52 protein-coding genes, 8 tRNA genes, 2 rRNA genes and 2 pseudogenes are annotated in these 57,671 nt (G+C 38.4%); 52 read left to right on the forward strand and 12 right to left on the reverse strand.

Features of this window, described 5'->3' with window-relative positions:
• The 5 genes from BMY13_RS13885 to BMY13_RS19545 form a co-directional block, all read left to right on the forward strand.
• Positions 1 to 157, forward strand: a 23S ribosomal RNA gene (locus BMY13_RS13885); the annotation flags it as partial.
• 189 nt (positions 158 to 346) lie between these two features.
• A 5S ribosomal RNA gene (gene rrf, locus BMY13_RS13890) occupies positions 347 to 462 on the forward strand.
• Between the two features lie 96 nt (positions 463 to 558).
• Positions 559 to 633 (forward strand) — tRNA-Asn (locus BMY13_RS13895).
• A 7-nt stretch (positions 634 to 640) separates the two neighbouring features.
• Positions 641 to 713 (forward strand) — tRNA-Thr (locus BMY13_RS13900).
• 238 nt (positions 714 to 951) lie between these two features.
• Complete coding sequence (locus BMY13_RS19545) at positions 952 to 1,122, forward strand: hypothetical protein (RefSeq protein ID WP_175476815.1); 171 nt, start codon at positions 952 to 954, stop codon at positions 1,120 to 1,122.
• Positions 1,123 to 1,143: 21 nt separating this feature from the next.
• Here BMY13_RS19545 and BMY13_RS13905 read toward each other — a convergent pair whose 3' ends face one another.
• The gene (locus tag BMY13_RS13905; protein WP_092493971.1) at positions 1,144 to 1,872 is read right to left on the reverse strand and encodes a YwaF family protein; all 729 of its coding nucleotides are present in this window, start codon (positions 1,870 to 1,872) and stop codon (positions 1,144 to 1,146) included.
• Positions 1,873 to 2,060: 188 nt separating this feature from the next.
• Between BMY13_RS13905 and BMY13_RS13910 the strand changes: the two genes are divergently transcribed.
• The 11 genes from BMY13_RS13910 (at position 2,061) to rocF (ending at position 8,395) form a co-directional block, all read left to right on the forward strand.
• A tRNA-Glu gene (locus BMY13_RS13910) sits at positions 2,061 to 2,135 on the forward strand.
• Between the two features lie 57 nt (positions 2,136 to 2,192).
• Positions 2,193 to 2,268: transfer RNA gene (locus tag BMY13_RS13915), tRNA-Val, on the forward strand.
• Positions 2,269 to 2,272: 4 nt separating this feature from the next.
• A tRNA-Thr gene (locus BMY13_RS13920) sits at positions 2,273 to 2,348 on the forward strand.
• Between the two features lie 39 nt (positions 2,349 to 2,387).
• A tRNA-Tyr gene (locus tag BMY13_RS13925) sits at positions 2,388 to 2,472 on the forward strand.
• 15 nt (positions 2,473 to 2,487) lie between these two features.
• Positions 2,488 to 2,558, forward strand: a tRNA-Gln gene (locus BMY13_RS13930).
• A 44-nt stretch (positions 2,559 to 2,602) separates the two neighbouring features.
• Positions 2,603 to 2,675: transfer RNA gene (locus tag BMY13_RS13935), tRNA-Lys, on the forward strand.
• Between the two features lie 203 nt (positions 2,676 to 2,878).
• Positions 2,879 to 4,168, forward strand: a complete 1,290-nt coding sequence (locus BMY13_RS13940; protein ID WP_092493972.1) for a hydroxymethylglutaryl-CoA reductase, degradative — start codon at positions 2,879 to 2,881, stop codon at positions 4,166 to 4,168.
• On the forward strand, positions 4,165 to 5,130 hold the full coding sequence (gene mvk / locus BMY13_RS13945) for a mevalonate kinase (protein WP_092493973.1): 966 nt from the start codon (positions 4,165 to 4,167) through the stop codon (positions 5,128 to 5,130). The genes BMY13_RS13940 and mvk overlap by 4 nt, the downstream gene beginning before the upstream one ends.
• A gap of 99 nt (positions 5,131 to 5,229) precedes the next feature.
• On the forward strand, positions 5,230 to 6,207 hold the full coding sequence (gene mvaD, locus BMY13_RS13950; protein ID WP_092505284.1) for a diphosphomevalonate decarboxylase: 978 nt from the start codon (positions 5,230 to 5,232) through the stop codon (positions 6,205 to 6,207).
• Between the two features lie 13 nt (positions 6,208 to 6,220).
• Entirely contained in the window at positions 6,221 to 7,318 is a 1,098-nt protein-coding gene (locus tag BMY13_RS13955) for a phosphomevalonate kinase (RefSeq protein WP_092505286.1), read from the forward strand.
• Between the two features lie 174 nt (positions 7,319 to 7,492).
• Complete coding sequence (gene rocF, locus BMY13_RS13960) at positions 7,493 to 8,395, forward strand: arginase (RefSeq protein ID WP_092493976.1); 903 nt, start codon at positions 7,493 to 7,495, stop codon at positions 8,393 to 8,395.
• A 119-nt stretch (positions 8,396 to 8,514) separates the two neighbouring features.
• Here rocF and BMY13_RS13965 read toward each other — a convergent pair whose 3' ends face one another.
• The gene (locus tag BMY13_RS13965; protein WP_092505288.1) at positions 8,515 to 9,174 is read right to left on the reverse strand and encodes a CPBP family intramembrane glutamic endopeptidase; all 660 of its coding nucleotides are present in this window, start codon (positions 9,172 to 9,174) and stop codon (positions 8,515 to 8,517) included.
• A gap of 410 nt (positions 9,175 to 9,584) precedes the next feature.
• Here BMY13_RS13965 and sigW point away from each other — a divergent pair, with 410 nt between their 5' ends.
• The 11 genes from sigW (at position 9,585) to BMY13_RS19790 (ending at position 19,537) form a co-directional block, all read left to right on the forward strand.
• Complete coding sequence (gene sigW / locus BMY13_RS13970; RefSeq protein ID WP_092493978.1) at positions 9,585 to 10,148, forward strand: RNA polymerase sigma factor SigW; 564 nt, start codon at positions 9,585 to 9,587, stop codon at positions 10,146 to 10,148.
• Between the two features lie 6 nt (positions 10,149 to 10,154).
• Positions 10,155 to 10,817 carry a zf-HC2 domain-containing protein gene (locus BMY13_RS13975; protein ID WP_425445159.1) on the forward strand — a complete coding sequence of 221 codons (663 nt, stop codon included), beginning with the start codon at positions 10,155 to 10,157 and terminating at the stop codon, positions 10,815 to 10,817.
• 145 nt (positions 10,818 to 10,962) lie between these two features.
• Entirely contained in the window at positions 10,963 to 11,784 is an 822-nt protein-coding gene (gene cdaA / locus BMY13_RS13980; RefSeq protein WP_092493980.1) for a diadenylate cyclase CdaA, read from the forward strand.
• Positions 11,777 to 13,000 carry a CdaR family protein gene (locus BMY13_RS13985; RefSeq protein ID WP_092505292.1) on the forward strand — a complete coding sequence of 408 codons (1,224 nt, stop codon included), beginning with the start codon at positions 11,777 to 11,779 and terminating at the stop codon, positions 12,998 to 13,000. Before cdaA ends, BMY13_RS13985 begins: the two co-directional genes overlap by 8 nt.
• Before the next feature lie 117 nt (positions 13,001 to 13,117).
• Entirely contained in the window at positions 13,118 to 14,461 is a 1,344-nt protein-coding gene (gene glmM / locus BMY13_RS13990; RefSeq protein ID WP_092505294.1) for a phosphoglucosamine mutase, read from the forward strand.
• Between the two features lie 575 nt (positions 14,462 to 15,036).
• On the forward strand, positions 15,037 to 15,240 hold the full coding sequence (locus BMY13_RS20080) for a DUF7660 family protein (protein ID WP_425445162.1): 204 nt from the start codon (positions 15,037 to 15,039) through the stop codon (positions 15,238 to 15,240).
• Positions 15,241 to 15,685: 445 nt separating this feature from the next.
• Positions 15,686 to 16,291 (forward strand): plastocyanin/azurin family copper-binding protein, encoded by a 606-nt coding sequence (locus BMY13_RS13995; RefSeq protein WP_092505296.1) that lies wholly within the window; start codon positions 15,686 to 15,688, stop codon positions 16,289 to 16,291.
• A 252-nt stretch (positions 16,292 to 16,543) separates the two neighbouring features.
• Positions 16,544 to 18,334 carry a S9 family peptidase gene (locus BMY13_RS14000; protein WP_092505298.1) on the forward strand — a complete coding sequence of 597 codons (1,791 nt, stop codon included), beginning with the start codon at positions 16,544 to 16,546 and terminating at the stop codon, positions 18,332 to 18,334.
• A 194-nt stretch (positions 18,335 to 18,528) separates the two neighbouring features.
• Positions 18,529 to 18,966 (forward strand): VOC family protein, encoded by a 438-nt coding sequence (locus BMY13_RS14005; protein WP_092505300.1) that lies wholly within the window; start codon positions 18,529 to 18,531, stop codon positions 18,964 to 18,966.
• A gap of 79 nt (positions 18,967 to 19,045) precedes the next feature.
• A complete protein-coding gene (locus BMY13_RS19785; RefSeq protein WP_245736113.1) occupies positions 19,046 to 19,237 on the forward strand; it encodes an SRPBCC family protein in 192 nt (63 codons plus the stop codon).
• Between the two features lie 18 nt (positions 19,238 to 19,255).
• Positions 19,256 to 19,537, forward strand: a complete 282-nt coding sequence (locus BMY13_RS19790) for an SRPBCC domain-containing protein (RefSeq protein WP_245736114.1) — start codon at positions 19,256 to 19,258, stop codon at positions 19,535 to 19,537.
• Between the two features lie 109 nt (positions 19,538 to 19,646).
• Here BMY13_RS19790 and BMY13_RS14015 read toward each other — a convergent pair whose 3' ends face one another.
• A complete protein-coding gene (locus BMY13_RS14015; RefSeq protein ID WP_175476816.1) occupies positions 19,647 to 20,198 on the reverse strand; it encodes a tetratricopeptide repeat protein in 552 nt (183 codons plus the stop codon).
• An 18-nt stretch (positions 20,199 to 20,216) separates the two neighbouring features.
• Positions 20,217 to 20,687 (reverse strand): GNAT family N-acetyltransferase, encoded by a 471-nt coding sequence (locus tag BMY13_RS14020; RefSeq protein WP_175476817.1) that lies wholly within the window; start codon positions 20,685 to 20,687, stop codon positions 20,217 to 20,219.
• Positions 20,688 to 21,183: 496 nt separating this feature from the next.
• Between BMY13_RS14020 and glmS the strand changes: the two genes are divergently transcribed.
• From glmS to BMY13_RS14115, 17 genes are all read left to right on the forward strand, one after another.
• The gene (gene glmS / locus BMY13_RS14025) at positions 21,184 to 22,986 is read left to right on the forward strand and encodes a glutamine--fructose-6-phosphate transaminase (isomerizing) (protein WP_092505304.1); all 1,803 of its coding nucleotides are present in this window, start codon (positions 21,184 to 21,186) and stop codon (positions 22,984 to 22,986) included.
• 31 nt (positions 22,987 to 23,017) lie between these two features.
• Entirely contained in the window at positions 23,018 to 23,197 is a 180-nt protein-coding gene (locus tag BMY13_RS14030) for a hypothetical protein (protein ID WP_092505306.1), read from the forward strand.
• 537 nt (positions 23,198 to 23,734) lie between these two features.
• On the forward strand, positions 23,735 to 24,241 hold the full coding sequence (locus BMY13_RS14035) for a MerR family transcriptional regulator (RefSeq protein ID WP_092505308.1): 507 nt from the start codon (positions 23,735 to 23,737) through the stop codon (positions 24,239 to 24,241).
• Positions 24,238 to 24,678 (forward strand): SRPBCC family protein, encoded by a 441-nt coding sequence (locus BMY13_RS14040; RefSeq protein ID WP_092493992.1) that lies wholly within the window; start codon positions 24,238 to 24,240, stop codon positions 24,676 to 24,678. Before BMY13_RS14035 ends, BMY13_RS14040 begins: the two co-directional genes overlap by 4 nt.
• Positions 24,675 to 26,207 carry an MFS transporter gene (locus BMY13_RS14045; RefSeq protein ID WP_092505311.1) on the forward strand — a complete coding sequence of 511 codons (1,533 nt, stop codon included), beginning with the start codon at positions 24,675 to 24,677 and terminating at the stop codon, positions 26,205 to 26,207. The genes BMY13_RS14040 and BMY13_RS14045 overlap by 4 nt, the downstream gene beginning before the upstream one ends.
• A 669-nt stretch (positions 26,208 to 26,876) precedes the next feature.
• Positions 26,877 to 27,239 (forward strand): ArsR/SmtB family transcription factor, encoded by a 363-nt coding sequence (locus BMY13_RS14050; protein WP_390314106.1) that lies wholly within the window; start codon positions 26,877 to 26,879, stop codon positions 27,237 to 27,239.
• A gap of 33 nt (positions 27,240 to 27,272) precedes the next feature.
• Positions 27,273 to 27,755 (forward strand): SRPBCC family protein, encoded by a 483-nt coding sequence (locus tag BMY13_RS14055; protein ID WP_092493995.1) that lies wholly within the window; start codon positions 27,273 to 27,275, stop codon positions 27,753 to 27,755.
• Positions 27,756 to 27,786: 31 nt separating this feature from the next.
• Complete coding sequence (locus BMY13_RS14060; RefSeq protein WP_092505313.1) at positions 27,787 to 28,701, forward strand: VOC family protein; 915 nt, start codon at positions 27,787 to 27,789, stop codon at positions 28,699 to 28,701.
• A 163-nt stretch (positions 28,702 to 28,864) separates the two neighbouring features.
• Positions 28,865 to 29,332, forward strand: coding sequence for a hypothetical protein (locus BMY13_RS14065; protein ID WP_092505315.1), 468 nt, complete (start codon positions 28,865 to 28,867; stop codon positions 29,330 to 29,332).
• 508 nt (positions 29,333 to 29,840) lie between these two features.
• Positions 29,841 to 30,449, forward strand: a complete 609-nt coding sequence (locus BMY13_RS14075; RefSeq protein ID WP_092505319.1) for an ArsR/SmtB family transcription factor — start codon at positions 29,841 to 29,843, stop codon at positions 30,447 to 30,449.
• A 72-nt stretch (positions 30,450 to 30,521) separates the two neighbouring features.
• Complete coding sequence (locus tag BMY13_RS14080; RefSeq protein WP_092505321.1) at positions 30,522 to 31,772, forward strand: MFS transporter; 1,251 nt, start codon at positions 30,522 to 30,524, stop codon at positions 31,770 to 31,772.
• A gap of 612 nt (positions 31,773 to 32,384) precedes the next feature.
• The gene (locus tag BMY13_RS14090) at positions 32,385 to 32,903 is read left to right on the forward strand and encodes a hypothetical protein (protein WP_092505325.1); all 519 of its coding nucleotides are present in this window, start codon (positions 32,385 to 32,387) and stop codon (positions 32,901 to 32,903) included.
• A gap of 183 nt (positions 32,904 to 33,086) precedes the next feature.
• On the forward strand, positions 33,087 to 34,763 hold the full coding sequence (locus BMY13_RS14095; RefSeq protein ID WP_342729168.1) for an MDR family MFS transporter: 1,677 nt from the start codon (positions 33,087 to 33,089) through the stop codon (positions 34,761 to 34,763).
• Between the two features lie 498 nt (positions 34,764 to 35,261).
• Positions 35,262 to 36,158 (forward strand): DMT family transporter, encoded by an 897-nt coding sequence (locus tag BMY13_RS14100; protein ID WP_092505327.1) that lies wholly within the window; start codon positions 35,262 to 35,264, stop codon positions 36,156 to 36,158.
• 67 nt (positions 36,159 to 36,225) lie between these two features.
• Positions 36,226 to 36,885 (forward strand): hypothetical protein, encoded by a 660-nt coding sequence (locus BMY13_RS14105; protein ID WP_092505329.1) that lies wholly within the window; start codon positions 36,226 to 36,228, stop codon positions 36,883 to 36,885.
• A gap of 535 nt (positions 36,886 to 37,420) precedes the next feature.
• A complete protein-coding gene (locus tag BMY13_RS14110; RefSeq protein WP_092505331.1) occupies positions 37,421 to 38,740 on the forward strand; it encodes an MFS transporter in 1,320 nt (439 codons plus the stop codon).
• 138 nt (positions 38,741 to 38,878) lie between these two features.
• Positions 38,879 to 40,096: an SGNH/GDSL hydrolase family protein gene (locus tag BMY13_RS14115; RefSeq protein WP_092505333.1), complete on the forward strand. Its 1,218-nt coding sequence runs from the start codon at positions 38,879 to 38,881 to the stop codon at positions 40,094 to 40,096.
• Positions 40,097 to 40,339: 243 nt separating this feature from the next.
• Here BMY13_RS14115 and BMY13_RS14120 read toward each other — a convergent pair.
• Positions 40,340 to 41,506: pseudogene (locus BMY13_RS14120) on the reverse strand (TRAP transporter large permease); the annotation flags it as partial.
• Between the two features lie 103 nt (positions 41,507 to 41,609).
• Here BMY13_RS14120 and BMY13_RS14125 point away from each other — a divergent pair.
• The 6 genes and pseudogenes from BMY13_RS14125 to BMY13_RS14150 all read left to right on the forward strand — a co-directional run.
• Positions 41,610 to 42,326, forward strand: a pseudogene (locus tag BMY13_RS14125) (SIS domain-containing protein); the annotation flags it as partial.
• 653 nt (positions 42,327 to 42,979) lie between these two features.
• Positions 42,980 to 44,065, forward strand: a complete 1,086-nt coding sequence (locus BMY13_RS14130; protein WP_092505335.1) for a ComEC/Rec2 family competence protein — start codon at positions 42,980 to 42,982, stop codon at positions 44,063 to 44,065.
• Positions 44,066 to 44,069: 4 nt separating this feature from the next.
• Entirely contained in the window at positions 44,070 to 44,801 is a 732-nt protein-coding gene (locus tag BMY13_RS14135; RefSeq protein WP_092505337.1) for a hypothetical protein, read from the forward strand.
• A gap of 325 nt (positions 44,802 to 45,126) precedes the next feature.
• Positions 45,127 to 45,378, forward strand: a complete 252-nt coding sequence (locus tag BMY13_RS14140; RefSeq protein WP_092505339.1) for a hypothetical protein — start codon at positions 45,127 to 45,129, stop codon at positions 45,376 to 45,378.
• A gap of 831 nt (positions 45,379 to 46,209) precedes the next feature.
• Entirely contained in the window at positions 46,210 to 47,067 is an 858-nt protein-coding gene (locus BMY13_RS14145; protein WP_175476818.1) for an endonuclease/exonuclease/phosphatase family protein, read from the forward strand.
• A 21-nt stretch (positions 47,068 to 47,088) separates the two neighbouring features.
• Positions 47,089 to 48,870: a glycoside hydrolase family 3 protein gene (locus tag BMY13_RS14150; RefSeq protein WP_092505341.1), complete on the forward strand. Its 1,782-nt coding sequence runs from the start codon at positions 47,089 to 47,091 to the stop codon at positions 48,868 to 48,870.
• Positions 48,871 to 49,045: 175 nt separating this feature from the next.
• On the opposite strand, the gene BMY13_RS14155 is transcribed toward BMY13_RS14150, so the two are convergent.
• The 7 genes from BMY13_RS14155 to BMY13_RS14190 all read right to left on the reverse strand — a co-directional run bounded on the left by BMY13_RS14155 (position 49,046) and on the right by BMY13_RS14190 (position 55,279).
• Positions 49,046 to 49,609: a DUF4256 domain-containing protein gene (locus BMY13_RS14155; protein ID WP_092505665.1), complete on the reverse strand. Its 564-nt coding sequence runs from the start codon at positions 49,607 to 49,609 to the stop codon at positions 49,046 to 49,048.
• 498 nt (positions 49,610 to 50,107) lie between these two features.
• Complete coding sequence (gene map / locus BMY13_RS14165; RefSeq protein ID WP_092505343.1) at positions 50,108 to 50,848, reverse strand: type I methionyl aminopeptidase; 741 nt, start codon at positions 50,846 to 50,848, stop codon at positions 50,108 to 50,110.
• 169 nt (positions 50,849 to 51,017) lie between these two features.
• Positions 51,018 to 52,154 carry a glycerate kinase gene (locus BMY13_RS14170; RefSeq protein ID WP_092505345.1) on the reverse strand — a complete coding sequence of 379 codons (1,137 nt, stop codon included), beginning with the start codon at positions 52,152 to 52,154 and terminating at the stop codon, positions 51,018 to 51,020.
• A 143-nt stretch (positions 52,155 to 52,297) separates the two neighbouring features.
• Positions 52,298 to 53,521, reverse strand: coding sequence for a winged helix-turn-helix domain-containing protein (locus BMY13_RS14175; RefSeq protein WP_092505347.1), 1,224 nt, complete (start codon positions 53,519 to 53,521; stop codon positions 52,298 to 52,300).
• A gap of 15 nt (positions 53,522 to 53,536) precedes the next feature.
• A complete protein-coding gene (locus BMY13_RS14180; RefSeq protein ID WP_092505349.1) occupies positions 53,537 to 54,187 on the reverse strand; it encodes an endonuclease III domain-containing protein in 651 nt (216 codons plus the stop codon).
• Positions 54,187 to 54,702 (reverse strand): methylated-DNA--[protein]-cysteine S-methyltransferase, encoded by a 516-nt coding sequence (locus tag BMY13_RS14185; RefSeq protein ID WP_092505351.1) that lies wholly within the window; start codon positions 54,700 to 54,702, stop codon positions 54,187 to 54,189. The genes BMY13_RS14180 and BMY13_RS14185 overlap by 1 nt, the downstream gene beginning before the upstream one ends.
• Positions 54,692 to 55,279: a bifunctional transcriptional activator/DNA repair enzyme AdaA gene (locus BMY13_RS14190; protein WP_092505353.1), complete on the reverse strand. Its 588-nt coding sequence runs from the start codon at positions 55,277 to 55,279 to the stop codon at positions 54,692 to 54,694. The genes BMY13_RS14185 and BMY13_RS14190 overlap by 11 nt, the downstream gene beginning before the upstream one ends.
• Before the next feature lie 158 nt (positions 55,280 to 55,437).
• On the opposite strand from BMY13_RS14190, the gene BMY13_RS14195 reads away from it, so the two are divergent.
• Both BMY13_RS14195 and BMY13_RS19245 read left to right on the forward strand, forming a co-directional pair.
• Positions 55,438 to 56,376 (forward strand): hypothetical protein, encoded by a 939-nt coding sequence (locus BMY13_RS14195; protein ID WP_092505355.1) that lies wholly within the window; start codon positions 55,438 to 55,440, stop codon positions 56,374 to 56,376.
• Between the two features lie 51 nt (positions 56,377 to 56,427).
• A complete protein-coding gene (locus BMY13_RS19245) occupies positions 56,428 to 57,414 on the forward strand; it encodes a hypothetical protein (RefSeq protein WP_139184826.1) in 987 nt (328 codons plus the stop codon).
• Positions 57,415 to 57,671 lie beyond the last annotated feature (257 nt).

Consider the following 57,671-nt stretch of genomic DNA (forward strand, 5'->3'; position numbering starts at 1 on the left):
GCTGAAAGCATCTAAGCATGAAGCCCCCCTCAAGATGAGACTTCCCATCACTTCGAGTGAGTAAGATCCCTCAGAGACGATGAGGTTGATAGGTCCGAGGTGGAAGCGTGGTGACACGTGTAGCTGACGGATACTAATAGATCGAGGACTTAACTAATAATGACAAATTGAAAACATTGATGTGAAGCTCTTATTTAGTTTTTAGGGTACAAACTTTAAAAAACCCCTTGCATTTTCTCTTAGAAATGCATATAATATATTTTGTCTTTCAATAAGATTATTAAGGAAGTTCTGTTAAAATCGTTCACGTCCTGTGAACAACACAGAACGACCTACATCCTGTAGGTCTGGTAGCATTAGCGGAGAGGACACACCTGTTTCCATGCCGAACACAGTAGTTAAGCTCTCCAGCGCCGATGGTAGTTGGGGCTTTGCCCCTGCAAGAGTAGGACGCCGCCAGGCTATTTTTTATATACTTTTTTATAGTAATTAATAATTTTTTAGCCCGATGAGCACAATACATAAGGTTAAATTTCCTTGGTAATTATTTTAGATTATTCCACAGTAGCTCAGCGGTAGAGCAATCGGCTGTTAACCGATCGGTCGTAGGTTCGATTCCTACCTGTGGAGCCATTTTATTGCTTCCATAGCTCAGCCGGTAGAGCACCACCATGGTAAGGTGGGGGTCAGCGGTTCAAGTCCGCTTGGAAGCTCTTAGTTAGATAGAAGCGTTTAAACCCTCGATAAGGTTTAAACGCTTTTTTCATTGTTTAAGAAACTATAAATTTTGCTATGGATAATTGGATTCCCGAATCAGCCACGTCTAGCTCCGAAGTTCAGACGTACTAGTGCAGTTGTTCTTTGCAATTGCAACTAAGGCTTGTCTATAGGCCAAGTTTTCTAATTTTGTATATAATTGTTATAGTAAATAATTAGATAGGTGGTTTTAAAATGGGAAGTGGTTTATCATTGCTTTTAATTTTAGCAATTGTAGTAACTATAGCGGAAGTGCTTGTGGCGTATTTTTTGATCAAAAAACATAATATGAAGATCTGGCAATCTTTGTATACCTCGTTACCGGTAATTGTAATTGTTTGGGTAGTAGCTATTATGTATTCCTAACTGAAAAATCAACACACAAAGCTATTTGAGTGTTGATTTTTCACGTTTAAGTAATTTATAAATCTGTAGCTGAACAAAGAAGGCAATAAATGCTAACACACAAAGGTTAATATAATACCAAATACCACTGCCAAGCATGTCAAGTGGTGTGGTAGCTGTAGGTGTATGGGAAAGGTACAGGTAATTGGAATCTAAAAATGGATTAATAAAGAAGCCAATTATAATAGCATACAATAATAGGTAGCCAAAAGTTTCAAGTAATGATTTAAAATTGATCTTTAAGGAATTGGTTGCTACAAGAAAAATACTTGCCCATGAAATGGCAGTATGATGTATAAAAAACTTCCAAAAGCGATAGTGTGGAACATCATATGGCAGTTCTGGAGTAACTAGTGCCAGTAAAGCAGGAATAAGACCAATAAAAAAAGTGATTTGTATAAGCTTCCTATTGTGAGTAACTAATGCAATTGCACCTGTTATACCTGCAATTCCGCAAAGGTGTAATGGTGTGTGCTCACGCAAGCTCCATATTCCATTTACAGCTGTCCATGTTTGATAGGATACTTCTGATAAAATTAATAGGCTAAATAAGATCCAACGTATTATATTGTATAAAGTTGTGTTAGATAAGATTTTTTTTAGAAATAAAATAAATATTACGATTCCTATGAAATATATAAGTAGCATAATAATGTGACTTGTGCCAAACGTAATAAATGGTTCACCACCTAAAGTTAGCCAATACCACATGAAATACCCCCAAAATGATATCTATAATTACATTATATGTGTATTGAAAGTATTTGAAAATAAAAATTTCTTATTTCCCCTTTACAAAGATGCTGAATCTGTATATAATAAAATTCGTCGGTTTATGACAAGTTTTTTTTTAAGCATGTAAAAAAGTATAATTTCTTTCTTACATAAAACCATTGTAAGGCCCGTTGGTCAAGTGGTTAAGACACCGCCCTTTCACGGCGGTAACACGGGTTCGAATCCCGTACGGGTCACCATTAATTTAAAGCAATTAGGAACACATGTAAACCAAGTACTAGTACATCCTGAACATAGGAGGATTAGCTCAGCTGGGAGAGCACCTGCCTTACAAGCAGGGGGTCGCAGGTTCGAGCCCTGCATCCTCCACCATTATGCCGGTCTAGCTCAATTGGCAGAGCAACTGACTTGTAATCAGTAGGTTGGGGGTTCAATTCCTCTGGCCGGCACCATTTTTTTATGTATAATTTATAGTAATGTAGTTAAAATATGGAGGGGTAGCGAAGTGGCTAAACGCGGCGGACTGTAAATCCGCTCCCTCAGGGTTCGGGAGTTCGAATCTCTCCCCCTCCACCATAATATATATTTAATTGGGCTATAGCCAAGCGGTAAGGCATCGGGTTTTGATCCCGTGATCCTAGGTTCGAATCCTGGTAGCCCAGCCTTTTTTTATTTTATGAGGTTTTTCGGGCAATACTTATGACATGAGCCATTAGCTCAGCTGGCAGAGCATCTGACTTTTAATCAGAGGGTCGGAGGTTCGAATCCTCCATGGCTCATCAATTTATATGAAAAAACACTAGCGTAAATACATAACACATATTATAATAGCAGATAAACAAGGTCGTTATGATTACCAACAACCTTGTTTATTTGCATTTTGTACTGTTTTTTTACATAATAGATACAGTAATTTATTCATTAACTAAAAAACGAAAAATTTAACATATATAAATTATGCTAGTTAAAAGGATGAGATGGTATGAAAACTTCTAGATTTCCTGGTTTTTACAATATGACTGTGGAGGAACGCAGACAGTTGTTGACTACGATGGATACGTTCACTGATGAAGAGAAAGGTTATTTGTTTTCAAACGAGCCTCTTCCAACTGATACAGCGGATAAAATGATAGAAAACGTAGTCGGGACTTTTCCGCTTCCATTAGGATTGGGATTGAATTTTTTAATTAATGGGAATGAATATGTAATACCAATGGCAATTGAAGAACCATCTGTTGTTGCTTCGGCAAGCTACATTGCAAAAACTGTCAGAAATGCTGGTGGATTTACTACAGAGGCGACAGATCGCGTTATGATTGGTCAAATTCAAGTAGTAGGCTGTCCAGATTTTAAAGCAGCAAAAGAGGCTGTTTTAAAGGAAAAAGATGCATTGATTGCTGATGCTAATGCTGCATACCCCAGTTTAGTGGCTAGGGGCGGCGGTGCAGAGGATCTAGAAGTTAGAGTATTAAATGAAGAATCAGACTCAAAATATGGTCAAATGCTTATCCTTCACGTATATATAAATACTTGTGACGCAATGGGGGCAAATATCATTAACACAATGGTTGAGTCACTTGCACCGACAGTTGAGACCATTACGGAAGGGAAAGTATATTTACGAATCCTTTCCAATTATCCTGATCGTTGTCTTGCACGAGCGCGTTGCGTTATTCCTCCTGAATTATTACAAACAGACGGTTATACAGGCGAAGAAGTACGTGATGGAGTTATTCATGCCTATGAGTTTGCCGCATCTGACCCCTACCGCGCTGTTACCCACAATAAAGGAATAATGAATGGGATTGATCCAATCGTTATTGCAACTGGTAATGACTGGCGTGCTGTTGAAGCTGGGGCCCATGCACACGCAGCGAGGTTTGGGAAATATAGTTCGATGACAGAATGGTCGAAGGATGAGGGTGGAAATTTAGTTGGTGAAATAGAACTCCCTATGTCTGTCGGAACTGTAGGTGGTTCGACCCATGTTCACCCAATTTCTAAACTTGCATATAAAATCTTAGACGTTGATTCAGCACAGGAGCTTGCACAAGTTATAGTTTCTGTTGGACTTGCACAAAACCTTGGTGCACTAAAAGCCTTAGCAACCGATGGTATTCAGAAAGGTCATATGGCTTTACATTCTCGTTCTGTTGCCATAGCAGCAGGAGCTACAGGGGAGATGATTGATATCATTGCTGAACGATTAGTAGACGAAAAAGAAATCCGTGTTGGAAAAGCTAAAGAAATGGTGGAAGAATATATAAAATGAGTGCAGAAAAAGCAACAACTTCAGAACAAACAGCTATAGGTATAGCTCATAGTAAATTGATCTTAATCGGGGAACATGCAGTTGTACACGGACAACCTGCTATTGCGCTTCCTTTCCCGTTAGTAGGGGTGGAATCAGTGATTGATTATGTTCCAGGCTCGGTAAAGATTGATAGTACTTTTTACCATGGTCCGCTTGAATCTGCTCCAGAGTCGCTGGAGGGGCTTGCAAATTGTATTAAGGCAACCTTAAATTATCTTCAGTTACCATGTGAGGATCTTTTGATACGGATTAAATCATCTATACCACCCGGAAAAGGACTTGGATCAAGTGCTTCAGTGGCTATTGCGGTAGTGAGATCATTATTTGCCTATAACAATCAGGACTATGAAGAAGATGAACTTCTGACCTTAGCTAACATTTCGGAAACGTATGCTCATGGTGTGCCTAGTGGTATCGATACACTAACTATTACTTCGGACTTTCCAGTCTGGTTTGAGAAGGAACTGCCATCTGATTTTATCGAACCTAAGGGTGATTTTCACTTCATTGTTGCCGATTCAGGCAGAATGGGTGATACACGTTTAGCTGTTGAATCAGTTGCAAACTTGTTCAAATCAGCTCCAAGAAGAATACAGGCCAAGCTTGACCGTATTGGTGAAATTACGCATCGTGCAAGACATGCGCTTGAGAGTGCGAGCAAGCATTTATTAGGACAGATGTTAAATGAAGCACAAAAAGAACTGGAAGCACTAGGTGTAAGCGATGCGGGCCTGAACAGGTTAATCTACTTTGCGCGCCAGGAAGGTGCCTTAGGTGCCAAATTAACTGGAGGCGGAAATGGCGGTTGTATAATTGCCTTAGCACGTAATGAAGTACACTCTAGGCAGCTATCTGAAAAGCTGAAGAAATTCGGCGCACACACGGTATGGCCTTTTGTTCTAAGAAAGAAGCCTGAATAAGCATCATCATTAGACGTGGCTTATCATCAAGCCTTAGTTGCATATATGCAGTACGAGGATTTTTATATTTTCTAAACTGCGACACAGAGGGGATATACAATGAAGGCATCAGCCAAAGCACATACAAATATTGCCTTAATTAAATACTGGGGCAAACGGGATGAATCGTTAATACTCCCGATGAATAATAGCCTCTCATTGACTTTAGATGGATTTTATACAACGACAACTGTTGATTTTAGAGAATCGTTAACAGAGGACAGTTTTTATTTAAATGATCAACTTGTAAGTGGTGTGGAATATGAACGTGTCACATCATTTCTAGACCTAATTAGGAAATATGCAGGAAAACCGAATTTATTTGCAGAAGTTCATTCTACTAATTATGTTCCAACAGCTGCTGGATTTGCATCTTCAGCATCTGGGTTTGCTGCATTAGCAACAGCCGCTGCCAAATCGCTTGGACTTAAGATCAGTGATGAAGAACTTTCTATCTTAACCAGACAAGGGTCAGGGTCAGCCTGCAGATCAATTTATGGTGGCTTTGTAGAATGGGAAAAAGGAGACAGGTCTGATGGATCTGATTCTTATGCTATTCAGGTAGCACCTGCAAATCATTGGGATATTCGCGTCGCCGCAGTCGTTTTATCTTCCTCAGCTAAGAAGGTTTTGAGCCGGGAAGGTATGAAGCGGACAGTCGATACGTCTGCTTATTATTCCAGCTGGGTTGAGAGTATTCCAGATGATCTCAGTAATATTAAAGAGGGTATAAAGAATAGGGACTTTGCGAAAGTAGGAGAAATAGCTGAGGCTAATTGTCTTAGAATGCATGCCACTACTTTGGCTGCCAATCCACCTTTTACGTATTGGCGTGACACAACGCTGGCAGTAATGCAAACTGTTCAGGAACTGCGTGAAAACGGAGTTTCAGCATACTTTACGATTGATGCAGGTCCAAATGTAAAAGTTCTTTACCTGCCAGAAAACGAAGAAACGATACAAAGTACGCTCCGTGAAATACCTGGGGTAGATGACGTTATTGCAAGTCGAGCAGGTCAAGGAGTATCCTATATTTAGGAGTTGAACCGTATTGCCAACTACACCATTGAGCCTTAAAGTCCCAGGCAAATTAATGATAGCAGGAGAATTTGCAGTACTTGAAGCTTATCAAAACCTAGTCGTGATGGCGGTTGATCGTTTTGTTTATGTGTCATTAACACAACAGGATGAAAACCGCCTTTCTTTGCTAAACTTTGATTTAGCTAACCTCGAATGGACCTATAATGAAAAGAAGGTCAACATAAAGACAGCTGACAAGCGTGTAAAGTTTGTTGAAGATGCTATGTCAGTCGTATATACATATTTAAAAGAAATGAACGTCTCTTTAGCTAATTTTCATTTAGAAATCCGCAGTGAACTTGATGACGAATCCGGTCGTAAATACGGATTAGGTTCTAGTGCCGCTGTCGTTACATCTGTGGTTGCTGCCATTTTAAAAAAATACCTACCAAAAGAGCCATCCGCTAAATTGATTTTTAAGTTAGCGGCTATTTCGCATGTGAAGACACAAGGAAGTGGTTCAGGAGCTGATGTTGCTGCATCATCTTATGGTGGTTTTTTACAATATGCCTCATTTCAAGCAGAATGGCTACAGTACGAATATGAAAAGGCAGACACGATAAGGGAATTAGTTGAAAAGGATTGGCAGTATTTATCTCTTAAGCCAATTAAACTGCCAGTCAATGCATACATGTGTATTGGCTGGACAGGAACCCCTGCATCGACAGGGAAATTAATCGATAAAATCAAACGCCTTAAAACAGAGAATAATACATTATATGAGCAATTTCTTGAAGAAAGTAATAGGGCAGTAAGTACCTTTATCAAAGGAGTTACTGAGGAGGATGCTGCACTTATTGTTGAGGGTACGAAACGGAACAGACGAGCGTTAGCTACTGTTGGAAAACACGCTAATGCAGATATAGAAACCCCAATGCTGCAAAAGTTGTGTGATCTAGCTGAACTGCATGGTGGGGCAGGTAAACCATCCGGAGCAGGTGGCGGTGACTGTGGGATCGCATTTCTGCCATCTAAAGAACAAGCTCAGCAGCTAATGAAGGCCTGGGAAGAGGCAGGAATTAAACCACTGGATATTCAACTTAGCAAGATGGGTGCAACCGAGATATAAAAGCAGGGCTGTCTTCATTAGACAACCCTGCTTTTATTTATGCCAGTAAATCCTTCGCTATTTCAATCCGCTGCATCCAGCAATCATGTACAAGTGTATATATATACATATTTTTGTCGAGTTGAGTCATTGCTTGTTTTTTGGCTAAAATAAAAAGGTAGAGGAGGAATTCAGATGAAGAAAAATATGTCTATAATTGGCGTGCCGATGGATCTTGGACAAAGTCGGCGAGGTGTTGATATGGGGCCAAGCGCTATTCGATATGCAGGGGTTGTTGAAACACTTGAAAATTTAAACTACAGCATTAATGATTTGGGTGATGTACCAGTTTCCCGCCCCGACAGCAAATTTGAGAGACAGGAAGATAATTTGCGTAATTTGCAACAGGTGGCTGATGCAAATCAGAAACTTGCAGAAATGGTCGACAAGGAAATTAACGGTAATCATTTCCCATTAGTATTGGGTGGTGACCATAGTATTGCAATTGGAAGCCTAGCTGGTATTGCGAAACACTATGAAAATTTAGGTGTGATTTGGTATGACGCACATGGTGATTTGAATTCTGGTGATACATCACCTTCTGGGAATATACATGGAATGCCACTTGCGGTAAGTTTGGGCATTGGGAATGAAAAGCTAACGAACATACTTGGCTACCAGCCGAAAATTAAGCCTGAGAATATCGTGATCATAGGTGCTCGTTCACTTGATCCGGGAGAAAAGGATTTGATTAAAGAAAGCGGCATTAACGTATATTCCATGCATGAAGTAGACCGGTTGGGGATGCCAGCTGTAATGAGTCAGGCAATAGATTACTTAAAGAATCGTACAGATGGAGTTCATTTAAGTCTGGACTTGGACGGATTGGATCCAGAGGAAGCTCCTGGTGTTGGAACGCCGGTAATTGGCGGTTTATCCTATCGTGAAAGCCATTTAGCAATGGAAATGCTTGCAGAGTCCAATATCCTTACATCAGCAGAATTTGTTGAAGTAAATCCGATTTTGGACCACAAGAATAAAACGGCAACTGTAGCTGTTGGGTTGATAGGTTCACTGTTTGGTGAAAAGTTGAAGTAAGTAGTTTTGAAGTAAAAAGTGAATTGAGCATCGAATTGAAAGTAATTTGATGCTCTTTTTGTGTTCTACAAAGCATCAAATTCGTGTTGTATTGATTAGGGCGGACTTCTTAAGGTCTTTTAAAATACTGCTATTAACGCGATAATAATTATCCCTATGTCAGCAATTATATGAACCAGCCATGAGTTATAAATATTACTGGAGTTTTCATTGAGCCAGTTAAACACTAAACCTATCGTAAACAGCCCAATTAGTGCTAACAGGAATAATCCGATGTTAAACCAGGTAAGAAATATTGCTGTATGGTAGATCGCAAACAAAAACGATGAATATATATAGGCAAATAGCCGATGTTTCTGCTGTAAATTTTTAAAAATAAATCCTCTGAAAAAAATCTCCTCTAAGAATGAATTGCCGAATATAATATATATACTAATAAATAAAAAAGTATCTCCAGTAATGTTTTTCTGTGCCAGGTTTTCACTAATTTGAGCGAAGTCGATATGATCTTTTAAAACAAAATATGTCCCTATTAGAATGAGGGAAGCCCCAATTCCCAAACTGACACTTATTTTCAATCGCTTGGTGTCGATTCTTCGTGTCGTAAAGTAGGTGGTTTTGCTTTTGGTTATGTAATGAAAAATAAATAGTACCAGGAAGAAAATTATTACCTTTGCTATTGTTTTATATAGATACTCGAAAGAGAGAATTTGCTCAATGATAAACAATATTGCGATCGATAACGAACTGTATAATACAATTAAGTATTTATGGGTCATAGAAACACCTGCTATAGAGTTTCTTCTATTGTAACATTTTAGCAGAAAAAAAAGACATCCATTTTTGCATGTCTTTTTACCCTATATCTCTCTATTTTTGGCATGTTTAATAAGTAATTAAGTTACTATGGTATTCATTTAGAAGTATGTCTTATTTTCTGCTGGGTTGAATTACGAATTCAGAGGTCAATCCATAGGTGTTGCTTAAAGAAATTAAGGTATCACGACAATCCTCAATCTTTTCTAACAATATTGAATTATTTTCCACAAAACTGGTCTCCAATCTAGTATAATGTAGTATGAATTTACCAATTTAATATAATTATAAACAACTTTTAGAAAAGTTTTTGAAACCTTACACGATGTTGTTTCGTATTTAAAATACCGCATAGTAAGCGGAGGTACTAATAATGAACTTAATAATAAAAGAGAAAATAAAACAGGTTAAAAGAGGGGATCAGTCCGCCTACGAAGATGTTGTTTCATTTTACCAAAATAAAATTTACCAACATGTTTATCGGATGCTTGGAAACCAGCATGAGGCGGAGGATATTGCCCAGGAATCGTTTATTAGGGCATATATTAATATACACTCATTTGACGATCGACGTAAGTTCTCGACGTGGCTATACCGAATCGCCACTAATTTAACAATCGACCGGATACGAAAGCGTAAGCCGGATTACTATCTCGATGCTGAAATAAAAGGGACAGAAGGATTGGATATGTATTCACGGCTTGCGACTGATGAACCGGCACCTGAAGAAGAAGTAGAAAGAATGGAATTACAAAACTATATTCATCACGAAATATCTACACTTCCACCCAAATATAGAGGTGTTATTATTCTTAGGTATTTAGAGGAGTTTTCACTCCAGGAGATTAGTGAAATTCTGGATATCCCTCTAGGAACAGTGAAAACTCGAATCCATAGGGGCCGTGAAGCACTAAGGAAAAAGCTTCGTCATGTGTAAAGGAGTGTGATCAACTTGAACTGTAATGAAGAAATTATCGAGTTTATGCATAAGTATTTAGATGGTGATTTAACCAAACAAGAAGAAACGAATTTGCGCCGCCATTTGGAAGAGTGTGAGGCTTGCCAAAAACACTTTCATGAATTGAAGCGTACGATCACACTTATTCAGAGTGCCGAGCATATTTCTGCTCCAGCAGATTTTACAACTAATGTGATGAAAAAATTACCGACAGAAAAGAAACATGTAAGGTATAAGCGCTGGTTTAGGGCGCATCCGATTATTACATCGGCAGCAATATTCTTCATCTTTATGTTTAGTGGTATTTTCTCAGCTTGGAATCAGGAAAGTGAATTGGTTGTTTCCAAACAGGAAAACCTGATTATTCAAGGTGATACTGTTATTGTTCCGGAAGGGGTTACAGTATCGGGTGACCTATTAGTTAAAAATGGTAATCTGAGGATAGATGGAACTGTAGATGGCAATGTTACATTGATAAATAGTGAACTTGTGGATGACTCGATTGAAGGATCTGGTCTTATGGCATCTGCTGGTGAAGTAAACGGAGAGCTAAAAGAGGTAGATCGAATATTTGAATGGATCTGGTTCCACTTGAAGGATATGGTTGAAAGTATTTTCTCATTGGGACTAGTTTCGAATATGCATTAGAATAAAGGCCGAAGAAACCTGGTATAAAATCCGGGTTTTTTTGTGCTTGCAATATAACATGGTACAATACAAAATATGATATAATGGATATACTATTATTACATTTAGATAGGAAGGAACCATATGTGCGGAAGGAAGTGTGAACATGCTTGATGGGGGATTTGATTTTTTAAACCTGTTGAGAATCGTCATAGATATTGCTCTCGTCTGGTATGTTTTATATAAATTAATCATGTTAATTCGAGGTACGAAGGCAATTCAGCTTTTAAAGGGAATTGTTGTCGTATTGGCCGTTTGGTTGTTAAGCATCGCATTTGATCTACATACGATTCAATATATTACAAACCAGGCAATTGACTGGGGTTTTGTTGTCATAATTATATTATTCCAGCCAGAGCTTAGAAGGGCATTAGAGCAGCTGGGCCGGGGAAATATGTTTTCCAGAGGGTCAAAATCAGAGGAAGAAATTTTGGAACAAAAAATTGAAGCAATTGTTCAATCAAGTACTTATATGGCCAAGCGCCGTATTGGTGCCTTGATTTCAATCGAGCGTGAGACTGGCATTGGCGACTATGCTGAAACTGGTATTCCAATTAACGGTAATCTCACACATCAACTGCTAACGAATATTTTTACACCTAACACACCATTGCATGATGGGGCGGTAATTATTAAGGATGAGGAAATTATGGCTGCGGCCTGTTATTTACCGCTATCTGAAAGTCCGTTCATTTCAAAAGAATTGGGGACGAGACACCGTGCTGCAATGGGTATTAGTGAAGTAACGGATGCAATTACAATAGTTGTATCAGAAGAAACCGGAAACATATCATGTACGAAAAACGGCGAATTAAAGCGCGAATTGGACCGCGAGGGTTTACGTAAATACCTTCGTGATAATTTGCCATTATCATTAAGAGCCCCTGAATCTAAGACACGAAATCAGAGGGGGAAAGAAAATGGATAATTGGTTTAAAAGTCGATGGTTTGTCCGTGGTATTTCACTATTTTTTGCAATAGTCCTGTATGTCTTTGTGCAAGTGGAGATAGGGCAATATCAAAACGATTCACGAATTCCAAATAACAATGAAGGAATTCAGACGATTGAGAATGTCCCAGTAAATATACGAATTGATGAAGATAATTATGTAGTAAGTGGTGTACCGGAAGTGGCTACGGTTTCGTTAGAAGGTCCAACAGGTACAACGACAGCTGCAGCAAGACAGCAGAATTTTGACGTGTTTGTCGACCTGCAAAATCTTGAAGAAGGTACACATACAGTTGAGATGCAGCATAGTGGTGTTCCAGATGAGCTTACAGTATATATAGAGCCAAAAACAATTGAAGTAATAATTGAAGAGAGAGCATCAGAACAGTTTGATGTCGCAGTTGACTTTATTAATACCGAACAACTTCCAGAGGGATTTGAAGTAGGAGAATCAGAAGTAAACCCGCAAACCGTGACAATTACAAGCTCAAGTGATGTTATTAGCAAAATAGCAATTGTTAAAGTATTTGTGGATGTTGCGGAACTTGAGGAAAATATTGATAATCGGGAAGTTCCAGTTAATGTATATGATGCCAGTGGGAATGAGCTGAATGTTAGAGTCGAACCCGAGAGTATAGCTGTTTCTGCTGAAATTCAAAATCCGAGTAAGACAGTTCCAGTAACCCTGTCGACAACCGGAGAACTGCCTGAAGGGTATTCATTGTCCTCCATATCTGCTAATGTAGATGAGGCAGAAATATTCGCAACAAGTGATGTTTTACAAGGTATAGAAGAAGTTTCAACAGAAGATATTGATTTGTCAGAGATAGACGAGTCTGGCACGATTAATGTTGGACTAGCATTGCCAAATGGTGCCAATGCACCAGAAACAGAGCAAGTTGAGGTTACAATTGAACTTGAGCAGACGAAAACTGTTGAGGATGTTCCGATAGATGTGGAAAATCTTGAGGAAGGACAAGAAGTTTCGTTTGTTGAACCTGCAGAACCGGTTATGAATATAACTGTTGTAGGTAACCAAAGTGATGTTAGTCAACTTACAGCAGAGGATTTTCAGGTAACAGTGGATGCCGGAGGACTAGAGAGTGGGGAGCATCAGCTTCCGGTAACAGTTGAAGGTCCTGAGAATAGTGAAGTAGATGGCCAGTTTGGTCAAGTTACAATAGAAATTACATGATGATTTTATAGGATTGATAGGGATAGTGTTTTATGAAATGGATTAGGGAGTAATTAAGTGCTTTAAATCCACAATGCTCTCACAATTGGTTAAATGGATGTAAAGGAGAGATCCAACATGGGAAATTATTTTGGAACAGATGGTGTTAGAGGAGTAGCAAACACTGAATTAACACCAGAGCTGGCATTTAAATTAGGCCGCTTTGGCGGTTATGCATTAACAAGAGATATAAAGAAGCCGAAAATTCTAATTGGGCGCGATACACGAATCTCCGGACATATGCTAGAGGGTGCCCTTGTAGCAGGACTGCTTTCTATTGGTGCAGAGGTTATGCGCTTAGGAGTTATTTCTACGCCAGGTGTTGCCTATTTGACAAAAGCAACAAGTGCCGAAGCAGGAATCATGATTTCTGCTTCACACAATCCGGTTGAGGATAATGGTATTAAGTTTTTTAGACCAGATGGCTTTAAGTTAACAGACGATCAAGAGAATGAAATCGAGCAATTAATGGAAGCTGAGGATAATCTGCCTCGCCCGGTTGGTGCTGATGTTGGACTAGTTAACGATTACTTTGAAGGCGGACAAAAATATCTTTCTTTCTTGAAAGGGACAATTGATAATGACTTTGATGATATGCAAATAGCGATAGATTGTGCACATGGATCAACATCCAGTTTAGCTACACATTTATTTGCAGATCTAGAAGCAGATATATTCTCTATTGGTTCTTCTCCAGACGGTTTGAATATCAATGATGGTGTTGGATCAACCCATCCAGAAACTTTGCAGGCATTTGTAACTGAAAAGGGTGCCGATGTTGGGCTTGCCTTTGACGGTGATGGTGATCGCTTAATTGCAGTAGATGAAAAAGGAAACATTGTTGATGGTGATCAAATTATGTACATTTGCGGCAAGTACATGAATGAAAAAGGTGTACTGCGCCATGATACGGTTGTATCAACTGTTATGAGTAATATCGGCTTTTATAAAGCGTTAGAAGAAAATGGCATGCGCAGTGATAAAACGGCAGTCGGTGACCGTTATGTAATGAAGGAAATGGTTAGAGGTGGTTATAACCTTGGTGGTGAGCAGTCCGGACATATTATCTTCCTTGATTATAATACAACAGGCGACGGCATGTTATCCGCGATCCAACTTATAAATGTTATGAAAGAAACCGGAAAGAAATTATCAGAGCTTGCAGATGAAATGGAAATTTATCCTCAAGTACTGAAAAATATCCGAGTGATCGATAAGAAGAGTGCACTAACAAATCCTAGAATCAATGAAGCAATCGAAGCAGTGGAAAAAGAAATGGACGGAGAAGGGCGAGTTCTTGTACGTCCATCTGGAACAGAACCGCTGGTACGTGTAATGGTGGAAGCACCAACGAAGGAAGCATGTGAAAAATATGCTGATCAGGTTGTCACAGTGATTGATGACCTGCTTGGGATGAAATAATAGACTGTGATGGGCCATCAACTTGTATGCTAAGTTGATGGTCATTTCTTATTAGGTATAAAAGGATTTTTGGTTAAATTACAGTGTAATTTGTACACCAATTTGTTAGCTAACAATAGCTAGTTTAATTCTCCAACTTGACTTACAAATTTATATACGAATTGGCATATTTAAACTTACAATATATTGGAAATTGTTTAGTTTTACTTGATTTTACAAGGTATTCTGGATATTCATGTTAAAATAAATAGAGATTGTGAAAGATTACACTAAGACTAACGCAGCAAAATAGTGTAAGAAGAGTTAATGATGAATTTTCCCACTGAAGGTTATCATTAACAGTTAAAAATAAAGCAGAACAAGCATTAACCCTGAGATTCAAGTCTTAGCCGAAAGAAAAGTTGTACAGGATGGCAACATTATATCTCCTGTGGTGGAGTTTCTTCAGGAATTAATATGGCACTATATCTTGTTGAGCAAATCTCGGGGAATCTACTGCTGAAAGAACTGCTAAAACTATCGAATTTATAATATAGATTGTTCATTAAAGGGGTCATTTTCTGAATACCGAAAGCATTAAAAGTGAGGAAGAATCGGTTTCCTTTATTGATAAGTTAAAGAATGATTTTGAGGCTAATAAAAATTACTGGGAATCCTATTCCTTGACGATTACTTTGAAGCAATTAAAGGTAAATATAAAGGAGACAAATTCCTTGCCATGTAATCGAAACTGGAGTTCTTTTGTCGAAATTTTAATAGCTGGGAAATTTTATGAGTAATTTTCTTATTGCGTTAACGAATCTGATTTGTTAATGCTGCTAAAAGAGAAACGGTTGAATTTATAGAAGAATTCAAGATTAAACTAAATGAAACAAAAGAATTTTCAATTCTACTTGCTCTCTAAGATGATATTGATGCAATTGATTTGGAGATTGACTTTAAGGGAAATGTAGTTGAAGGAAATGAAAAAGTACCTTTTGAAATAGTTGGGGCATTAAGTTCTCTTGTTGCAAGCCCTTAAATTTTATTAATCAACAAAATAAGCTAATAGATACTAATTCCTAATTACATTACCGGGTGCAAGAGCTGAACAAGGAGTTGAGTTTTTACGAAAATACCTTGTTTTACGAACGACGCAATTTTATAAAAACAGAGATGCTTTTTAAAAGAATTTTTGTTAAAGTTGTATAAAGTTGATAAAAAATACTATGGAGGATTTAATTGATGGAAATAAAACAAAAAGGGATTTATTTAATAGGTAGTGCCCTTGTTACAATAGGTTTGCTTGCTGGTTGTGGAAGTAGTGAGGAATCTGCTCCAGAAAAGGACAAGCCAGTAGAGGAACCAAAACAGCAACAAAAGGAAGAAACGGAACAACAAAAAGATAAACCCATTGCTTCAGAAGAATCAAAAAATGATAATGTAATTAAAATATCTGCGTTTGAGATGGGTTATACGCCACCTTCAGTTACTTTGGAAGAAGGTAAAGAATATACTTTAGTATTGAAAAATAACGGAAAAATCTTTCATGATTTAACTGCAAAAAAACTTGATGTAAAAATCACTCATATGGGAAAGATGCCTGACCATCCTGAAAAAATGTCTTTTTCAGATGAAATTGATAAAATTTTGGGTTTAAACAAGGTTCATGCTAGTGGTAGTCACGATGATGGTCATGGTGAGGAGGAAAATTACATTCATATGAACGCCAGATCTGGTCAAACAGTTAAAATTAAGTTTATTCCTCAAGAAACAGGAGAATTCAAGTTCTTTTGTAGTGTTCCAGGACATGAAGAAGCTGGAATGCACGGAGGAATCGAAATTGAATAATAAATAACAACAACCTCCAAAAATATGGAGGTTGTTGCTATTTATAAAAGGCTTTTACATTCAGAAATATATGTTTTTCGTTATTTAGGTTTTTTTATATGTGATGTCTATTCCAGAGTAATCATGAAAAACGAAAAAAGGAATAAACCACAAACGCACTATCTCCAATACGTAATTTAAGTTATAATTAATCTTACAAATGGAACTTTTCAAACATCTATAAAAAAAAGAAATAATTTTAGGGGGAAAATGATGATACAATTTCCAAAACCAACTGTGGAGCAATTTTTTCGTACGTATGTCATCACGAATTTTACAGTGAGTAATGATGAAAAACGTCTTGTATTCAGTTCAAATCTGAATGGAAAAATGAACTTGTGGGCAATGGATTTACCTGACACATTTCCGTATCAGTTTGCCCAGCATGATGAATCCTGTAGCTTTATCAAATTTGACCCAGGAAATCGCCACGTATTAGCTGGATTCGATAAAGACGGTGATGAGAACCACCATATTTATGCAATACCAAGTGAGGGTGGCTTACCGCAGCCATTGATTTCAGGGGGAGCAGCGGAGAAGTATTTTTTTGCGCACCTGAGTGAAGATGGTAAGCGCGTCTATTACATGACTTCAGAGGAAAACCCGTCATTTCTGAATGCGCGTGTCCGTAATTTGGAAAACAACACAGATACATTAGTCAATATTGGCGAAGTGTCTCCTACCGAATTAGCAGCTGTTTCGAAAAATGAGGATGCTTTTGTTTATTTAAGGGCTTTTGCAAATACGTTTGTTACAGGATTTGTTAAAACCGGTAAAGAACAGCACAGCTTAACTCCTGATCCAGAAAAAGTTCATGTAACATTCGATCCTGTATTTGTTGATGAAAAAACGATTTATTTTGTAACCAACTATGATAGTGAATATAGTTATGTTGCTGAATTTGAACTTGAAACAAAAGAGTTCTCATCACTGATTTCAATCGAGAATGAAAGCGTCGAATCACTGAAATTCAATAAAGAGAATAATGCATTATACCTTGTTACTGAAAATGGGGTTACGGATGAATTATACCGTTATGACCTGAGTGTCAAGAGTCTTACAAAACTGTCGGCACCAGTCGACGTCATTGAACAAATTCATGTAGCAAAATCAGGGAACATGTATGTATTAGGACGAAGCGCGACAGTACCACATAATATTTTTAAATCGGAAGACGGTAAAGGGTGGGAGCAATTGACCAACAACCGTGTGTTAGGACTGGATAACGATGATATGGTTGAGCCTAAAGTTGTTTCCTATAAGTCATTTGATGGGATGGAAATTGAAGCCTTACTGTTAAAGGCAAAACCTGAAAATGATAATGGCTATACGATATTTTGGCCACATGGCGGACCACAAGCGTCTGAGCGAAAGTCATTCCGCTCGATGTTCCAGTGTTTTCTCAACCGTGGATACACAATTTTTGCACCAAACTTCCGCGGCAGCACAGGCTATGGGTCATCTTTCGTAAAACTAGTCGAACAGGACTGGGGAGAAGGGCCACGTTTGGACTGTGTAGCGGGCATTGAATGGCTATTTGAGAAAACTATAACGGACCGTGAAAAGTTATTCTTGGTTGGTGGCAGTTATGGAGGTTATATGACATTATTACTTCATGGACGCCATCCAGAATACTTTAAAGCTTGCGTTGATATCTTTGGACCATCCGATTTATTCTCGTTCATCAATTCTGTGCCACCGCACTGGAAGCCAATTATGGACCGATGGTTAGGTGACCCGGAACGTGATAAAGAACGTTTTATCAAAGACTCACCAGTGACATATTTGGATGGTATGACGAAGCCAATGCTCGTTATCCAAGGAGCAAAAGATCCGCGTGTCGTGAAAGAAGAATCCGACAATATAGTAGCCAAGCTTGAAGAAGCGGGCCGTGATGTCGAGTATCTCGTGCTTGAAGATGAAGGACACGGTTTCTCCAAAAAGGAAAATGAAATTAACGTTTATAACCGTATGCTGGACTTTTTGGAAAAGCATAAGCTGTGAATTTGAAAGCGAAATAAGCTGAGATGCCTATTAGGAAATTGGCATCATGTTACCCCTTTGGATATTATTTTCTAAAGGGGTTTATGATAATTAAAATAAAACGATACTTCCATAATACGAAAGGGCCATATTGTTAATAAGGATATGTTCTGTTTTTAGCGAATTAGAATTACAAAATAACAGGAGGTATGGATATGAAGATCCAAAGAATAGATCATGTAGGTGTAATTGTAAATGATCTCTCTGCTGCTAAAGAGTTCTTTCTCGATTTTGGGCTTGAAATGCTAGGGGAAGGAGAAGTAGAAGGGGAGTGGGTAGAACGAATAATTGGGCTTAATGATGTTAGAGAGACGGTTGTAATGTTAGGGATGCCGGAAGGCGGGGCAACTCTGGAGCTGGTCAAATTCCATACACCGTCAGATGAAAAAGGTATTCAGCAATCTCTTGCAAACACCTTGGGTATCCGGCATATTGCATTTGCTGTTGAAGATATTGAAACCGTTGTTGCCAAATTGAAAAAGAAAGGCACGGAACTTATTGGTGAGATACAAAACTATGAAAACGCTTATAAGTTATGCTACGTTCGTGGACCAGAAGGGATTATTTTAGAGTTGGCTGAGAAAATCAGATAGATATTGAATGGCAAAGTGAAGGGGCACTTTAAGCAGGCATTTTATAACAATAATAAAATACTTCCGCTAAGGATGTTTCATGACAAACTCGTCAGGCAAGAAGAGAACTGATTCTGCTTCAAAAGTTATTAATGTATCAGCGCAAACTATCTACCAGCCATTCACTGACCCGGAGGCGCTCGTTTCATGGCTACCACCGGAAGGGATGAAAGGTAGTATCAACTTTTTCGAACCCCGGGAAGGAGGAGCCTATCAAATGTCTCTTACCTAAGTCAGCCCAGATCGTTCGATGCCTGGCAAAACTTCGGAGGACACTGACGTCGTTCGGGGGATATTTTTAAAACTGGTCGAGGATAAGCAAATCGTGCAGGAGATCAAATTCAAATCAGAGGATCCCTCGTTTGCAGGTGCAATGATCATGACCTGGGCTCTGGACACTGTCTCAGAGGGCACCAAAGTCACTATCATTTGTGAGAACGTACCTGAAGGAATTCGCCAGGAAGATCACGAAGCAAGCCTGAAATCCACTTTGGGAAATCTTAATCCATTTGCTAAACAGGGTAGAGCTTGATCTATAATTACTATCGTTTGCCGGTTCAAAAAAGTGGCATGATTTTAAAATAAATTTCACATGCCACTTTTTCCGTTTAGTATTCGATTGTAGGAGTAGAAAGATAGGACTACTTATAACTGCATGTTCGAATAGCGTGTTCGGTTTCTGAAATAAGATCTTTATTACCTTTTTCCAGGCGTATTTCCAAAGCTTTATTAAAGTAATCTGTCGCACGCTGAAATTCCTTTTGGTCAAACAGATTTTTGCCATAATGTTGATAGACAAAGTCCAAATATGCGCTATAATTCGAATCTGTTTCTGCCATTTCAATTAATTCAGCAAACATTTTGTTGGAAATATCGAATTTGTTCTCCCATTGATAGGTATTTGCTAAACGTATTTTATTAACAAAAACACTTTGCTCATTGTTCGTATTTTCGGAAATTGTAATTGCTTTGTTGAGGTGTTTTTTACTTTCTTCCAATTCACCTATTATTCTTAAAAAGTAACCAAGTAACCCGTACCGTTTACTTTTTTCATAATCATCATATGTATTATCATTAAGCTGTTCTTTAATATATAGCATTCCTTCAAGCATACTCAACTGATCCTGAGCAACTTCCCGTAAATTCGGTCCGTATTTAAATTTCATATTAAATGGGATATCTGCAATATTCATAGATTATCACCTTGGCTTTCAAATATTTTTTCGTACAAACACTCTTTCTAGTACAAAATTATTTTTTTGATAAAATTGTCTGGCAAATTCATTTTTAATCCAGTAATCGAGCTCTATGCAATCAACTTGTTCGTTGTGTGCAATTTGTTGGGTCTTCTCCATTAATGCTTGTCCATAGCCTTTTCGTTGCTCTGACTCGTTTATGCTGAGCTGATGCACATACAGGCTTTTATATGGATTTTTAAATGGTGTACTAGGCTTATTCAGTATTTCAAAAAAGATAAAACCTTTGTTTTCACCTTTATCTGATAAAATTAAAAAGGTGTATTTTTCATTTTTCGTTAACTTTTCAAACTCGACTTCCATTTCTGAATAGTTATACGGCTTAAAATAACGAGGGTATAATTTAACGTGCAGATTATGAACAACTTCATTTAGCCTTGCAAGTTTCTGATAATCATATGATCTAAATACTTTAATTAGATTCACCTCATATTTTTCTCCTAGTATACATGATGACATCATATAATGTACATATATGTAAACTCGACATATACATAATACAACACCCTTACGAAAAAAGTAATTGACCGTATAAGCTCGCCTCGGTTAAAATGTAATGAGCCCTATAAAAAGGTTTACTATCCGAAATTTTAGGATAAACACGAGGGTGGATGTATTTAGTCAAACATAGAAAGGTGGATCGATGTTATAACGTACGAAAAGCGCCTGAACTATTTTCTGGACGGGAACGAAGATAGTTGACGAGGTGGAGGTTAATCGAATGAATCGGCGGATACCTCCCGATTGCACATCCCAATCGATATGCTTTATTTTCTAAAACAGCAAGGTGACTTGTTGGACAATGGAATAAAGCAGGATGTATTAATTATATATACACGAGAAAGGGGCAGCCGAACGCCCCAGTATAATTAAACGTACAGGTCGTTTGTCTGCCTCTTTTAATCAAGGAGGATGCAACGATATGTGTGGAATTGTAGGATATATTGGACAGAATGATACAAAAGACGTATTGCTAAATGGACTGGAAAAGTTGGAATACCGCGGCTATGATTCAGCGGGAATTGCAATGTTAAACGATAATGGAATGAATCTTTTTAAAGTGAAAGGCCGAATTGCAGCATTAAGAGGCCGTGTAGATGAAACAGTTGAATCAACAATGGGAATTGGTCATACACGTTGGGCAACACATGGTGTGCCGAGTGCGACGAATGCACATCCACATCAAAGCACAACAGGCAGGTTCACCCTTGTTCATAACGGTGTCATCGAAAACTTCCAGGATTTAAAAAGAGATTATTTGGGTGATGTTTCGTTTATCAGTGAGACAGATACAGAAGTTATTGTTCAGCTAATTGAAAAAAACTTCAACAAATACCAAGACACTGCAGAAGCATTTCGCCAAACAATTAGTCTATTAAAAGGTTCTTATGCGATTGGATTAATCGACAAAGAAGATCAGGATACCATTTATGTGGCAAAAAATAAAAGCCCATTACTAATTGGCCTAGGTGACGGCTTCAATGTAATTGCAAGCGATGCAATGGCAACATTGAAAGAAACAGACCAATATCTTGAAATTTATGACCAGGAAGTTGTCCTTGTAAATCGCAGTTTTGTTGAGGTGCAAAAGCTGAATGGTACAGTTGTTGACCGTAAACCATTTACAGCACAAATTGACGTGAGTGATACCGAAAAAGGAACATATCCTCACTTCATGCTGAAAGAAATTGATGAACAGCCTTTTGTTATGCGCAGAATCATCCAGGAATACCAGGATGACGACAACAACCTTAAGCTTGATCAGGATGTTCGTGATGCAATGAAAGCATGTGACCGCATTTATATTATTGCAGCAGGCACAAGCTATCACGCTGGGTTAGTTGGCAAACAGTTCATTGAGAAATTAGCAAACGTACCAGTCGAAGTCCATGTAGCAAGTGAATTTTCTTATAATATGCCGCTGCTATCGGAAAAACCATTATTTGTGTTTATTTCACAAAGTGGTGAAACAGCCGACAGCCGATCAGTTTTAGTAAAAATTAAGGAATTGGGACATCCAGCACTAACGATTACGAACGTGCCAGGATCCACCCTTTCTCGTGAAGCGAATTACACATTAAATCTTTATGCAGGACCGGAAATTGCAGTCGCATCAACCAAAGCCTACACAGCACAAATGGCAGTATTAGCTATATTGGCAGTAGATACAGCACAGGTAAAAGAACTGCAGTTAGACTTTGACCCAATGCAGGAGCTAGCCATTGTTGCAAATGCGATGGAGGTACTAACAGAACAAAAAGAAGCTATTGAAGACTTAGCAAAGAACTATCTAGCAACATCACGTAATGCATTCTTTATCGGACGCAGCACTGACTACTATGTATGTATAGAGGGTGCGCTTAAGTTAAAAGAAATCTCTTATATCCAGGCAGAAGGTTTTGCCGGCGGAGAATTGAAGCACGGAACAATCGCGCTAATTGAAGAAGGAACACCTGTAATTGCTTTAGCAACACAATCAGAAGTAAATTACGGAATCCGCAGCAATGTACAGGAAGTAGAAGCACGTGGCGCAAACGCAATGGTCATGAGCATGAAAGGCTTAGAGCAGGATACGGATGCATTTGTTGTACCACACGTACATGAGCTCTTAACGCCACTAGTAAGCGTCGTACCGTTGCAGCTTCTAGCATACTATGCAGCACTGCATCGTGACTGCGATGTCGATAAACCTAGGAATCTAGCGAAAAGTGTTACGGTTGAATAAAGTTATAGAATGTGAGTAAAGAGTTTGTTGAGTGACAATAAAGTTGTTAAAAAAACACGCGTTATCGATTACAATTAAAGTAATCGAACGTGTGTTTTTTATTGGGGGAATGTCTGTGCCTTTTACATATGATGTACAAATTGACTTTATTCGAGATTTCAATATGAATATAAAGCGAAAAATTGAAGGTTTAAGTGTGGCTTTGACATAAAGTCGTACCGTTTGTAAAAAAGATATGTCGTTTTAACCCTTTGGATGTAATTTGTCTAAAGGGTATTCTTATGGTAACAGTAATATAAGGTTATACCGCAAACGGGCCATATTCTGAAGTAAGCCTGTTGTAATTATCAATAGACAAACAATTGAAAGATACGTTTCCTTGAACTAAGAAAACAAACCTCTCTAAATTGTAATGGCCCTACTTGTCAAGACATCAAAATTAAATATTTAAGATAAATGCTCCCTTCTAATTTTGATGTTTACATAGCCGTTTCTGTATTGTTTTCTTGGCTGTAATAAATACTTGTGGGTGTGAGTGATTGTTGGCTTCTGGAAAAATAGTTAAGAATGGTAAGAGTACGATTCGAATCGTTTATTAATACTTCTTGATAAACCTCCCAATATATATTTATTAGGTGGTTATTTAATCATGATAGGCATAGGCACTTGAACCTTACGTAACGTAATGATATATACTGGATTTAGGATTGATTGCTAGTAAAAAATAATGCGAAAGAAGGAGAGGATCATGAAACGGCTATGGAAAATTGGAGAACTCGCTAAGATAGCAGGATTAACTGTTCGAACTTTGCGATACTATGATCAAATCCGCTTGTTTTCACCATCAGAGCATACTTATTCTGGGCACAGGCTATACAACGAATCTGATATTACTGTATTACAGCAAATTCTATCATTAAAAGAATTGGGTTTAACGCTGAATGAAATTAAATCGGTTCAATCAGGTGATCGATTTAGCCCTATTGAGATCATATCACTCCAAATTACACGTCTTAAAGAAAATATTTCAATGCAAGAAAAACTGTTAATGCAATTAGAAAACATGTCAAGTTTAATGCATGAGGAGGAAAACGTATCAGTTGAAGATTTCACTAAACTATTAGGAGTGATGAGAATGAATCATGATAAGTATTTCATAGCTCAGCGTAATATTTGGGAGAAGCATTTAGAACGACTTGGTGACCACTTATCCGAAAGTCTGGACAATGCCAAAAAAGGAAGTGAGTTATTATGAATGGACGTTACGTATCTCACGATACATTTACCATTAAAAAAATCTATGATGCCACTCCTGCAACCGTCTACGCAGCATGGGCAGACCGCAAGGCCAAGACACGGTGGTTCCAGAAACCTATTGAATTTGATTTCCAAGTCGGCGGGCGCGAAACCAACCGTGGAGAATCACCAGAAGGTTCGGTGTACACCTTTGATGCACGATATTTACAGATCATACATGAACAACGTATTGTTTATGCCTATACTATGGATCTAGAGGATATACGAATTTCAGTGTCGCTAGCTACAGTTGAATTCAAGCCAACTGGCGATAGCACCCAACTCATCTTTACCGAGCAAGGTGCCTTCCTTGATGGATACGATACTTCAGCCATTCGGGAACAAGGTACGAATACGTTGCTTAACAATTTAGGTGAAGAATTGAGGCGTAAATGAATCATGTTATGATCGAGGCGGATAAACAAGCTGGAATACGGGAGTGGATTGGACTTGCTGTGCTCGGTCTGCCAACTCTTCTCGTTTCGATCGACGTTTCGGTGATGATCCTTGCCTTACCGCACATTGGCGCTGATCTAGGTGCTGACAGTACTCAACAATTGTGGATCATTGACATCTATGGCTTTATGCTCGCTGGTTTTTTGATTACTATGGGTACACTCGGAGACCAGGTTGGTCGTCGTAAATTGCTGATGATTGGCGGGGCTGCGTTTGCATTTGCCTCAATGTTAGCAGCGTTTTCTCAAAGCGCAGAGATGCTAATTGCATCCCGCGCAATCCTTGGCATCGCTGGAGCTACGCTAGCCCCATCAACCTTGGCCTTAATCAGCACAATGTTCCGTGACCCAAAACAACGTTCTTTCGCCATCGGCGTATGGTTGGTTTGCTTTATGGGTGGTATGGCTTTGGGGCCACTGGTCGGTGGCGCGATGCTGGAGCATTTCTGGTGGGGTTCGGTATTTCTACTGGGTGTTCCAGTCATGTTATTGTTACTTGTGAGCGCACCGAAATTACTGCCTGAATATCGAGACCCTATAGCTGCCCGATTAGATTTGATTAGCGTTGCGCTTTCATTAGCATCTATTCTACCCTTCATTTACGGGCTTAAAGAATCAGTTAAATACGGTTTGAATCTAATTTCGGTATTCACCATTGTTTTTGGTATTTTTTTTGGCACACTATTTGTGTTAAGGCAACGTAAGTTGAGCAATCCCTTACTTGATTTACGTTTATTTGCAAAACCTACTATTAGAATAGCTTTAGTAGGCATGTTCGGTATTACGTTGACAGGAGCGCTTATGCTTTTTGTAGCGCAATATCTCCAGTTTGTGCAAGGTCTTTCACCGCTCAAGGCAGGGCTGTGCATGCTCCCAGGAGTACTCATGTCGATGGTAGGCATGCTGATTTCACCTCTTATCGCACGCCGGATCCGCCCTGCGAGCTTAATCGGGACGGGACTCATGATCTCGACACTTGGCTGTGTGTTGCTCACTCAAGTACAGGTAGAATCAGGACTCATGATCTTAGTGGTAGGCTATGCGCTCTTCAATTTGGGTACAGCCCCTCTTCCCAGTTTGGCCACTGATTTAGTGGTGGGGTCTGCTCCTCCTGAGAAAGCAGGATCAGCAGCCTCCTTATCAGAGACGAATGCTGAGTTCGCCTTCTCGTTGGGCATCGCCATACTGGGTAGCGTTGGAACAGCCGTTTACCGTGCACAAATTGCAAGTGCCATCACTTCCGACATCCCTCCATCTGAAGAACATGCATCTCGCGACAGCCTTGCTGGTGCTATGTCTGCAGTAGAAATGCTTCCTGAGCACGTAGGCATGGTTCTTCTCTCAAGTGCCCGAGAAGCCTTTACTAGTGGCATGCAAGCAGTAGCTGCCATTTGTGCTATCGTCATAATTGGTATTGCCATTCTCACCATGACCGGACTCAGACAAGTAAAACCTATTGGAAAGGGATAGACTACCTGAAGCCCCTGCACCCCAACACTAGTAGCAAGCCCAGCAAGGTGGTTATTTGCTGGGCAGAGATACCGCGTGGGAGCATGGAACCACCCATAAAGATTATAAACTAACTAGCCTTGATAGATTTACTGCAGTGCGGTCAACTTACACGTCAGATCTTTGACAGTTTGATCGTCTGTTTGTGGATTTTTGAAGCAGCTAAACATTACATCTTCAACAGTAGGGCGCGATTGTGGAAAAACCATCAATTTAAACGACTTTATTGTTACATCTATGAAGTGTTATTCAGCAATTGCACCAAAAATTAAACAAATTTATTTTTACACCGTCCTCGTTTGAGGACGGTGTAATGCGTATTTTCGGCTTCAGAATAAGATGCACCATTTCCCCCTTTAGATATGATTGTCTAAAGGGGATTTTTGTGGCGAAAAGAAAAAGAACATACTAAAGTCGATAAATAGATTAAAGAAGGTCGAGGAACTGGCAGTGGTATAGCTTATAAGCCGTGGTTAAAGATATCTTCTCATTAGCGACCTCAATATAATAACGTAGTTAAAAATTCACTAAGCTTACAATTTCTTCTTGTATTTTCTTTCAAGAGAATTTTCCTTATTAGGAAATTTCTCTTGAAAGAAAATTTGAGATGTGGTATATTATCTTCAGATAATGAAAGGAGGGGATGTATGCATGAATGCCGCGACTTTCAGTGCTCTGGCTGAACCCAATAGAATGAACATCATTGAATTGCTGCGAGACCTTGGAGCGCTAACCGTCGGGGAAGTCTCTCAGAAGCTCGGACTACGAATGCCACAGTCATCCAAACATCTTCATGTTTTGGCTAAAGTTGGTCTTGTTAGCGTGAAGGCTGATGCGAACAGACGAATATATTCCATTCGTCAAGAATCGTTTGTAGAGATGGACAAATGGTTAGAATCTTTCATCAGAGATAAAGAAGAACAGTTTGACAGGTTTGAAGATCTTTTAATGAAAAAACAAGCTATTGAAAAGAGCGATGACGAGCAAATATGATGTTTCTCAAATTTAAAATAGAGGAGTGATAATATGTCAAAAACTCGGATTATAGCTGAAAAAGGAACACACGATGTAGTCATTTCTCGTATCTTTAATGCACCTCGGGAGCTTGTGTTTAAGACTTATACCGACCCAATAACAGTCCCTGAGTGGTGGGGTCCGAAAAGGTATACAACTACAGTAGATCAGATGGACGTGAAAAAAGGTGGCATTTGGCGATTCATTCACCGAGACGTTGAAGGAAACGAATATGCATTTAATGGTGTTTATCATGAAATCTCTTCACCTGAAAAAATAATCAATACCTTTGATGTTGAAGGCTATTCTGATTTTCTCGGACTTGTCACGATCCACTTTGAAGAAATGCCTGGTAGTAAGACGAAGTTTACCGAGACTACGGTATATCAGTCAGTAGAAGGTCGAGATGGCATGATAAAAGCGGGTATGGAAGAAGGAGCCATTGAACTCTTGGATCGGCTTGAAGAATTCCTGGATAAGCATCAGAGTAATTGAAGTTAATAACAATTCTAAGGAGGATTTAACGATGACAAAAACACATCAAAGCATCGTTCCGCATTTATGGTATGACAAGGACGCGAAGGAAGCGGCAGCGTTTTATGCTTCCATTTTTCCGGAATCCAGAATTACGAGTGTAACGCCACTTGACGACACACCATCTGGTGACTCTCATTTAGTTTCGTTTGAGTTGTGGGGGCAAAAGTTCTTGTCCATCAATGCAGGACCTATTTTCAAATTTAATCCAGCGGTGTCTTTCATGGTGAATTTTGACCCAAAGAGAGATAAAGAAGCGAGTGAAAAGATAAACCAGGTTTGGAACAAATTGTCTGAAGGTGGCAAAGTGTTAATGCCGCTTGACAAGTATTCCTTTAGTGATAAATATGGCTGGATTCAGGATAAGTATGGTTTGTCGTGGCAACTTATTTTAACCAATCCTGAAGATGATGAGCGGCCTACAATCATGCCTTCACTTATGTTTGTCGGTGATCAATACAACAAAGCCGAAGAGGCGATGAATTATTATCTATCAGTATTCAATAACGCAAAGAAAGGATCAATTGCCCGTTACCCTCAAGGTATGGAACCTGACAAAGAAGGAAGCATTATGTTTTCAGATTTCATAATTGAGAATCAAATGTTAGCCGCAATGGACAGCGCGGGAAATCATCCATTCAGTTTTAGCGAGGCAATCTCATTGACGGTATATTGTGACACGCAGGAAGAAATAGATAACTACTGGAACAAGCTTTCCGCAGTTCCTGAATCTGAGCAGTGTGGATGGCTGAAAGATAAGTATGGAATGTCCTGGCAGATTGTACCGAGAGATAAGGAAGCGATGATGAACAATGGAACACCAGAACAAGTTGCGCGCGTAACACAAGCAACCTTGAAAATGAAAAAACTTGATCTTGCAGAGTTACAGAAGGCATACAGGGGTTAATGAATACAGCCCGCTAGTTCACAGACATTTCAACTAGATTCAAGTTATAAACATCGTTTCTTAGTCAACTGCGGGCTGAAGTGTTTAAAAGAACTTCGTTGTGAGTTTTAACCTGATTTTTTTATTTATGAAAATTTCAAATTAAAAGGGGGAATCCTTATTCATGAAAAAATCAATTCGTGATGAAATGATAAACCGATTAGAGTTTTTTTTAGGTAAATGGGAAATAGAAGTAATTCATCCGCATTTCCAATCTAATTCGATTTATGGACAAACGATATTTGATTGGATGGAGAGAGAGAAGTTTATGGTTCAGCGAACTTCTATAAATCAATCCGAGTTCCCAAGCAGTACAATTGTTTATGACTATGATTCTAATACTGGTACTTATTTACAACACTATTTTGATTCACGAGGTGTAACTCGTCTATATAATATGAGTTTTGAAAACAATTATTGGAAAGTGTGGAGGGATACATCAGATTTTTCACAATTAGACTTTTGTCAGCGTTTTGTTGGAGAAATCAATGAGTCTGGAGATACAATAAAAAGTTCATGGGAAACATCACATGACGGTTCACACTGGGAGCATGATTTTAGGCTTATATATAGAAAAGTCATTCAGATATAAGACAAGATTGTTAATATTCCTTTATTCTTATTCAATGGGTGTAGATGCTAAATAAGGTGATCAATAGGATCGCCTTTTTCTCTTTTGCAAAATCTTCTTTAATTTGGACAAATATTTTAAGCCTTATAGAAATTTTTTTGACTTTAATAATGATGTAGCTATTGATTATGTTACATTTCCAACGGTTAATTTGCATGGAAGCGCCTAAAATAAATGACATTTATAAAAGTTCACCGTTACCCCCTTTTTGGGTGTTGTTTTTGGCTAAAGGGTCCTGTTGTGTAAATTAAAATTGACCAATGACAGTTATGAGGTTATTTTTCAGAATGCCTATTATAGCTGAACTGGAACGTTGAATGAAGAAGGTTAATCTTGTGACCGAATTATTACTAGTGAGATGTCAGTATTTTTAATCAGACTATACAAAAGAGTAATGCTGTTTGACAATATAAATTACTTGTTACATACTGTTGTTAAAATAATTTTACTGAGTAAATGGAGTGTACCGATGAAAGATATAAAAATATTGACTACGCATGAACAGCTTAAAGCTCTATCTGATCCGTTTCGATCCGAATTACTTTTACGCTTAATGGAAAAGCCAAAAACTGGACAGCAACTTTCCGAGGTATTTAGTCTTTCAAGAGCCCGTATTCACTATCACTTAAAAGAATTAGAGAAAAATGATCTTGTAGAAATAGTACACCAAGAAGAAAAGAATGGGATTGTACAAAAGTTTTATCAAGCTGTTGCAGGTGGATTCGTACCTGATCAGTCTCTGATACCTTATTCTGATATGACAGAAACGGTCAGACATATGATGATAAGCATGTTGGAACAATCGAAAAGAAGAATTCTTGCTGCCCCAGAGAAGTCATTACAAGATGAGTCTGGTTCTAAGGACCCTGCCAAATGGAAGTATAGGTCGAGTGCTTATGAAATTCATGCTAAAGAAGAAGATTTCTTGGCTTGGCAGCAGAAATTTTCAGATTTGATGGAGGAGCTTGCGAAAATTCAAAGACCTGAACCATCTCCAGATGCAAAACTATATTACTTTCACATGCTTGGCTTTCAGGTTGAGGAAGGTCTCTTTGAAAAGAAAAAAGGAGAATCTTAACATGTTCTTTTTTTTTTGGTAAACGGTTAAAATAAACTTACTGTGTAAAATAATTTATCAAGGAGAGTTATTATGGATAGTGTGAAGCAATTGGAAAGAGAAGCCATGATCCCTTTATCGAAATCTAAATCATTTATTTTATTGTGGTTTACAACTGTAATTTCAAGCTTAAGTCTTTCAATGTTTATGTTTATCCAATCATGGTATGTCGTAGAAAGTCTCGGTATGGAAGCATCTCTTGGAATTATATTGGTTTGTTTAACGACCATGCGAATGGTTTCTATGGTAATTGGAGGGGTAGTTGCGGATAAGAGTAGACAAACGAAAATTATGTGTTTTTCTGATATATCTTTAGCCTTGCTAGTGATTTCGCTTGCAGGCCTTTTCACTCTCTTTTCAGAAGTACCCATATGGGTTCTTGCTGTTAATGCAACTTTTTTTGGAGCTTGCGGAGGGTTATTCGAGCCTTCCAGAGATGCTCTTTTACCGAAGGTTGTTAAAATTGACCAATTAACAAGAGCAAACTCCCTACTTCAGGGAGCTATTCAAATTGCCTTATTCACTGGACCTTTACTCGCAGGAATATTGATCAACTTTTTCGGTTATAGCATAGTTCTAATTTTGATTGGGTTGTGCTTATGCCTCTCTGGGATCGGTGTTTTATTTATAAAGGTGAGTAATGATAATCTAAACAAACAGGAAAAGGTTAACCAGCCTTTTCAAGTTCAATTGATGGAGGGGTTTAGCTACACGTGGAATTCACCGTTATTGAGAGCTTTGTTTATCATTACAATTATTGTAAACTTCTTTATATCTGGTCCATTAATGATGGGTCTACCGATATTCGTAGAGGGAGTACTTAATGGAAGCTCTGTAGATTTTAGTTTTGTGCAGGGTGGTTTTACGTTTGGAATGATACTTGGTTCAATACTCATAGGACTTATTAACATCCAGCGTAAGAGAGGGGCATATGCATTATACCTAATTGCCCTTCAAGGGTCGGGGATGCTTATTTTTAGTCAAGTCAATTCTATCTTTGCAGCTGTAGGTATTATTATTCTTATTGGCATGCTTAACCCTGGTGTCAATATTCCACTGATTTCATTGGTTCAATCTCATTCTGATCAAGCAAAAGTAGGTCGTGTTATGAGTTTAATCCGTACGGGGTCTCTAGGATTAATTCCACTTTCATACGCTGTGACATCTGTGTTTCTAGGGTTTGGAGTACAAATACAAATTCTAATGGCATGGAGTTCTCTCCCTTTAATACTTAGCGTCGTTATATTGTATTTTGTATATCCAATATTGAGGTCAGCTGACTAATGACATCAAAATTAAAAACACAATTTTAGTTAACGAATTTATGTTTAGATGTAGAACCGTTTCGTCCACTATTCATACGGAATTGTGAGAGGATATAGTATAAGAGTGGTAACTATCACCAATTTTTGGCGATAGATACCACTCTTATTTGTTTAAAGGTGTAGGAATCTAAGCCTAGCGCAGAAAATACTGCGGTACTGACCAAAAGATGACTGCCTATGGAAGAAAAGGATGGAATTAGAAGTACTTGTATTGTTGGACATGAACCCAGTCATGTATTCAGCATAGAGCACCTTTTTGAACGCATTTGGAGGCTCAATTCCACGGGTGCTATCGCGGCAGTCACTGTGCAGATTAAAAAATTGGCGGGGAAATTGAAATGGATCCCTCCAATTCGCAATCCATTGAAACGATTTGGGAGAAGGTTACTAATTAAAGGATAATTAAATAATTTTCAACTGAAAATTCTCTTCCGGCGAGTTTTTAATTTTTATACGTTTTTTTTATACTTATTTTAGAATTTTTTTAGATGGAGTTTAGAAATAATGTTTATCCTGTAAGCAAAGGTAAAAAATCCAGACAAAATATCCAACGAGATAGGAGGTGATCACAATGAAACCGTTAGCGATTACACCAAAAAGATGGTTGTTGTCTCTTCACCTTTTATTTGCCGCGATTTTGTTCGGCAATAGTGTGATATTTCTTGTTTTAAGCATTGCCGCAGCAGCTACAGATGATGTGAGTGTATTGAAGGCCAGTTATACAAGCATGCACATAATGGCGACATCGTCAGTCCGGGCTTCTACCATCGGTACTGTTGTAACAGGTATTTTGCTGTCTGTGTGGACCAAATGGGGTCTGTTTAAGTTTTACTGGATTATCACTAAAGAGATATTAACGATTGTATCGATTGGTTTAGGTATCATCGGTTTTTATTTCTGGACATTGGAAGCTTTCTCCATTACAGCAGCTGAAGGCTTGGATTCTCTGCATAATCCGGTTTTTATCGAAAATCGACTTCAATTTTTAATCGGAATCATCCTTCAAATCATTTCACTGGGAACAATGATTGTCATCTCAATATTTAAACCATGGGGGAAGCGGAAAAACTTAAGAACAATTAAAGGGTAATTAAAGAATAGCTCATGGAAAATCTACAGAAACATAGTTTACATGAATCTAATTTAAAATAGAGGTTATAATTCAATGAATTAACTATCGTAGAAAAAACGAATCTTAAAAAACGTACGGAAGTCGTCGTCGCTATAGATAAATTAAATTTTAATGATCCGAAGAGGTAAGGTGTACGAATTTTTGACCGCAATGAAGGTGGGAACGACAGCAGTGAAGTTGCTGTTCGGGCCTGTCAGCGCTACAGCTGGCACAAGAATGGGGACACAGATTTGGTATAACCCCCTAGTTGTGGTGAGTGCCTCTCTTGCAGAACAAAGAGCCAAAAGGAGATGGATACTCGTGAATGAAAAAAGGAACAAGAGCGTGTTTGTTCTTACAGGATTACTGGCTGGGTTGCTTATGGCAGGGATGGACAGCACGGTAGTCGCTACGGCACTTCCCAGCATTGTTGGTGATCTTGGCGGTTTTGATAAATTTATTTGGGTAACGTCTGCTTACCTGGTTATGATGATGGCCAGTACACCGATTTTTGGAAAGTTGTCTGACATGTATGGCCGTAAACGATACTTCATCTTTGGTTTGTTGTCATTTTTATTCGGTTCCATGCTTTGTGGTACAGCCGGAAGCATGCTTCAACTCATTATTTACCGTGCCGTTCAAGGTATTGGGGGCGGGGCTCTTATGCCGATCGCTTTTACAATCGTTGTAGACATCTTTCCTCCTGAAAAAAGAGGGAAAATGATGGGGCTAGTTGGAGCGGTCTTCGGAATTTCAAGTATTTTTGGATCGCTCCTTGGTGCCTTCATTACCGAATATGTCAGCTGGCACTGGGTATTTTTTGTCAATTTGCCGATTGGAATGCTGTCACTTCTTATTATCGTCTTTTTTTACCATGAATCGTTTGAACTATCGCAGGAGAAAATCGATTGGTGGGGCGCTATCACGCTTGCGCTGGCGGTTATTGCTTTGATGCTTGCGCTTCAACTAGGTGGAATGGAATATGACTGGGGTTCCCCCTTCATCATTGGGCTGTTTACGGTGTTTGTTGCCTTGCTTGTCGTGTTTCTATATATCGAAACAAGAGCAGCAGATCCAATCATTTCGTTCAGCATGTTTAAGGATCGATTGTTTACGACGAGCTGTGTTGCAGCATTGTTTATCGGTGCAGCTTATATTACAGCCATTACGTACATTCCGATTTTTGTGCAGGGTGTATTTGGTGGCCGGGCAACGAATGCGGGTCTGATTTTAATGCCTATGATGCTCAGTTCCGTTATCGGAAGTCAGGCAGGCGGGTTTTTAACGTCGAAGACAAGCTATAGGAATATTATGATCATTGCTAGTGTTTTTTTTGTTCCGGGAATCTTTTTATTAGGTACACTGGACTCCGCAACAGCTCGTTTAATAGTAACGCTTTACATGGCTATTATCGGATTCGGCGCCGGATTTTCGTTTTCTGTATTGAGTATGGCAGCCATGCACAATTTTGATTTTCAGCAGCGAGGCTCGGCTTCCTCGACTAACCGATTTTCAATAACACTTGGCATGACCATCGGGATCACAGTTTTCGGAATAGTGCAGAGAAACATTTTTACAACAATACTGGCGTCCCAGTTTGCTAACGTTAGTAAATTGCCAAACACAAGAAGTTTATTGTCACCGAAAGTCCGTAACCAGATGTCGGAAGAGGTCTTGGATGAGGCGGTCGACGCCCTGTCATCTTCGATTGCATTTACGTTCATTGCTACGCTTGTTCCAGCGGTTTTAGGAGTATTCTCCATCCTTTTAATGTCGAATGAACGTATTCAGCCTGCCGAAGAAAACACTTCAACGGTATCTGATGCTGGACAAAGATGAAGGAATTGATTTCTTCGAGGAGCATTCTATATAACAATATAACGGGTTCAGTTACGGGGTAGAAAACCAAAAATAACAGACCATTTAGGGATGCAAATCGCATAGGATTTCGCATGCCTGTTTTTATTGTTTTCACGAAGGCAAATGGTAAATTTATGTTAAAATAAGAACAAAATATTTAGAATATTATGTTCTTAAAATAGTGAGGCAGTATTGTTGAAAAGAACATTATTAAAAGGAAAGGGGTTATGAATAAATGCAAAATGACGTGGAACCTAATTGTAGAAGATAAAGAGTATTTTTCAACATATGGAAAAGAAGGGGATAATCCTATGACATTAACTCAAATCGAGTATTCAGAGAAATGACTCTTCCACTAAAGGGGTGCTAATCTTTTAAAAGGAATTTCGCCTTCTGCAACCCATTGTGGTTGCAATGTTGAAAAGGGAATTTATTTAATGTTTTTTTGTTTAGAAGTGAAGATTTGAGGGTGGAAAGATGACCAATTTAAAAAAAGGATATACATTTAATTTATTATCAGTATTAATGATGGCAGTTGGTCCGTTATTATCAAAGTTTGGGCTTTTGCATATCTCACCATCCAAGGCTGCAATTATTAATACAATTGCAATTATTTTTGCCAGTTATTTGTGGGGGATAGCGACGAAAAAAACTGTTTCATTTCACTTTGAAAAAGAAATTATCTTGTTGGCTGTATTTAATTCCATGGGCGTAATTTTTTTGTTTATCAGTATGGATTTGCTATCACCAGTTCAGGTGGGGTTTCTTGGTAGATTTTATACTGTATTTGCTGTGATTTTATCCGTTATAATATTAGGTGAGAGAATGTCAAAAAGTGAAATTGCATTTATCATTCTGGCAATTCTAGGTACTTTTATGTTTGTTAATAAAGGTGGGGTAGGTAACTCGACAATATTAGGAAGTCTATTTGCTCTTTTATACACCTTCTTTTTTGCATTGACTAACATTTTTATTAAGAAAACTCTTTCTAAAGATAAAAACTCAAACTCTATATTATTTACAAACAATTCTATCACGCTAATTTTTGTCTTGATTTACGCAGTATTAGTTGGTGATTTATTTGATGGTAATTATTCGTATAAGGGTATAGCATTTATTATTTTATCCTCAGTTATAACTGGATTTATTGGAACAATTTTATTGTATGAGGCACTTAAATATTTGCGCTTTTCTATTGCCAACGTTACTAGGGCGTTTAGCCCTGTTCTGCTTGCAGTAATTTCATTCCCGTTTTTCCCTATTGAATTAACTGTCCTTAATATTATTGGAGCCATCCTCTTGGTAGTATCTATTTTATTACTTTCATTGGGAGATAATAAAAAACATAGAGAAACTGAAAACCAACCATCTTGATTATTTACTCTAACGGGTGGTGATTGTTTAAGTTAAAGAAATTATTATAAAAAGGTGTGCATTTAAAGTGAAAATACTTATTGGTCAACCTAAACGTGAAAAAGATTTGAGACAACTAGAAACTGAAATTGAAAATAATTCATCAGTAGACTTAATTCTTTATCCAGAAAGCTACTTTCAAGAAAGTTACTTAGAAAAAGTAAGTCAATTAGCTAAAACGTATAATACAGTAATTGTTACGGGTTATAAGGATAAACAAGATTTAGACAGGGTTCTTATTATCAATAATGAGGGCGAGGTTATTTTAGAGAGAGCAAAAACACCCGAAGAAGGGGAATTGTACACCCCTTCAATAACTGAATATAATGGAATTACATATGGATACCTGCTTTGCAGGGAAGTGTTTCAGGGATTAGAAGGTCTTAAAAATGAAATCTCATTAGATATAATTTTCAACCCCATTGGAGTCGGAATGTTTAGTGAAGAGCAATATTCAGATTGGTCTGGTGAAGCAAAAAAAATCGCTGTTCAACATAAATCATTGGTATTAGGAGCAAGCCACGCAGACGGTTCTTATAGAAATTGTGGTTTTTCAATTCCTATTGCCTATTGCTTTGATGAAAACGGAGAAGCCATATTACTTTCTAGGGATGACACACGCACCCGCATATTAGATACTGTTACAAAGACAGTAGAAATAATAGAGTATCCTGTCAAAACGAAATAATGCTTATTCTATATGCAAGAGTTTAACAAGGGATCGTCGAATATGGCGATCCTATTTTTGTCTGAAGAAATATTGGAATTTTATGTTAAATTAAATATGTGAACAAATGTAATTAAATTAATGAAGCATTTAGTGGAATAAGAAAGTAAAGTTCTTAAAGGGTGGTTGTTGATGTTCCAAATTCCAAGGTATATTGAAGTTGACTGGATCATATCAAGAAGCTTCTTGTTCTACAATTGAAACAGTATAACCCACACTTTCTAGTCTTCGTAGTGAATGCAGAACAATAGATTGTACGCTCTTCAATGATACTTCGACGATAACGAACAAATTTAATATGAATCTCTTAAGCTGCTTTCGTTAAATGTTTAAGCTCTGCTACCTTGCAAAGTTTATAATTCAAATTTATAATATAAAATACCCCCATATGTATTTGTGGATGTTGATAAGATATGTTTCAATCTAAAATAAACAAAGACGTAAGAAGCTTAGGGGTATGCCAGAACTTATAATAGTTTAGATAGGATGTAGATACATGACTAGACAGAAAAGCACGGATAAGAACAACAAGGAATTGATACAGGACTATGTTGATAATCCGGAAAAACAGAGACAATTATACAAACGCACATTAATTATCATTGTAATTGCACAAATTCTTGGCGGGGCGGGTCTTGCAGCTGGTATAACTGTAGGTGCACTACTTGCAGAGGACATGTTAGGTACAGATAGCCTTGCGGGTATTCCAATCGCATTATTTACATTAGGATCAGCAGGTGCTGCACTAATTGTTGGAAACCTTTCTCAACGCCATGGTCGTCGTACAGGGCTTGCAGCAGGATTCATAGCCGGTGGTATTGGTGCGGTTGGGGTTGTTATCTCATCTGTAACGAGCAGTGTTATTCTTTTATTTGTCTCTTTACTCGTTTATGGTGCAGGTACAGCAACAAACCTACAAGCTCGTTATGCAGGAACAGATTTAGCAAATGCAAAACAACGAGCAACTGCAGTAAGTGTGGCATTGGTAGCAACAACCTTTGGTGCTGTTGCAGGGCCAAACTTAGTAGATGTAATGGGAAAATTCGCCATGTTATTGGGTATACCTGCATTAGCTGGACCATTTATTTTGGCTGCTGCTGCTTTTATTTTAGCTGGTTTAGTGCTATTAATTTCACTTCATCCAGATCCACTTAAAGTTGCTGAAGCACTTGCGCTAAAAGATCAGCAGAATGAAAGTAAAATTACTGAAAATAAAGTCGAAACACCTAAAATAGATCAGCAAGTTATTATTGTAGGCGCTACCGTAATGGTTTTAACCCAAATAGTCATGGTTGCGGTTATGACGATGACCCCTGTGCATATGGGGGACCATGGGCATGGATTAAGAGAAGTTGGACTAATAATTGGGATTCATATAGGTGCAATGTATCTTCCCTCACTTGTAACAGGAATACTTGTTGATAAGGTTGGACGTAAAGTGATGGCGGGAGCGTCAGGATTTACGTTATTATTAGCTGGTATAATAGCTGCTTATGCGCCAACTGATTCTTTAGTCATGCTCACGATTGCATTAGCTTTATTGGGATTAGGATGGAATTTTGGCTTGATCAGCGGAACTGCACTTATCGTAGATGCAACAACACCAACAAATCGTGCCAAGATACAAGGAAAAGCAGATGTTTTAATTGCCCTTTCAGGGGCTGCAGGTGGAGCTTTATCAGGTATTGTTGTAGTTAACTCCAGCTTTACTGCATTATCACTTGGCAGTGGTGTTCTATCGTTAATTCTTGTTCCTGTTGTTTTGATGGTTTTACGTAGAGAAAGCAATGATAAGGTAGCACAAAGAACTAACTAATCATTATTAGTAAAAAAAGCTGGTAATGTTAAAATTGGGAAAAAGATCATTTAACGTTAATAAAAGGACCCCACTTTTCGAATAAAATATTATAAGGTGCAGCAACCTATCGACATCAACATGAAGGGCGAGAAAATCATGAGGCGTCTATTATATGTTATTTTCATTACCATTATAATATTTTTCAGTATCTACAGCTTAAAGGGATGGGGATCTTCAAACGAAAAAAACTCAGGTAAAGGTGAGTGGATAGGTGCCTGGACTGCAAGTATGCAATCACCTGGAGAAGATGGAGTTTCTCATAAAGGATTTGAAAATCAAACCATACGATTAATTCTCCGACCTCATATAGACGGTGAAAAGATGCGCATTCGCTTATCTAATACATTTGGTTTGGACCCGCTATCTATCGACGAGGTACATGTAGCGATTACCAAAAATGGATCTGAGATTATTCCTGGTACAGACCAAAAGGTTACATTTGGGGGCGATGAAAAAGTAACCATTCCCTCTTGGGAGAAAGAATTTAGTGATCCCATTCCCCTTAAAGTAAATAGTGATAAAAATTTGGCTGTAAGTGTCTATGTTAAGGATAAAACTGGGCCAGCTACATGGCACCCGCGTTCCATGCAAACGACGTATATTTCAAATGGGAATCATGTTTCAGATGATACTTCAGCATTTAAAACAAAAGAAGAAGCTTGGTTTTGGTTAGATGGGGTGGATGTTGTAGCTGATCCATCTGTAAAAGGTGGCCTCGTTGTAGTGGGAAGTTCTATTGCGAATGGAAATCACTCGACAGTAAATGCCAATCACCGATGGCCTGATTATTTAGCGAAACGATTTAGTACTTCTGAAGTCAAAATGTCTGTATTGAATGCAGGAATCTCTGCCAATCAATTAATAAACAGTCATTCTGATAAAGGAGAGAATGCATTGGCGAGGCTTGAACGAGATGTTTATAGCCAAACAGGTGTTAAGGCAGTAATCCTAAATCAAGGTTTAAATGATATTCGACATTATGCGGAATATGATGCGGATAAAATTATTGAACGAATGAGGCAAGTTATCAATTCTGTCCATGGACAAGGACTAAAAATTTATGGTGGTACGTTAACGCCTTTTAAAGGTTCGGGAATGTATACTTCAAAAAAAGAGAAAACGCGTCAGGAGGTAAATGACTGGATTAGGACAAGTGGCGAGTTTGATGGAGTAATTGATTTTGACAAAGCGCTAAGAGATCCAGAAGAACCTGAACGTTTTCTTCCCAAATATGACGCTGGGGACCACTTGCACCCTAATGATTTAGGTTATAAGAAAATGGCTGAATCAGTTGACCTTTCCATGTTCAAATAGTTATTTGCAAAGTCGGAGTTCTTACCCCGGCTTTTTTTAGCAGTATATAAAACATTTCTACTGTGTAAGTGCAACTAAGGCTATAAAAACATGAGCCAAAAGTTACGTGGGGTAAATAGGTAATATTTACCTGTGGACAGGGGGGTAACTTCAAAAGTATTTTCTAAAAACTATGTCCATTAAAATAAAAAGACTTCAGATAATATACTGAAGTCTTTTATCAGGAGTAGCATAGCCTGTGTTTTATCCGGTTAAACTTGGAAGGAATGTAACGATTTCTGGAATGAGGATTAAAATAATTATGAATACAATCATTACTATAATGGTTGGGATGACGCCCTTAAATATTTTTTCGATTGGTATATCTTTGACAATCCCGCTTATGATGTAAACACTCAGACCAAGTGGTGGCGTCAGTACCCCAACATTGATAATAAGTACCATGATGACACCAAACCATATCCCGTCAAATCCCAGTTGTGTAATCAGTGGATAAATGATAGGTAATGTAAGTACCATTATAGCAATGGCTTCTAAAAACATACCTAAAATAAAGTAGATTAGTAATATAATTAGCATGATAATAATCGGTGAGACATCTAGGTCTCCAACAATATTGGATAAATTTACCGGAATTTTACTTAAGGCCAAAAATCTACTGAACAGTGAAGCACCAATCAAAATTAGAAAAATCATTACGGTAATATTAATTGTTTCCTGTAATGAAGTAATCAATTTTTTAAAGGATAAGCGTTTCATAAATAGTGTTATCAAAAATGCACCTGTTGCTCCAACTCCGCCAGCTTCTGATGGAGTGAAAATACCAAGGTATATACCACCAATACTAAGAATGAACATTAACATAAATGGCCAAACACTTTATAGTGATATAAACTTTTCTTTCCATGGAGCACTTCCCTTTCTGGTTGGGGCGATAGAAGGATTAAGTCGTACTTGGATGTTGATTAACACCATAAAAAGAATCGCCATCAGAATACCGGGTATAATCCCCGCAATAAGTAATGTTACTATTGGTTCTCTTGTCAATACACCGTACAAAATTAACAAAACACTAGGAGGGATTAATGCCCCCAATGTACCGCCAGCTGCTACTGCGGATGTTGAGAATGTTGTTTTGTAGTTGTATTTATTCATTTCCGGAATACAAATTTTTGTTAATGTCGCAGTTGAAGCATTGGCTGACCCTGAAATAGCTGCAAAAATAGAGGATGCTCCTATTGTGGCATGAGCAAGTCCTCCTCTAAAATGGCCAATCCATTTATCTACAGCAACAAATAAATCTTTTCCTAAACCAGTATTGGAGATTAGCATACCCATCAGGATAAAAAGTGGAATAACACTTAGTGAGTAATTATTAACTGTATTGTAAGCGGAAGAGGCTAATTGAGCTTGGTGATTCCCCCTTATCCTTGAATATGATATATATCCATTATTGGTAGTGTATTCTTTGAGTGTTTATTAAACAGTATCGATACTTTTTAAAAATGTGGGAGTTACAGTAAAAATAAAGGAATTGGGACATCCAGCACTAACGATTACCAACGTGCCAGGATCCACCCTTTCTCATGAAGCGAATTACACATTAAATCTTTATGCAGGACCGGAAATTGCAGTCGCATCAACCAAAGCCTACACAGCACAAATGGCAGTATTAGCTATATTGGCAGTAGATACAGCACAGGCAAAAGAACTGCAGTTAGACTTTGACCCAATGCAGGAGCTAGCCATTGTTGCAAATGCGATGGAGGTACTAACAGAACAAAAAGAAGCTATTGAAGACTTAGCAAAGAACTATCTAGCAACATCACGTAATGCATTCTTTATCGGACGCAGCACTGACTATTATGTATGAATAGAGGGTGCACTAAAGTTAAAAGAAGCAGAAGGTTTTGCCGGTGGAGAATTGAAGCATGGTACAATTGCGCTCATTGAAGATTGAACTCCTGTAATTGCTTTAGCATCACAATCAGAAGTTAGTTACGGAATCCGCAGCAATGAAGTGTAAGCACGTGGCGCAAATGCAATGATCATGAGCATGAAAGGCTTAGAGCAAGATACCGATGCATTTGTTGTACCACACGTGCATGAGCTTTTAACGCCACTAGTAAGCGTCGTACCATTGCAGCTTCTAGCATACTATGCGGCACTGCATCGTGACTGCGATGTCGATAAACCTAGGAATCTAGCGAAAAGTGTTACGGTTGAATAGAGGGAACCGGGAAACGTACATGTGTATTGGATGATGTTTTGTCACAGTTTTTAGATTAAAATGATCTTAACTTAAAATGTTACAACCTTTTTCAGACCGCTGTGGTAATTATTGTTGCCACAGCGGGGATTTTTATAATATTATTCTATTTTAACCGAAATACCTATATTATTGATTATTATTGATTAAAAAAGGAAAATCAATTTTAGAGGAAAAATAATTTATTAATATTTTTAATTTAATTTGACATAAATTGAAAATGATATTTTGAATTAAGTACATAAAAATCAGTATCATTGTTAATAGTACCCAATGTAAATCTAATAGAAGTGAATAGCATGATTAGGTACTTAGATCTTTAAATACATATAATCAAGTTAAATCTGTTAAAGGCCGTCCTTAATTTTGGGTGGTCTTTAATTTTTTTAAATGAAATTTTCATTGATGTTTTTCAAACCAACAACCTTAACAGATAAGATATTTTGTGAAGTTGAGGATTTAGAGTAAATGAAGACTTAAATGTTTACTGGTTTCAAATTTTAAATATGAATTTATATAATTGGATAATTGTGGATGAATATATTTGAAAGTGGTATCCTCAAGTAGAGAGTATGTTCCAGTAATTAAGCTTATCAATAAAAAGGGGGAAAACAATGGGGTTTGAAGTAGATTTTTTACCTGTAGGGGAAAATAGTAAAAATGGTGATGCTATAGCGGTTAGATATGGTCATCCCGGTAATTATAAGGTAATGATAGTTGATGGAGGAACTAAGCAATCCGGTGAAAAATTAGTTTCGCATATTCAAGATTACTATAATACTAATTATGTTGATTTTGTGGTTAATACTCACCCGGATGCTGACCACGCTTCGGGATTAAGTGTTGTTCTTGAAGAATTAGAGGTAGGTGAACTATGGATGCATCTACCTTGGTTACATTCGCAAACTATTCGTGAAATGTTTAAAGATGGGAGAATAACTGACAATAGTTTAAGTGAAAGAATTAAAAATTCATTGAACGCTGCATATAACGTTTATGAAATTGCAGAAGAGAAAGGCATTAATATTTATGAGCCTTTTGAGGGGGATATGATTGGAAATTTTACAGTGATGTCTCCTAATAAGGATTGGTATATTAATGAGTTATTACCTAATTTCGAAGGAATGCCTGAGAAGAAAGAAGCTGAATATGCATCTATTTTTAAATCTTTTCAAGAGATGGTTCAAACTACAATGAGAAAAGTAGCTGAGTATATTGATGAAACTTGGGAAATTGAGACATTAAAAGAAGGTGTAAAAACTTCTGCTAGAAATGAAAGTAGTGTTGTTTTGTTTAGCAATTTAGATGGAAATGGAATACTATTAACGGGTGATGCAGGTATTCAAGCACTGGATAGAGTCAGTGATTTTGCGGAAAACAGCGGAATTAATTTATTAGACTGTAAGTTTATACAAGTTCCACACCATGGCTCTAGGCATAATGTCTCTCCTTCAGCATTAGATAGAATTTTAGGTGAAAAAATAAGTGCTGATACAGAGGCCACAAAGCGTGCTTATGCTTCCGTATCAAAAGGTGCAGAAGATTACCCAAGAAGATCCGTTGCAAACGCCTTTAGAAGAAGAGGAGCAAAAGTATTTAGTACTAAAGGTAAGACAATTTGGTATTACAATGATATGTCAGACAGAGATGGTTGGTCACCGATAGAACCTTTACCATTTTATGATAAGGTAGAGGAGTGATTTTATGGAAAGACTATTAGAACTTTTCGATCCATATGATGTAAAAGCACGTTTGTTCCCTGCAATTTTTACATTACTGCCTTTTATAATAACAGCATATATTTGGTACCCGAATCTAATTTCCTTAGAGTTCATAGGAGTAAATATGATTGTAATCATATGCATCCTATACTTCTTATCAAAATTAAGTAGGGAGCTAGGCTATAAAAAACAAGGAATCTTGCTTCTTAAATGGGGGGGATTCCCTACAACTATTATGTTAAGGTTACGAGATAAGGCTTTGGATGATACAACTAAGCAAAGGTATCGTAGTTATTTAACTGAAAATGTGAAGGGTATTGTTATTCCTGATTCAGAAGAAGAAGAAGTTGAACATTCAACTTTTTATGACCAGCAATATGAATCAGCTGTTAATTGGCTAAGAGAGCACAGAAGAGATAAATCTAAATTTGCGATTGTTCAAACAAATAACGCAAGTTTTGGATTTGGAAGGAATTTACTTGGCTTAAAACCAATAGGTATAATAATAAGTTTAATATCTTTATTACTCAATTTATTAGGAGTTTATCTAAGGTATGAAATGAAAATAACTTTAATACCTCTAGAAATTTGGTTATCATTTATGTTTTCATTACTGATTACATTTTCATGGATTTTGATTATAAATGAAAAAATGGTAAAGAGTTTAGCCTACTCTTATGCTAAATCCATATTAGCAACCTGTGAAAAAAATTAAGTAAAGTAAAAATGACATTTATGTATTAAAAGAAACCCGCAAAAGCGGGTATTTTTGAAGGATATAAAGATAAGAAAGTATAAATTTTGTGCTCTGCCACAGTGTTTTTCACTGTGGTATCTTTAATATATGGAGAAAAACACTTTGAAACGTTGAGAGGTTTCGTGACTGCGGGAATCCGAAAAATGGATTTAAAGCCACTGGCACTACATTTAAGGAGATTTCAGGAACTAAATTGGCACAACAACCTTTTCCTTTACGACCATTAATTGAATAAAATGGAATTTTAGATAAAATCAATGAATTGATTGGAATCTGTGACTGGTTGTTTGATCAAATACGTTCAAAAGATATTTCATCGTCAAAACTTAATGCGACTGTATTTAATAGAATTCAAGATGTTTCTAATCCAAATCAACGTGAAGACTTTGCATTTGCAATATATACAAAGGAAGATGTAAAATTACTGAGGCAAAGTCTATTAAGTCTTGCTGTACAAGGGAATATAGCGAAGCAAGATCCTAAAGATGAACCTGCTTCGGTATCGATTAAAAAAATAGAAGAACAGAAAGAATAATGGTTAAGGAAAAGAAATTAAAAAAGCCTACGAAGTTGTCTGAAATTACAAATGAAGAATTGCCAGAGGGATGGGAATAGGTGAGATTAGTGATATTAGCCTAAAATTCTCATAACCCTCCTAACAAAAGCAAGTCTAAGGAAGGTTATCTAATGATTAGTGCTAAGAATATAATAGATGGTAAAGTGGATTTGAAAAACGTTGACAGGTATATTAATGAATCAGAATTTGCAAAAGAAAATTGAAGAACAAATAACATTAAGTATTATCATAATTGAATCGAGAACGTATGTATTATTGGGTACGTCTTCTCGGTTCCTTTTTTGCAATATAAATCACATTTCATAAACGAAATAATTGTGATTTAAAAGGCTGAGTAGGGTGTTTACTGTTGTTTACTTCAATTATAAATTCTTGTATGCAAAAAACACATGAGCCAAAAGTTACGTGGGGTAAATAGGTAATATCTACTCTGTTTATTCTGAATTATTAAATAATAATTCTATCGTACTATATACAGGCTATCGTCTAGAAGCTACTATTAACTTGATAGAGTTAATAGTTTGGGAAGGAGGAGAACTAAATTAATAGAATTATATAAGAGGTTGTTCAAAAAGTCCGGTAAAAATGACACATCGAATTTCGTCGTTAGCTTGCTTTTCCGTTGCTCATGTATTAAAAGCATACATTCCGCTACTCAAAGCTACGCTGCCTCGAACTTTCGACGCACAGGACGTGCTAGTGTCGGCGTTGCAACAGGACGTTGCGAACTTAGCCGACTCGGTCATTTTCATCCTCCTTTTTGAACACGCACTATAAGGAGGTTAGATAATGAAGAACAAGGCTATCGTAATTTTCATTGCTCTTCTAATGATTCTAATTTCACCGATGGCCACAGCAGCTTCTGAGAATGACCCCGACAAACACCAAGACATAACACTGAACGTAATGACCTTTAACATTCATGCAGGAATTGGAAGTGACGGATTGTACGATATCGATCATACTGCCGAAACAATTCGAAGTTCTGGAGCAGATGTAATTGGATTGCAGGAAGTGGATGTCAATTGGGGGTATCGCAGCAACTTTCAGGATCAGGTTGAATACCTTGCTGAAAAGTTAGATATGCATGCCTTCTTTGCCCCAATTTATAATCAAGATCCACTAAATGAAGAAGACCCAAGAAGAAAATATGGACTAGCTGTTTTAAGTAAATACCCTATTATCAATTCTGAAAATCACGAAATAACAAGGCTCTCGACACAAGATGCTGTGCCTGAACCAAGTCCTGCTCCTGGATTTCCTGGCGTTAAGCTAAATGTGAAGGGTGTCAACGTTTCCTTTTATGTAACACACCTGGATTATCGAGGAGACCCGTATATTCGAGAAATGCAAGTAGACGATATGCTCAGTATTATTTCCGAACAAAAAAACACCTTTCTAGTCGGTGATATGAACTCAACACCTGATGCTCCTGAGCTGCAGCCGCTTTTCAATAGGTTCAATGATGCATGGACCGAAGCAGGAAGTGGAGATGGCTATACCTACCCAGAGACTTCACCAGAAAAACGTATTGATTATATTTTCACATCCCAAGATCTAAGCCCGACAAACACCCAAGTGATAGACACAGAAGCATCTGATCACTTACCGGTAATGACAGAGGTACTCTTAACACGAGATAACTAGATTAAAAGGAGTGAAATTTTAATGAAGAAACGATTGTTTGCGATCCTTACCAGTTTTATGCTAATTTTTATGAGTTTTCCAATGACAAGTTTTGCAAATGGCTGGGACGATCCGACCCACCCTGGCTGGGGTGATGGTGAAAAAGTGAAGCATGGTTGGATTGTTAACAAAATAAACCATATGACCTTGGAAGAGAAAATTGGCCAGTTATTCGTCATTCATATGTATGGTAAAACCCCGACAGATCCTAATTATGAAGACACAAACTTACGGATGAACCGAGGAGCCAAGAATTTTAAAGAAGCCATCGAAAAATATCATATTGGTGGTGTAATCTATTTCAATTGGACAGGTAATATTGGAACACCGATTGATACAACACAGGTTAATGCTCTATCAAATGGTCTACAAGATATAGCGATGGATCAGCGTATGCCAATTCCATTATTTGTTTCGACGGACCAGGAGGGTGGAATTGTACAGCGGATTACAAGTCCTGGTACAGTGTTTCCTGGAAATATGGCACTTGGAGCCACGAGGTCTACCGAATATGCAGCACAATCTGCAGCTATTATGGGCGAGGAATTAAGCAGTCTTGGTATTAACATGAACTTTGCCCCAGTAGCAGATGTGAACGTTAACCCGGAGAACCCGGTTATCGGTGTTCGCTCATTCAGTGAAGATCCCGATCTCGTTTCAGATTTAACTGTTGCCCAGGTGCAGGCATATGAAGATCAAAGTGTCATTCCAACAGCTAAGCATTTCCCTGGTCATGGAGATACCAATGTTGATTCTCATTACGGATTGCCGATTATCAACCATGACTTAGAGACGCTGCATAATGTTGACTTAAAGCCATTTCAAGCAGCAATAGACAATGGTATAGATGCAATTATGACTGCCCATATCGTTGTTCCGGCACTTGATGATTCAGGTCTGCCAGCAACGCTATCTGAGCCAATTTTACAAGGACTTTTACGTGAGGAAATGGGCTTTGAGGGATTGATTGTTACCGACAGCCTAGGCATGTCAGGTGCCAATGTCGTTGAACCAGACCGTGTTGCTGTAGAAGCATTTAAGGCTGGAAATGATATTTTACTAAACCCACCTAACGTAGAAGTGGCTTATAATTCAGTGTTAGAAGCAGTTCAAAGTGGAGAGATTAGTGAGGATCGTGTAAATGAATCTGTGTACCGAATACTGAAAGCCAAAATGGAGAAGGGGCTATTCGGAGATACGTATACGGATCCAAGTGAAATTGAAAACATTGGTACAGAAGAAAATTTGGCAAAAGCAACCGAAATTGCAAACAAAAGTATTACACTTGTTAAAAATGAAAACAATTTACTGCCTTTGCAGGATGACAGCAGTTTATTTATAACAGGCCCATCTGCAGGAGATCCTGATTACCTCTCTGATCTGCTTAGGGAAAAAGGGTACGATTCTAGTGATTACGCAACAAACACAAGTCCAAGTCCTAACCAAATCGCTGAGGCAACATCCAGAGCAGCGGATGCTGATAAAATCATTGTGACAACATATACTGCAAACACGAACAATGCCCAACAGCGTTTAGTAGAATCCCTGATGGAAACAGGTAAGCCAGTCATCGTAACTGCGGTTCGTAATCCATATGACATAATGGCGTTTCCAGAGGTTGATGGCTACTTAGCTACGTACGGTAACCGTGACGTATCTATCGAAGCACTAGCCCGAGTGCTAAGTGGTGAGGTTAATCCAGAAGGGAAATTACCGGTAACAATTCCGGAATTATATGAGTTTGGGGATTATCTCAGTTATTAATTAAATAGGGCTGCCTGCATTTATAGCTGCACATCTAAACTGTATGTATTAAAATGTGTAGGGTTAATTGAGCTTTAAGAAAAGCACGTTAATTCCATTTGGGTTAACGTGCTTTTTGTCTCAGTTTTTGTGCTCTCGATAGTTATCAAATTCAAAGTAGCTGTCTGTGCAAAATTTAGATCCTTAGCATGCCACGAAACCCCCTGGCACCATAGTAGGACTCTGCTCCATTGTGATACGTGAAAACGTGCCCGAAGCGATAATCGCAAAAAAGGGCACCGCCGAGTTTTCTGATATCAGAGGGTGTTTGTACCCAACTCGACGTTTTCTTATCGAAATTTTCAAGCTCCTGCAAAGCCCGATATTCTTCTTCTGTTAAAAGTTCAATGCCCATATCGGCTGCCATATCCATAGCGTTATTTTCTGGTTTATGTTTTTTCCTCGACTCCAGCGCTTCACGGTCGTAACAAATGCTTCTGCGACCTTTAGGACTTTCCGTTGAACAATCATAGAAAATGTACTCGTCCTTCTTTTTATCATGACCAACAACATCCGGTTCACCGGCAGTTTTTTCCATTTCATTGAGCGACCACAGTTTTTCAGGATTAGTATCCAGCTTTGCTTGGACATCAGCCCATTCTAGGTCTTCATGGCGGTGCATGTTTTTCTCAAAACGTGCTTTCAATGCTTGGAGTAATTCTTCACGTTGTTCTAGTGACAACTCCCGTTTATTACTCATGTTAGTTTCCCCCTTAATCATAATGGTTAATAAGTCATTTAAATAATTGTGTAAGTTCAGTTTACAATAATTGATTAAGTAAATCCATTCCTCCACAATCTGCCCAAAGCCAATCCAAAGCGATATGGCCGCACCATAAGGGGGAGATATCAAGCCTGTGTCCACCTGTTAGTAAAACTCCTAACGCCAGCACCCACTCATTTGGAACGATACACATCAGTAGCAATCCAACAAAAGGCTGATAGTCCAGCAGAGATAATCATCCTTCTTGGCCCTTCTTTTGAAGTAATAACAGTGGATAGGATAATCGTAAAGCAATAGGCTAAATATAGCGAAGAAATCATCCCTGATACGAAATTCGGACATTTCAAGTGATTCATTTATCCTGGGGAGAAGCAACCCAAAACTAAACCTTGCAAATCCTAGGTGACAGCAATCATACGCCAATAAGGCGCTTTTCCTTATTACAGAAAGCGCTCTACTGTGTTATTAGTACTCCTACAATGTAGTAATAATCGGTCCTTCCTTTGTAAGAATAATTGTATGTTCGTATTGAGCCACATGGCTTTCATCGGTCAGGAAGGTCCATCCATCTTGGGATTGGAAAACTTCCTCCTCAAATGTAGAGATAAAAGGCTCAAAGGCAATTACCATACCATCATTTAAAACTTCGTCATCCCTGCGAGAGAAGTAATTGAAAATATGTTCTGGTGCTTCATGAATCGAGTGCCCAACACCGTGTCCAGTAAGATTTTTTATAACAGTTAAGCCATGCTGTTTCGCTACATTGTGTACAGCTTTTCCGAGAGCACTTTTTTTCGAACCTGGTTTTGCCTTCTCAAGTCCAGCGTGGAATGCTTCTTTAGCAACGTCACATATTTTCTGTAAAATTATCTCTCCTTTCCCAACAACGAAAGAAATTCCAGTATCTGCGAAATACCCGTTTTTAGAACCTGAAACATCAATATTTACAAGGTTTCCTTCTTGAATTGTCCGGTCCCTTGGAATACCGTGCGCTACCTCTTCATTTATGCTAATGCATGTATACCCAGGGAAATCGTATTCTACTTTTGGTGCAGATGCAGCTCCTGCTTTTTCAAAAATCTCCCCCGCAATTTCATCGAGTTCTTTTGTAGTAATACCAGGTTTCGTACATTCGACTAATTTATCTCGAATTGCTCCACAAATTTCACCAATTTCTCTTAATCCATTAAAATCCTCTTCAGTTTTTGCAATCATCGCATATCCACCCTTTTTAAAGCATTATATAATTATCATTTCATTTAGGTTCTATCATAAACGGAACGGCTTTTTCTTCAACAAAAAGGCCCTATTACGGTCGACAAATTTTTGGAAGTCAATTAAGTATACCGTCCTATCTTCACTAGTCAAGACACCATGCCAAATATTATAATCCAAGTACCTTAATCGTCCTGGCAATATTCTCGGCTAGTTGTTCTGTATACTGCTCTGCATTGGCAAGTGCTGTCTCTAATGGAACCGCACTTGGTACAATTGAGTAGAGTGCATCAATCCCGTGGTCATGAACAACTTGATAATCTTCGCCAAGTGAGCCTGCCAAACCGATGACAGGTATGTGTTGTTTTTTAGCAATTTTAGCAACGCCAATTGGTGTCTTTCCGTAAATTGACTGGTTATCTATTTTACCTTCACCGGTGATGACTAGTGTGGCATGTTCCATGTGTTTTTCTAAATCGACTGCATCGATGACAATATCAATTCCTCGTTTTAAGTCGGCTTCTAAAAAGGCTAGTAAACCCGCGCCAAGCCCGCCAGCTGCACCTGACCCTGGTATTGCCTCAACGTCTTTATCTAAATCACGTTGTAGAATTTGTGCATAATGGGTGAGATTTTGATCTAACGTCGCAATCATCTCTTCAGTCGCACCTTTTTGCTGGCCGAATACAGCAGACGCTCCATGCTCGCCAGTCAGAGGATTATCCACGTCACAAGCAACATCAACTTGTACCTGCTGTAATCTTGGGTCCAGGTTTGTGGTATCGATTGAATGAATATTATTTAATTCACCGCCACCAAAATCTACCGGTAGTCCGTTTGAGTCAAGTATACTGACACCTAACGCTTGAGCCATTCCTGCTCCACCATCATTCGTTGCACTACCCCCTAGTCCGATAATCAAATGTTTTACACCAAGGTTAAGTGCAGCGAGAATTAGTTCGCCTGTACCTTTTGTCGTTGCGGTTAAAGGATTTCTGTTTTCATATTGTACGAGGTGAAGACCAGAAGCAGCAGCCATCTCAATCACGGCTGTTTCTCCATCACCCGTAAGCCCGTAAAATGCTTCAACAGGGTAGCCTGCTGGTCCTGTTACTGTTTCACTGATGATTTTTCCGTTTGTTGTATCCACGAGCGATTGAACGGTTCCCTCACCCCCGTCAGCCATGGGGATTTTCACATATGTTGCTTCAGGAATAATTTTTTTAAAACCATTTTCAATCGCATTGGTAGCAGTTAGTGCTGACATACTTTCCTTGAAAGAATCCGGAGCAATTACGATTTTCATTTTATTCACACCCCTTTGGAAAAATCCAGGCACCCAGTAAGAGAGAGGGTGCCTGATGTTTGTCGCTTATATTTATTTTACTTCTAATAGAGTACTCTTGCCAGTTCGTACGTTTTTTCTAGTTATGTAAAAAAACATTGATATTAAAAAATCCGTACATCCTGCATTGCTTGTTCGATAGTGATAGTTTGAGCCTGATGAAAGGCGGCAAAGCTCTCTATAGCTTCCTTTAAATTTCTACGCAGGTTTGGCGTCATGTTCACACTATGCTCTAATTGTAGCAAACGAATATTCAAGTGTTGATTTTCTCTGTCCAGGCCTGGATCGATTCGACCAATTAAACAGTCTCCGGCAAGGATTGGCATGGCATAATATCCATACTTTCGTTTGGCTTTTGGTGTATATACTTCCCATTTATAGGAGAAGTCAAAAAGATCTGCCAATCGCTCCCTGCGCCAGAGCAAGTTATCCAGTGGCGGAAGAAATCGGATTGGCACATCCTCTGTGGAAGATTCTCCCTTAGGTGTGAATTGTTCGTGTTTTTTTAATGCGTCCAAATCTTCAGCTAGAATATAATATTGGCGGTGAACATCATCCATTTCTAATGGAATAATTGCTCCATTTTCCACTCGCTTTGTAATCGCTTCTCGACGTTGTGCTGCACTCATTTTTTGCCAGCCCAGACGGGGATCACCTGCATCAAAGACGCGGTAGGCCCGTATATATTTTTCCAAAAGGGCTTCATTCGATTCAATGCTATCCATTTTTTCAGCTTCTTTTAACAGGTTCTTCGGGATCGTACGTTCAGTTAAATCGAAAAACCGTTCACTTCCTACTCTTCTGACAACACGGATTATTCCTGCATCAAAGAGCTGATTCAAGGCATGGGAGGTCTCCTTGGTCTTGGGGGATTTGTTGTCCCATGCACCGTGAACAAGGTTCTCAGCCTTGAAAGCTCGTGAAGGAAGCGGGCCCTCTAGCTGCAGCTTATCGAGCACGTCATCCACAACAGATCCAAGTTTATCCAGTTCTACTTTCGACTGATTTTGGAAGCGAAGTCGGGTCGCCTCAAATTTTGGATAGTCTTCCATTGGAATCGTACATGCGGCATTAGCCCAGTACTCGAATAATTGACCTTCTGCTAATAAATCATTTAATATTTCGGGCTGATAACCGGGAACTCGAGCGGCTAAGACAAGATGCTGGTTACGTGCAACGGACGCAACTGCATCAAGCTGAACACATTCAAGCTGCCGGATTATCTGCAATGTTTCTGATGCTGCGGGATTCTCCTTATGTGAAAGGAGGTGCTGCGTATCAAGCAGAAAACGGCGAACAGAACGCTGGTTTGTATGGTATGACTTCATCTGATTTCCTCCATTCTAATCATTGCTATCCAGTCTTCGGTCACAAACGTCAAACAATGGACAGCCCTCACATATCGGTACAGACTTACAATGAACCTTTGCATGCTCAACCAGCACAGCATGAAATTCATTAAATAATCCCAGATCTTCCGGAACCACTTTTTCCACCTGTTTTCGAAATGTATCATAGGATTTTGGCATATCGAATCCGAGCCGGTAAAAGATTCTTCTCGCATATGCATCGACAACAAATACTGGTTTATCAAAAGCATACAGCAGCATGACATCAGCTGTTTCAAGACCAATACCATTAATACTGAGCAGTTCGTTTCTTAGCTGAAGCTTGTCTAATTTTTTGATCACATCAATATCGTAGTTATAGGATTTATACCATTCCAGAAAAGCTTTAATTCGTTTTGCCTTGATATTAAAAAAGCCACTCGAACGGATCAACTGAGCCAGCTCCTCGGTTGTTAACTTTTCTATATGCTTCGGACTCAAAAAAGGTCTTACCTCTTCCAGTGCTTTTTCCACATTACGCCAGCTTGTATTCTGTACTAGAATCGAGCCAATCATCATTTCAAAGGGTGTATCAGCAGGCCACCAGTTTTGCGGGCCATAATAGTCTAACAATTTATCATAGATTAATTGATATTTTCGTGTCATTAGCTGCGTTCCAGCCTAAGTAATTTTTCTTTCATTGGAATGCCACCACGATAGCCAGTTAGTTTCCCGCTTTTACTAATCACCCGGTGACAAGGTACAACAATCAATAAGGGATTCGCTCCAACTGCTGTTCCTACTGCACGTACTGAATCAGGCTTGCCGATGGCTTCTGATATATCCGTGTATGATTTTGTTTTACCATATGGTATGTTTTGTAATTCAGCCCATACTGCTTCCTGAAACTCTGTGCCATTTAAATCTATGGGTAAATCAATATTTTTCCGTTCACCGTTTAAATAGTCTACTAACTGTTCAGCATATACGGATACTTCATTCCAGTCTTCTACTAGATGGGCTCTTGGCCGTTTACTATTAAACCAGCTCTTCATTTCACTAACTCTTCCATTATCTGAACCGATAAAACAAAGGCCAGTATAGGTAACAGCAAGATAAATGGAACAACCATCAGATTTAATATGGCCATAATATACCACATTTTCTTCATTATATTTCATGACGTAACACCTCATTTTCATCACTTTTTCGGAATTTTCGTGGTGTCTGTCCTGTTCCTTTTTTAAACATTGTTGCAAAGTATGAAGCATTTGGAACTCCTATTAACGTACAAATTTCCCGAATCGATTTATCCGTTCTCCTAAGATAAAATATTGCTTTCTCCATCCGGATTCGGTGTATATATTCTAATGGTGTAATACCATTCACCTGCTTAAACACACGATGTAAATGATAAGGACTGCCATGGCAACCTTCTGCAACGCTGTCCAATGTTAACTGTTCGGAAGAATGTTCTCTCATGTATGCTTCTGCTTGAAGGACCCATTCTTCATCCGGTAGCCGGAACCCCGCTGATTTACACCTTTTACACGGTCTAAATCCCGCCGCCAATGCTTCATCCACATTATAGAAAATCGTTACATTATTAAAATTCGGAACACGAGATTTACACGAAGGTCTGCAAAAGATTTTCGTCGTTCTGACAGCATAGAAAAATTGATCATCAAAATTCTCGTCATTTTCACGAATAGCTTTCCACTGCTCAGTTGTTAATACTGAGTTTTTAGCTGTAACCATCACTATCCACCTCCACCATTATTATAACTCATATTAGTTACAAAACAGCTTATTTTGAATGGAAAAGCAAGATATCGAAAGTTGTTGGATTTTAATAAGACGGACAGAAAATGATAGAAAAATAAGAATTATGTAGAAAGAGGGAAGGAGGTGAGTGTATGCGCATAAGACCATTAGTATATTGTTGCCTAATGGTACTGGCGGTATTTTTACTTCCGGCCGATACTTTAGCGAATAATGGAAATTCTCCTGAAAAGGCAACGTCACAGGCTAATGATAAAGAAACATCAAATCCTGTAGCGGAAGAGGTTTCAAAAAAAGGTAAACAAACTTCTCAAGATGCCAAAGAGACTACTAATAAGGGGCAGGAATCTCCTGAAATACCTGAAGAGTCGTCGAATCATAATAAGCAAGTTTCTAAAGGGACGACAGATAAAGAGAATGCGTCAAATAAAGCTTCCGAACACGCGGAATCTGAATCGAAGGATAAGGATTCAAAAACCCTGCCACCTCAGGCAAATGACCAAGCTACTGAACAAACAGAGAAGCTTGAGCGAGAGGTGGCGCCAAAGAAGGAAAAAGTAAAGAAACAGGTTGAAGATAAACTGCATGGAAAAAAAGGGATGTCAAAAAGTACGGTAGAGAAAAGCTCGAACATTGATGAAGAGCAAACTACCCAGGCGAAAGACAACTCTAAAAATGTAGAAAATCCAATGCAGAGTAAAGAAATGTCCCGTATTTCAGTAGCCGATTCAGGAGATAAAACAGTTCAAAATAATAATAAACAAAGTACATCTGAGAATGATAATATTCTTGTTGAACAAGAACAAAGAAGGAAGTCAAAGTCAATTCCAAAACCTAACGAAGATCCAGTTAGTCAGGAACTTATGATTAAACCTGGTTCATTACCGTCACCAGCATCAACAAGTGGTGGTGATTATGGTGGACAAACCAGTTTTTCTTCAGTGGTAAAAGGAGATTTGCCAAATTCTTTGATGTTCTTTTCTAAGTCGCAAGTAATCGGCAAGAGATCCGAAGTTCTTCGGGATCAGTGGGTGAATGCACCGCCAGCAGAACCGCCAAAGATTGCTTCTTAATTTTTAAAAGTAAAGAATATATAAAAAAATTAATTAAGGAGCGATTAAATTATGAAAAACGTACGGATGAAATCTCTAGTATTTGCAGGAGTTATGACAATTGGAGTATTTGCAGGTGTTCAATCAACAGATGCAGCTTCTTCTAATGCAGAAAAAGAAGTACCTGTTGAAAAGAAACAAGAAGTAAAAGCTGAGAAGAAAAATAAATCTCAGGGAAGCGCGAATGCTAGTGAAACAGCAAAAGCTAATGCATCATCACAGTCATCTATTGTAGCTGAATCTACAGAAGAAGAGGCTAATGTCGAAGTGACTGCTGAAGCAGATGGTGAGGCAACAGAAGAGGGAACAACAGAAGAAACTGAAGAATCAGTAACAGAGGAAGAAGCAACGGAAGAGGAAAGCACAGAAGAAACTGAAGAAGGAACAGAAGAAGAGGAAGTAAATAAATCTCAAGAAAATAAAGTAAATTCACAAGCTGCAGAAAATGCAAGCGATGTAGCAAAAGCGCATGCTTCAGAAAACTCAGCAGTACTAGCTGTAGAGGCTGATGAAGAAGCAACAGAAGAAGAGAGCACGGAAGAAGCTGAAGAAGGAACAGAGGAAACAGAAGAATCAGTAACAGATGAAGAAACAACAGAAGAGGAAACAACAGAAGAAGAGAACACAAAAGAAACTGAAGAAGGAACAGAGGAAACAGAAGAATCAGTAACAGATGAAGAAACAACAGAAGAGGAAACAACAGAAGAAGAGAACACAGAAGAAACTGAAGAAGGAACAGAAGAAACAGAAGAATCAGTAACAGATGAAGAAGCAACAGAAGAGGAAGTAAATAAATCACAAGAAAACAAAATCAACGCACAAGCTTCAGCAAACGCTAGCGATGTAGCAAAAGCGCATGCTTCAGAAAACTCAGCAGTACTTGCAGTAGAAGCGAGTGACGATGAAACAGATGAAGAAACAACTGAAGAGGAAAACACAGAAGAGACGGTAGAAACATCTGTGGAAGAATCTGCTGAATTAGAAATGGAAACAAAATAAATAGTTTTTTAAAAGCCGGGGGGTTTCCTCCGGCTTTTTCTTTGTCTAGGAAACTATAAAATTTATGTGCTGTGGATAACTGAACTCCCGAATCAACCACGTCCAGCTCCGACGTACAGGACGTGGCGTCACCGGCCAGTGCCTAGCACCTAGTGGACTTCCCTCCCCGTGTCTACGATAAGAAATAAAGGATGTTCGACTAAAACCACCACATCCTGTGGCAACGTCGACCCACCCGCAGCACTGAGCACAGTCCA

It is taken from the genome of Virgibacillus subterraneus, from assembly GCF_900110695.1.
Classification (GTDB): domain Bacteria; phylum Bacillota; class Bacilli; order Bacillales; family Amphibacillaceae; genus Lentibacillus; species Lentibacillus subterraneus.

Coding starts and splice junctions, on each gene's coding strand:
- BMY13_RS19545 (WP_175476815.1), top strand. CDS start 952: ATGGGAAGTGGTTTATCATTGCTTTTAATTTTAGCAATTGTAGTAACT.
- BMY13_RS13905 (WP_092493971.1), bottom strand. CDS start 1,872: ATGTGGTATTGGCTAACTTTAGGTGGTGAACCATTTATTACGTTTGGC.
- BMY13_RS13940 (WP_092493972.1), top strand. CDS start 2,879: ATGAAAACTTCTAGATTTCCTGGTTTTTACAATATGACTGTGGAGGAA.
- mvk (WP_092493973.1), top strand. CDS start 4,165: ATGAGTGCAGAAAAAGCAACAACTTCAGAACAAACAGCTATAGGTATA.
- mvaD (WP_092505284.1), top strand. CDS start 5,230: ATGAAGGCATCAGCCAAAGCACATACAAATATTGCCTTAATTAAATAC.
- rocF (WP_092493976.1), top strand. CDS start 7,493: ATGAAGAAAAATATGTCTATAATTGGCGTGCCGATGGATCTTGGACAA.
- BMY13_RS13965 (WP_092505288.1), bottom strand. CDS start 9,174: ATGACCCATAAATACTTAATTGTATTATACAGTTCGTTATCGATCGCA.
- sigW (WP_092493978.1), top strand. CDS start 9,585: ATGAACTTAATAATAAAAGAGAAAATAAAACAGGTTAAAAGAGGGGAT.
- cdaA (WP_092493980.1), top strand. CDS start 10,963: ATGCTTGATGGGGGATTTGATTTTTTAAACCTGTTGAGAATCGTCATA.
- BMY13_RS13985 (WP_092505292.1), top strand. CDS start 11,777: ATGGATAATTGGTTTAAAAGTCGATGGTTTGTCCGTGGTATTTCACTA.
- glmM (WP_092505294.1), top strand. CDS start 13,118: ATGGGAAATTATTTTGGAACAGATGGTGTTAGAGGAGTAGCAAACACT.
- BMY13_RS13995 (WP_092505296.1), top strand. CDS start 15,686: ATGGAAATAAAACAAAAAGGGATTTATTTAATAGGTAGTGCCCTTGTT.
- BMY13_RS14000 (WP_092505298.1), top strand. CDS start 16,544: ATGATACAATTTCCAAAACCAACTGTGGAGCAATTTTTTCGTACGTAT.
- BMY13_RS14005 (WP_092505300.1), top strand. CDS start 18,529: ATGAAGATCCAAAGAATAGATCATGTAGGTGTAATTGTAAATGATCTC.
- BMY13_RS19785 (WP_245736113.1), top strand. CDS start 19,046: ATGACAAACTCGTCAGGCAAGAAGAGAACTGATTCTGCTTCAAAAGTT.
- BMY13_RS19790 (WP_245736114.1), top strand. CDS start 19,256: ATGCCTGGCAAAACTTCGGAGGACACTGACGTCGTTCGGGGGATATTT.
- BMY13_RS14015 (WP_175476816.1), bottom strand. CDS start 20,198: ATGAATATTGCAGATATCCCATTTAATATGAAATTTAAATACGGACCG.
- glmS (WP_092505304.1), top strand. CDS start 21,184: ATGTGTGGAATTGTAGGATATATTGGACAGAATGATACAAAAGACGTA.
- BMY13_RS14035 (WP_092505308.1), top strand. CDS start 23,735: ATGAAACGGCTATGGAAAATTGGAGAACTCGCTAAGATAGCAGGATTA.
- BMY13_RS14040 (WP_092493992.1), top strand. CDS start 24,238: ATGAATGGACGTTACGTATCTCACGATACATTTACCATTAAAAAAATC.
- BMY13_RS14045 (WP_092505311.1), top strand. CDS start 24,675: ATGAATCATGTTATGATCGAGGCGGATAAACAAGCTGGAATACGGGAG.
- BMY13_RS14050 (WP_390314106.1), top strand. CDS start 26,877: ATGAAAGGAGGGGATGTATGCATGAATGCCGCGACTTTCAGTGCTCTG.
- BMY13_RS14055 (WP_092493995.1), top strand. CDS start 27,273: ATGTCAAAAACTCGGATTATAGCTGAAAAAGGAACACACGATGTAGTC.
- BMY13_RS14060 (WP_092505313.1), top strand. CDS start 27,787: ATGACAAAAACACATCAAAGCATCGTTCCGCATTTATGGTATGACAAG.
- BMY13_RS14065 (WP_092505315.1), top strand. CDS start 28,865: ATGAAAAAATCAATTCGTGATGAAATGATAAACCGATTAGAGTTTTTT.
- BMY13_RS14075 (WP_092505319.1), top strand. CDS start 29,841: ATGAAAGATATAAAAATATTGACTACGCATGAACAGCTTAAAGCTCTA.
- BMY13_RS14080 (WP_092505321.1), top strand. CDS start 30,522: ATGGATAGTGTGAAGCAATTGGAAAGAGAAGCCATGATCCCTTTATCG.
- BMY13_RS14090 (WP_092505325.1), top strand. CDS start 32,385: ATGAAACCGTTAGCGATTACACCAAAAAGATGGTTGTTGTCTCTTCAC.
- BMY13_RS14100 (WP_092505327.1), top strand. CDS start 35,262: ATGACCAATTTAAAAAAAGGATATACATTTAATTTATTATCAGTATTA.
- BMY13_RS14110 (WP_092505331.1), top strand. CDS start 37,421: ATGACTAGACAGAAAAGCACGGATAAGAACAACAAGGAATTGATACAG.
- BMY13_RS14115 (WP_092505333.1), top strand. CDS start 38,879: ATGAGGCGTCTATTATATGTTATTTTCATTACCATTATAATATTTTTC.
- BMY13_RS14130 (WP_092505335.1), top strand. CDS start 42,980: ATGGGGTTTGAAGTAGATTTTTTACCTGTAGGGGAAAATAGTAAAAAT.
- BMY13_RS14135 (WP_092505337.1), top strand. CDS start 44,070: ATGGAAAGACTATTAGAACTTTTCGATCCATATGATGTAAAAGCACGT.
- BMY13_RS14145 (WP_175476818.1), top strand. CDS start 46,210: ATGAAGAACAAGGCTATCGTAATTTTCATTGCTCTTCTAATGATTCTA.
- BMY13_RS14150 (WP_092505341.1), top strand. CDS start 47,089: ATGAAGAAACGATTGTTTGCGATCCTTACCAGTTTTATGCTAATTTTT.
- BMY13_RS14155 (WP_092505665.1), bottom strand. CDS start 49,609: ATGAGTAATAAACGGGAGTTGTCACTAGAACAACGTGAAGAATTACTC.
- map (WP_092505343.1), bottom strand. CDS start 50,848: ATGATTGCAAAAACTGAAGAGGATTTTAATGGATTAAGAGAAATTGGT.
- BMY13_RS14170 (WP_092505345.1), bottom strand. CDS start 52,154: ATGAAAATCGTAATTGCTCCGGATTCTTTCAAGGAAAGTATGTCAGCA.
- BMY13_RS14175 (WP_092505347.1), bottom strand. CDS start 53,521: ATGAAGTCATACCATACAAACCAGCGTTCTGTTCGCCGTTTTCTGCTT.
- BMY13_RS14180 (WP_092505349.1), bottom strand. CDS start 54,187: ATGACACGAAAATATCAATTAATCTATGATAAATTGTTAGACTATTAT.
- BMY13_RS14185 (WP_092505351.1), bottom strand. CDS start 54,702: ATGAAATATAATGAAGAAAATGTGGTATATTATGGCCATATTAAATCT.
- BMY13_RS14190 (WP_092505353.1), bottom strand. CDS start 55,279: ATGGTTACAGCTAAAAACTCAGTATTAACAACTGAGCAGTGGAAAGCT.
- BMY13_RS14195 (WP_092505355.1), top strand. CDS start 55,438: ATGCGCATAAGACCATTAGTATATTGTTGCCTAATGGTACTGGCGGTA.
- BMY13_RS19245 (WP_139184826.1), top strand. CDS start 56,428: ATGAAAAACGTACGGATGAAATCTCTAGTATTTGCAGGAGTTATGACA.